Source organism: Tardiphaga sp. 768_D3_N2_1, from assembly GCF_052076105.1.
In the GTDB taxonomy this organism is placed as follows: Bacteria; Pseudomonadota; Alphaproteobacteria; order Rhizobiales; family Xanthobacteraceae; genus Tardiphaga.
Genome location: NZ_CP197245.1, coordinates 1936685 through 1993075, shown reverse-complemented (window position 1 = coordinate 1993075; position 56391 = coordinate 1936685). Strand labels below are relative to the sequence as shown.

At 61.5% G+C, this 56391-nt stretch carries 56 protein-coding genes, 2 tRNA genes and 1 pseudogene (2 of these 59 only partly in view); 13 read left to right on the top strand and 46 right to left on the bottom strand.

Going from position 1 to position 56391, the window contains the following annotated elements; all coding sequences use genetic code 11:
* On the bottom strand, positions 1–1471 hold the 5' portion of the coding sequence (locus AB8A27_RS09125; RefSeq protein WP_441241626.1) for a glutamine--tRNA ligase/YqeY domain fusion protein. Its footprint begins 200 nt before the window's first position; only the first 1471 of its 1671 coding nucleotides appear in the window; the start codon lies at positions 1469–1471; its stop codon lies off the left edge, out of view.
* A gap of 200 nt (positions 1472–1671) precedes the next feature.
* Here AB8A27_RS09125 and gltX point away from each other — a divergent pair, with 200 nt between their 5' ends.
* Together gltX and gltA are read left to right on the top strand one after the other, a co-directional pair.
* Complete coding sequence (gene gltX / locus AB8A27_RS09120) at positions 1672–3096, top strand: glutamate--tRNA ligase (RefSeq protein WP_441241625.1); 1425 nt, start codon at positions 1672–1674, stop codon at positions 3094–3096.
* A gap of 154 nt (positions 3097–3250) precedes the next feature.
* A complete protein-coding gene (gene gltA / locus AB8A27_RS09115) occupies positions 3251–4555 on the top strand; it encodes a citrate synthase (protein ID WP_441241624.1) in 1305 nt (434 codons plus the stop codon).
* 89 nt (positions 4556–4644) lie between these two features.
* Here the strand turns inward: gltA and lpxB are convergent, their stop codons facing one another.
* From lpxB to lpxA, 3 genes are read right to left on the bottom strand one after another with little or no spacing between them, the layout of a single operon-like run.
* Positions 4645–5799 carry a lipid-A-disaccharide synthase gene (gene lpxB / locus AB8A27_RS09110; protein WP_441241623.1) on the bottom strand — a complete coding sequence of 385 codons (1155 nt, stop codon included), beginning with the start codon at positions 5797–5799 and terminating at the stop codon, positions 4645–4647.
* A complete protein-coding gene (locus AB8A27_RS09105; RefSeq protein ID WP_441241622.1) occupies positions 5796–6677 on the bottom strand; it encodes an LpxI family protein in 882 nt (293 codons plus the stop codon). The genes lpxB and AB8A27_RS09105 overlap by 4 nt, the downstream gene beginning before the upstream one ends.
* A 23-nt stretch (positions 6678–6700) precedes the next feature.
* Positions 6701–7504 (bottom strand): acyl-ACP--UDP-N-acetylglucosamine O-acyltransferase, encoded by an 804-nt coding sequence (lpxA, locus tag AB8A27_RS09100; RefSeq protein ID WP_441241621.1) that lies wholly within the window; start codon positions 7502–7504, stop codon positions 6701–6703.
* A 154-nt stretch (positions 7505–7658) separates the two neighbouring features.
* Here lpxA and AB8A27_RS09095 point away from each other — a divergent pair, with 154 nt between their 5' ends.
* The 4 genes from AB8A27_RS09095 (at position 7659) to AB8A27_RS09080 (ending at position 9903) form a co-directional block, all read left to right on the top strand.
* The gene (locus AB8A27_RS09095) at positions 7659–7916 is read left to right on the top strand and encodes a response regulator transcription factor (protein ID WP_441241620.1); all 258 of its coding nucleotides are present in this window, start codon (positions 7659–7661) and stop codon (positions 7914–7916) included.
* Entirely contained in the window at positions 7913–8155 is a 243-nt protein-coding gene (locus AB8A27_RS09090) for a response regulator transcription factor (RefSeq protein ID WP_441241619.1), read from the top strand. The genes AB8A27_RS09095 and AB8A27_RS09090 overlap by 4 nt, the downstream gene beginning before the upstream one ends.
* A gap of 119 nt (positions 8156–8274) precedes the next feature.
* The gene (locus AB8A27_RS09085) at positions 8275–8928 is read left to right on the top strand and encodes a hypothetical protein (protein WP_441241618.1); all 654 of its coding nucleotides are present in this window, start codon (positions 8275–8277) and stop codon (positions 8926–8928) included.
* A 150-nt stretch (positions 8929–9078) separates the two neighbouring features.
* The gene (locus AB8A27_RS09080) at positions 9079–9903 is read left to right on the top strand and encodes a hypothetical protein (RefSeq protein ID WP_441241617.1); all 825 of its coding nucleotides are present in this window, start codon (positions 9079–9081) and stop codon (positions 9901–9903) included.
* 29 nt (positions 9904–9932) lie between these two features.
* Here the strand turns inward: AB8A27_RS09080 and fabZ are convergent, their stop codons facing one another.
* From fabZ to dnaE, 12 genes are all read right to left on the bottom strand, one after another.
* The gene (gene fabZ, locus AB8A27_RS09075) at positions 9933–10412 is read right to left on the bottom strand and encodes a 3-hydroxyacyl-ACP dehydratase FabZ (RefSeq protein WP_441241616.1); all 480 of its coding nucleotides are present in this window, start codon (positions 10410–10412) and stop codon (positions 9933–9935) included.
* Complete coding sequence (lpxD, locus tag AB8A27_RS09070; RefSeq protein ID WP_092142329.1) at positions 10409–11494, bottom strand: UDP-3-O-(3-hydroxymyristoyl)glucosamine N-acyltransferase; 1086 nt, start codon at positions 11492–11494, stop codon at positions 10409–10411. The genes fabZ and lpxD overlap by 4 nt, the downstream gene beginning before the upstream one ends.
* Before the next feature lie 32 nt (positions 11495–11526).
* A complete protein-coding gene (bamA, locus tag AB8A27_RS09065; protein WP_092142325.1) occupies positions 11527–14064 on the bottom strand; it encodes an outer membrane protein assembly factor BamA in 2538 nt (845 codons plus the stop codon).
* A gap of 173 nt (positions 14065–14237) precedes the next feature.
* Entirely contained in the window at positions 14238–15389 is a 1152-nt protein-coding gene (gene rseP / locus AB8A27_RS09060; protein ID WP_441241615.1) for an RIP metalloprotease RseP, read from the bottom strand.
* Positions 15390–15432: 43 nt separating this feature from the next.
* Complete coding sequence (gene dxr / locus AB8A27_RS09055) at positions 15433–16656, bottom strand: 1-deoxy-D-xylulose-5-phosphate reductoisomerase (protein WP_441241614.1); 1224 nt, start codon at positions 16654–16656, stop codon at positions 15433–15435.
* A 4-nt stretch (positions 16657–16660) separates the two neighbouring features.
* Positions 16661–17371, bottom strand: coding sequence for a phosphatidate cytidylyltransferase (locus AB8A27_RS09050; protein WP_199488688.1), 711 nt, complete (start codon positions 17369–17371; stop codon positions 16661–16663).
* 5 nt (positions 17372–17376) lie between these two features.
* Positions 17377–18132, bottom strand: a complete 756-nt coding sequence (locus tag AB8A27_RS09045) for an isoprenyl transferase (protein ID WP_092142316.1) — start codon at positions 18130–18132, stop codon at positions 17377–17379.
* 90 nt (positions 18133–18222) lie between these two features.
* Positions 18223–18780 carry a ribosome recycling factor gene (gene frr / locus AB8A27_RS09040; RefSeq protein ID WP_441244862.1) on the bottom strand — a complete coding sequence of 186 codons (558 nt, stop codon included), beginning with the start codon at positions 18778–18780 and terminating at the stop codon, positions 18223–18225.
* Between the two features lie 70 nt (positions 18781–18850).
* Entirely contained in the window at positions 18851–19567 is a 717-nt protein-coding gene (gene pyrH, locus AB8A27_RS09035; RefSeq protein ID WP_441241613.1) for a UMP kinase, read from the bottom strand.
* Between the two features lie 82 nt (positions 19568–19649).
* Complete coding sequence (gene tsf, locus AB8A27_RS09030) at positions 19650–20573, bottom strand: translation elongation factor Ts (protein ID WP_441241612.1); 924 nt, start codon at positions 20571–20573, stop codon at positions 19650–19652.
* Positions 20574–20772: 199 nt separating this feature from the next.
* Positions 20773–21765, bottom strand: a complete 993-nt coding sequence (locus tag AB8A27_RS09025) for a 30S ribosomal protein S2 (protein ID WP_092142306.1) — start codon at positions 21763–21765, stop codon at positions 20773–20775.
* 201 nt (positions 21766–21966) lie between these two features.
* Positions 21967–25449: a DNA polymerase III subunit alpha gene (gene dnaE, locus AB8A27_RS09020; RefSeq protein WP_441241611.1), complete on the bottom strand. Its 3483-nt coding sequence runs from the start codon at positions 25447–25449 to the stop codon at positions 21967–21969.
* Between the two features lie 717 nt (positions 25450–26166).
* On the opposite strand from dnaE, the gene AB8A27_RS09015 reads away from it, so the two are divergent.
* A complete protein-coding gene (locus AB8A27_RS09015; RefSeq protein ID WP_441241610.1) occupies positions 26167–26460 on the top strand; it encodes a DUF3551 domain-containing protein in 294 nt (97 codons plus the stop codon).
* A 56-nt stretch (positions 26461–26516) separates the two neighbouring features.
* Here the strand turns inward: AB8A27_RS09015 and AB8A27_RS09010 are convergent, their stop codons facing one another.
* From AB8A27_RS09010 to AB8A27_RS08880, 27 genes are all read right to left on the bottom strand, one after another.
* Positions 26517–27215 (bottom strand): ABC transporter ATP-binding protein, encoded by a 699-nt coding sequence (locus AB8A27_RS09010; RefSeq protein WP_092142297.1) that lies wholly within the window; start codon positions 27213–27215, stop codon positions 26517–26519.
* A 9-nt stretch (positions 27216–27224) separates the two neighbouring features.
* Positions 27225–28505 carry a lipoprotein-releasing ABC transporter permease subunit gene (locus AB8A27_RS09005; RefSeq protein ID WP_115028628.1) on the bottom strand — a complete coding sequence of 427 codons (1281 nt, stop codon included), beginning with the start codon at positions 28503–28505 and terminating at the stop codon, positions 27225–27227.
* Between the two features lie 76 nt (positions 28506–28581).
* Positions 28582–29901, bottom strand: coding sequence for a proline--tRNA ligase (proS, locus tag AB8A27_RS09000; protein ID WP_441241609.1), 1320 nt, complete (start codon positions 29899–29901; stop codon positions 28582–28584).
* Positions 29902–30547: 646 nt separating this feature from the next.
* Positions 30548–31255, bottom strand: coding sequence for a hypothetical protein (locus AB8A27_RS08995; RefSeq protein ID WP_441241608.1), 708 nt, complete (start codon positions 31253–31255; stop codon positions 30548–30550).
* Between the two features lie 329 nt (positions 31256–31584).
* Positions 31585–31965 (bottom strand): DUF5413 family protein, encoded by a 381-nt coding sequence (locus tag AB8A27_RS08990; RefSeq protein WP_092142287.1) that lies wholly within the window; start codon positions 31963–31965, stop codon positions 31585–31587.
* A 56-nt stretch (positions 31966–32021) separates the two neighbouring features.
* On the bottom strand, positions 32022–32297 hold the full coding sequence (locus AB8A27_RS08985) for a DUF1467 family protein (RefSeq protein ID WP_092142284.1): 276 nt from the start codon (positions 32295–32297) through the stop codon (positions 32022–32024).
* A 7-nt stretch (positions 32298–32304) separates the two neighbouring features.
* Complete coding sequence (mce, locus tag AB8A27_RS08980; RefSeq protein WP_315841857.1) at positions 32305–32709, bottom strand: methylmalonyl-CoA epimerase; 405 nt, start codon at positions 32707–32709, stop codon at positions 32305–32307.
* 31 nt (positions 32710–32740) lie between these two features.
* Positions 32741–34405: a ribonuclease J gene (locus AB8A27_RS08975; RefSeq protein ID WP_441241607.1), complete on the bottom strand. Its 1665-nt coding sequence runs from the start codon at positions 34403–34405 to the stop codon at positions 32741–32743.
* Positions 34402–35220, bottom strand: a complete 819-nt coding sequence (locus AB8A27_RS08970; RefSeq protein WP_441241606.1) for a biotin--[acetyl-CoA-carboxylase] ligase — start codon at positions 35218–35220, stop codon at positions 34402–34404. The genes AB8A27_RS08975 and AB8A27_RS08970 overlap by 4 nt, the downstream gene beginning before the upstream one ends.
* Positions 35221–36657 carry an NADH-quinone oxidoreductase subunit NuoN gene (nuoN, locus tag AB8A27_RS08965; protein ID WP_441241605.1) on the bottom strand — a complete coding sequence of 479 codons (1437 nt, stop codon included), beginning with the start codon at positions 36655–36657 and terminating at the stop codon, positions 35221–35223.
* A 25-nt stretch (positions 36658–36682) separates the two neighbouring features.
* On the bottom strand, positions 36683–38188 hold the full coding sequence (locus AB8A27_RS08960) for an NADH-quinone oxidoreductase subunit M (RefSeq protein WP_441241604.1): 1506 nt from the start codon (positions 38186–38188) through the stop codon (positions 36683–36685).
* A gap of 14 nt (positions 38189–38202) precedes the next feature.
* Positions 38203–40296: an NADH-quinone oxidoreductase subunit L gene (gene nuoL / locus AB8A27_RS08955; protein ID WP_441241603.1), complete on the bottom strand. Its 2094-nt coding sequence runs from the start codon at positions 40294–40296 to the stop codon at positions 38203–38205.
* Positions 40297–40303: 7 nt separating this feature from the next.
* Entirely contained in the window at positions 40304–40612 is a 309-nt protein-coding gene (gene nuoK, locus AB8A27_RS08950; protein WP_068730883.1) for an NADH-quinone oxidoreductase subunit NuoK, read from the bottom strand.
* Entirely contained in the window at positions 40609–41247 is a 639-nt protein-coding gene (locus AB8A27_RS08945) for an NADH-quinone oxidoreductase subunit J (RefSeq protein WP_441241602.1), read from the bottom strand. Before AB8A27_RS08945 ends, nuoK begins: the two co-directional genes overlap by 4 nt.
* 9 nt (positions 41248–41256) lie before the next feature.
* Positions 41257–41745: an NADH-quinone oxidoreductase subunit NuoI gene (gene nuoI / locus AB8A27_RS08940; protein ID WP_092142263.1), complete on the bottom strand. Its 489-nt coding sequence runs from the start codon at positions 41743–41745 to the stop codon at positions 41257–41259.
* Between the two features lie 7 nt (positions 41746–41752).
* Positions 41753–42778 carry an NADH-quinone oxidoreductase subunit NuoH gene (nuoH, locus tag AB8A27_RS08935; protein WP_092142260.1) on the bottom strand — a complete coding sequence of 342 codons (1026 nt, stop codon included), beginning with the start codon at positions 42776–42778 and terminating at the stop codon, positions 41753–41755.
* Positions 42779–42782: 4 nt separating this feature from the next.
* A complete protein-coding gene (gene nuoG / locus AB8A27_RS08930) occupies positions 42783–44852 on the bottom strand; it encodes an NADH-quinone oxidoreductase subunit NuoG (protein ID WP_441244861.1) in 2070 nt (689 codons plus the stop codon).
* A gap of 11 nt (positions 44853–44863) precedes the next feature.
* Entirely contained in the window at positions 44864–46189 is a 1326-nt protein-coding gene (gene nuoF / locus AB8A27_RS08925) for an NADH-quinone oxidoreductase subunit NuoF (RefSeq protein WP_441241601.1), read from the bottom strand.
* 11 nt (positions 46190–46200) lie between these two features.
* Positions 46201–46416 carry a hypothetical protein gene (locus AB8A27_RS08920; RefSeq protein WP_115028619.1) on the bottom strand — a complete coding sequence of 72 codons (216 nt, stop codon included), beginning with the start codon at positions 46414–46416 and terminating at the stop codon, positions 46201–46203.
* Entirely contained in the window at positions 46413–47216 is an 804-nt protein-coding gene (gene nuoE / locus AB8A27_RS08915; RefSeq protein WP_441241600.1) for an NADH-quinone oxidoreductase subunit NuoE, read from the bottom strand. Before nuoE ends, AB8A27_RS08920 begins: the two co-directional genes overlap by 4 nt.
* 10 nt (positions 47217–47226) lie before the next feature.
* Positions 47227–48195: an FkbM family methyltransferase gene (locus AB8A27_RS08910; RefSeq protein ID WP_441241599.1), complete on the bottom strand. Its 969-nt coding sequence runs from the start codon at positions 48193–48195 to the stop codon at positions 47227–47229.
* Entirely contained in the window at positions 48192–49385 is a 1194-nt protein-coding gene (locus AB8A27_RS08905) for an NADH-quinone oxidoreductase subunit D (RefSeq protein WP_441241598.1), read from the bottom strand. Before AB8A27_RS08905 ends, AB8A27_RS08910 begins: the two co-directional genes overlap by 4 nt.
* Positions 49382–49996 carry an NADH-quinone oxidoreductase subunit C gene (locus AB8A27_RS08900; RefSeq protein ID WP_441241597.1) on the bottom strand — a complete coding sequence of 205 codons (615 nt, stop codon included), beginning with the start codon at positions 49994–49996 and terminating at the stop codon, positions 49382–49384. The genes AB8A27_RS08905 and AB8A27_RS08900 overlap by 4 nt, the downstream gene beginning before the upstream one ends.
* Before the next feature lie 41 nt (positions 49997–50037).
* Positions 50038–50625 (bottom strand): NuoB/complex I 20 kDa subunit family protein, encoded by a 588-nt coding sequence (locus AB8A27_RS08895; RefSeq protein WP_089264564.1) that lies wholly within the window; start codon positions 50623–50625, stop codon positions 50038–50040.
* Entirely contained in the window at positions 50616–50981 is a 366-nt protein-coding gene (locus tag AB8A27_RS08890) for an NADH-quinone oxidoreductase subunit A (RefSeq protein ID WP_441241596.1), read from the bottom strand. Before AB8A27_RS08890 ends, AB8A27_RS08895 begins: the two co-directional genes overlap by 10 nt.
* Before the next feature lie 231 nt (positions 50982–51212).
* Positions 51213–51422, bottom strand: coding sequence for a hypothetical protein (locus AB8A27_RS08885; protein WP_441241595.1), 210 nt, complete (start codon positions 51420–51422; stop codon positions 51213–51215).
* Positions 51410–51601 (bottom strand): hypothetical protein, encoded by a 192-nt coding sequence (locus AB8A27_RS08880; RefSeq protein WP_441241594.1) that lies wholly within the window; start codon positions 51599–51601, stop codon positions 51410–51412. The genes AB8A27_RS08885 and AB8A27_RS08880 overlap by 13 nt, the downstream gene beginning before the upstream one ends.
* Before the next feature lie 74 nt (positions 51602–51675).
* On the opposite strand from AB8A27_RS08880, the gene AB8A27_RS08875 reads away from it, so the two are divergent.
* A complete protein-coding gene (locus AB8A27_RS08875; RefSeq protein WP_286144208.1) occupies positions 51676–51936 on the top strand; it encodes a DUF3072 domain-containing protein in 261 nt (86 codons plus the stop codon).
* A 109-nt stretch (positions 51937–52045) separates the two neighbouring features.
* Here AB8A27_RS08875 and AB8A27_RS08870 read toward each other — a convergent pair.
* Positions 52046–52122: transfer RNA gene (locus tag AB8A27_RS08870), tRNA-Asp, on the bottom strand.
* A 254-nt stretch (positions 52123–52376) separates the two neighbouring features.
* Between AB8A27_RS08870 and AB8A27_RS08865 the strand changes: the two genes are divergently transcribed.
* The 5 genes from AB8A27_RS08865 (at position 52377) to AB8A27_RS08845 (ending at position 55882) form a co-directional block, all read left to right on the top strand.
* Complete coding sequence (locus AB8A27_RS08865; protein ID WP_441241593.1) at positions 52377–52697, top strand: HU family DNA-binding protein; 321 nt, start codon at positions 52377–52379, stop codon at positions 52695–52697.
* 98 nt (positions 52698–52795) lie between these two features.
* Positions 52796–54055, top strand: a complete 1260-nt coding sequence (pepT, locus tag AB8A27_RS08860) for a peptidase T (protein ID WP_441241592.1) — start codon at positions 52796–52798, stop codon at positions 54053–54055.
* 210 nt (positions 54056–54265) lie between these two features.
* Positions 54266–55000: a LuxR family transcriptional regulator gene (locus tag AB8A27_RS08855; protein ID WP_441241591.1), complete on the top strand. Its 735-nt coding sequence runs from the start codon at positions 54266–54268 to the stop codon at positions 54998–55000.
* An 82-nt stretch (positions 55001–55082) separates the two neighbouring features.
* Positions 55083–55697 (top strand): acyl-homoserine-lactone synthase, encoded by a 615-nt coding sequence (locus tag AB8A27_RS08850; RefSeq protein ID WP_441241590.1) that lies wholly within the window; start codon positions 55083–55085, stop codon positions 55695–55697.
* Positions 55697–55882 (top strand): hypothetical protein, encoded by a 186-nt coding sequence (locus AB8A27_RS08845; RefSeq protein ID WP_139212534.1) that lies wholly within the window; start codon positions 55697–55699, stop codon positions 55880–55882. Before AB8A27_RS08850 ends, AB8A27_RS08845 begins: the two co-directional genes overlap by 1 nt.
* 33 nt (positions 55883–55915) lie before the next feature.
* Here the strand turns inward: AB8A27_RS08845 and AB8A27_RS08840 are convergent.
* Positions 55916–55992: transfer RNA gene (locus tag AB8A27_RS08840), tRNA-Val, on the bottom strand.
* Between the two features lie 64 nt (positions 55993–56056).
* Positions 56057–56391 (bottom strand): annotated as a pseudogene (locus AB8A27_RS08835) (GFA family protein) (it continues 80 nt past the right edge of the window).

Sequence of the window (56391 nt, the reverse complement as noted above, 5' to 3'; positions counted from 1 at the left end):
ACTCGGTCGCATTGGGCTGCGGATCGGCGAACAGCTGATTGTAGACGCGTACTTCCGCCTGCACGGCATCTGCAGCGCTTACCCAATGGATCGTCGCCTTGACCTTGCGGCCGTCCGGCGCATTGCCGCCCCGGGTTTCCGGATCATAGGTGCAGTGCAGTTCCACCACCTCGCCAGCGGCGTTCTTGATCACGTCCTTGCAGGTGATGAAATAGCCGTAGCGCAAACGGACCTCGCGGCCCGGCGCCATGCGGAAGAACTTCTTCGGCGGCTCTTCCATGAAGTCGTCATGCTCGATGTAGAGCTCACGGCCGAACGGGATCTGCCGCGTGCCGAGCGCCTCATCATCGGGATGGTTGACCGCTTCGAGCTGCTCAGTCTGGCCTTCAGGATAGTTCTCGATCACCACCTTCAGCGGTTTCAGCACCGCCATGCGGCGCTGTGCCGTGCGGTTCAGCGTCTCGCGTACGGCGAAGTCGAACATCGAGATATCGACGGTCGAGTTGGCCTTGGCGACGCCGATGCGTTTGATGAATTCGCGCAGCGCTTCAGCGGGAATGCCACGGCGCTGCAGACCCGCAAGCGTCGGCATGCGTGGATCGTCCCAGCCGGTGACATGGCCGCCGCGGACAAGTTCGGTCAGCACACGCTTCGAGAGCAGCGTATAGGTCATGTTGAGCCGCGCGAATTCATACTGATGCGGCCGCGATGGCACCGGCAGGTTTTCCAGACACCAGTCGTAGAGCGGCCGGTGATCTTCGAATTCCAGCGTGCAGATCGAATGCGTCACATGTTCGATGGCGTCGGACTGACCGTGGGCGAAGTCGTAGCTCGGATAGATCTTCCAGCTCTCGCCGGTGCGCGGATGATGCGCATGCAGGATGCGATAGATCACGGGATCGCGCAGGTTGATGTTGCCCGACGCCATATCGATCTTGGCGCGCAGCACGCGGGCGCCGTTCGGGAATTCGCCGGCGCGCATCCGGGCGAACAGATCGAGGTTCTCATCGACCGAACGGTCGCGGAACGGGCTGTTCTGGCCGGGCTCCGTCAGGGTGCCACGCTTGAAGCGGATTTCTTCCTGCGACTGGTCGTCGACATAGGCTTTGCCCGCGCGGATCAGATGTACCGCCCAGTCATAGAGCTGCTCGAAATAGTCCGAGGCGTAATGCAGGTTGCCGTCGCCCCAGTCGAAGCCGAGCCAGCGCACGTCGCGCTGAATGGCGTCGATATATTCCTGCTCTTCCTTGGTCGGATTGGTGTCGTCGAAACGCAGATTGCAGTGGCCGCCGAATTCCTCGACGACGCCGAAATTCAGGCAGATCGACTTGGCATGTCCAAGATGCAGGTAGCCGTTGGGCTCCGGCGGAAAGCGCGTCACCACGCTCTTGTGCTTGCCGGATTGCAGGTCCGCCGCAACGATGTCACGGATGAAGTCACGGCCTGCGTCGGATACCGATTCGTCTGTCATTTGCTGCCTTTCAAGCTGCGCCCTATGTGCCAAATCCAGAAGGCCCCGCCAAGGGCCGGATCAGGGGCTAGATCGGGCGAAAGGACCTTTTCCGATGCGGTTCCGCCCCGGAATCCGCATTTATTCGCCGTGAGACAGCGCCCTGTCGTTGTGATAAACGCCCGCCAACACTCACACCGAAATCGATCGAACCCGCTGATATGACCGCTCCCGTCGTTACCCGCTTCGCTCCCTCGCCGACCGGCTTCCTCCATATCGGAGGTGGACGCACCGCGCTGTTTAACTGGCTGTATGCCAGGAAGACCGGCGGCAAGATGCTGCTGCGGATCGAGGATACCGACCGCGAGCGCTCCACCGATGCGGCGATCGACGCCATTCTCGACGGGTTGAAGTGGCTGGGCATCGAGTGGGACGGCGACACCGTCTACCAGTTCGCCCGTGCCGGCCGGCACCGCGAAGTCGCCGAGCAGCTGCTCGCCGAGGGCAAGGCGTATTATTGCTATGCCAGCGCCGAGGAGCTGCAGCAGATGCGCGAGGCCGCCCGTGCCGAGGGCCGCTCCAAGCTCTACAATGGCCTTTGGCGCGACCGCGATCCGTCTACACCTAAGCCGGACATCAAGCCGACGATCCGTCTCAAGGCACCGCTCACCGGCGAGACCGTGATCGAGGATCAGGTGCAGGGCCGCGTGGTCTGGCAGAACGAAAATCTCGACGATCTCGTGCTTCTGCGCGGCGACGGCACGCCGACGTACATGCTGGCCGTGGTGGTCGACGACCATGACATGGGTGTGACCCATGTCATCCGCGGTGACGACCACCTGATCAACGCGGCGCGCCAGAAACAGATCTACGACGCGCTCGGCTGGACCGTCCCCAGCATGTCGCATATTCCGCTGATCCACGGCCCCGATGGTTCGAAACTGTCGAAGCGCCACGGTGCGCTCGGCGTCGAAGCCTATCGCGCGCTGGGCTATGTGCCGGCCGCTCTACGGAATTACCTGGTGCGGCTCGGCTGGAGCCACGGCGATCAGGAAATCTTCTCGACCCAGGAGATGATTGACGCCTTCGATCTCTCCGGGATCGGCCGCTCTGCCGCGCGCTTCGATTTCGCCAAGCTCGAAAATCTCAACGGTCACTACATCCGTCACACCGACGATCAATCCCTCGTGACCATGTTTGAGGACGTGCTGAATTACGTCCCCGGCGGCGCCGAGCTGAAGGCGAAGCTCAACGACACCACGCGCGCCCAGCTGTTGCGCGCCATGCCCGGCCTGAAGGAGCGTGCCAAGACGTTGATCGAGCTGATCGACGGCGCGTCCTTCATTTTCGCGGACCGTCCGCTTCCGATGGAGCCCAAGGCTGCAGCCGTACTGACGCCGGAAACCCGCGTGTTAATCGGCAAGCTGCGCACTGCGCTGGAAGCCGTTACCGACTGGACGGCGGCCAATGCCGAAGCCGCCACCCGCGCCTTTGCCGAGGAAGCTGGCATCAAGCTTGGCGGGGTCGCGCAACCGCTTCGCGTGGCGCTGACCGGCAAGACCACATCGCCCGGCATTTTCGATGTTCTGGCGGTATTGGGACGGCAGGAATGCCTGGATCGGCTCGCCGATCAGGCATCTATTTAGCATAGCTGTAGGCTGCTTTTGCCCGCCTTGCAGCGCACACAGCAATACGCTACGCATTCTGGCGAATGCTCTGGAATTCCCGGCTAGCCTCCCCATTTCCTCTGAAATGTCGGTGGTTTGCCGGCCCCTCAACGATCTCATCGGGGACCACGCGATGGACGCAAAAACCAATACCAAATCCGCAACGCTGACAGTCGACGGCAAGAGCTTCGAGCTGCCGATCCACAGCGGGACCGTCGGCCCTGATGTCATCGACATCGGCAAGCTCTACGCCCAGTCCGGGATGTTCACCTACGATCCCGGCTTCACGTCGACGGGCAGCTGCCAGTCCAAGATCACCTATATCGATGGCGATGCCGGTATTCTCGAATATCGCGGCTACCCCATCGAGCAGCTCGCCGAGAAGGGCGATTTCCTCGAGACCTGCTACCTGCTGCTGTACGGGGAACTCCCGACCAAGACGCAGAAGGCGGCCTTCGACGCATTGGTCACGAACCACACGATGGTTCATGACCAGATGAGCCGCTTCTTCCAGGGCTTCCGCCGCGACGCGCATCCGATGGCTGTGATGGTCGCATCCGTTGGCGCCCTCGCCGCCTTCTACCACGACTCAACCGATATCAACGATCCGAAGCAGCGCGAGATTGCGTCGATCCGCATGATCGCCAAGATCCCGACGCTCGCGGCGATGGCCTACAAGTACACGATCGGCCAGCCGTTCGTGTATCCGACCAACTCGCTCGATTTCGCGGCGAACTTCATGAAGATGTGCTTCGCCGTGCCGTGCGAGGAGTACAAGGTCAATCCCGTGCTGGCCAAGGCACTGGACAAGATCTTCACGCTGCACGCCGACCACGAGCAGAATGCCTCGACCTCGACAGTCCGCATCGCCGGCTCGTCGGGCGCCAATCCGTTCGCCTGTATCGCCGCCGGCATCGCCTGCCTGTGGGGACCGGCGCATGGCGGCGCCAACGAAGCTGCGCTGCAGATGCTCGCCGAGATCGGCACCGTCGACAAGATTCCGGAATTCATCGCCAAGGTGAAGGACAAGAATTCCAGCGTCCGCCTGATGGGCTTCGGTCACCGCGTCTACAAGAACTATGATCCGCGCGCCAAGCTGATGCAGCAGGCCTGCCACGAGGTTCTCAAGGAAACCGGTCACGGCGGCGACGAGATGCTCGCCGTTGCGATGGAGCTCGAGAAGATCGCGCTGTCGGACCAGTACTTCATCGACCGCAAGCTCTATCCGAATGTCGACTTCTATTCGGGCATCACGCTGAAGGCGATGGGCTTCCCGACCTCGATGTTCACCGTGCTGTTCGCGGTCGCCCGCACCGTTGGCTGGATCAGCCAGTGGAGCGAAATGATCGGCGATCCGCAGCAGAAGATCGGCCGTCCGCGCCAGCTCTACACGGGTGCTGCCCGCCGCGACTACGTGGACATCGCCAAGCGCGGCTAAGGCCTCGTTTCGCAGAGTGCGAAAATCAAAACGGCGGATCGCAAGATCCGCCGTTTTTTGTTTCGCTGCAATCTCTTGAATTAGGGCCTTCAAATCTTCCGCATCGTCGCGAGCACGACGTCTGCGGCAGCGTCACTCGGCGACATCCGTCCCACGCCCATGATTCCGTCCAGTCGCGCCAGAGCCTCGACCTGACGGCGCCGCATCGGCGTGTCTGCCAACACCTCCTGCAACGAAGCTGCAAGCTTCTCCGGCGTGCAGTCCTCCTGGATGAATTCCGGGATGACGTTTTCGCCGATCACGAGATTGGCGAGGATCACCGACGACGAGGTGATGCGCCTGCGGATGATCCAGGCCTCGACGCTTCCGGCCTTATAGGCGGTGACCATCGGTACGCCTGACAATGCAAGCTCCAGCGTCACTGTCCCCGACTTGGCAAAGGCCGCGTGCGCGATGCGGAACGCAGCGCGCTTCTCCGTTTCGCCCACAACGATCCGCGGCTGCACCGGCCAAGCCTTGAGCGCTTCGGTGATGACCTCGACGAGATGCGGCATGGTCGGCAGGATCAGTTCGAATTGCGCGCCCTGCTTTTGCAACAGATCCAGCGTCGCGCCAAAGGTCGCCATATGATGACGGATCTCGCTGCGACGGCTGCCCGGCAGCACCAGCAGCACTGGCGGCTTCGCTTCGCGGCGCGCCTGCTCTTCCGCATTGGGGCGCAGCGCGCCGATCTGCTCGATCAGGGGATGACCGACATAGGTGCATGGCGGTCCCCCGAGCCGCTGATGGGCCTCTGGCTCGAATGGTAGCAGCGCCAGCACATGGTCGACATAAGCGCGCATCGCCTTCGCGCGCCCCGGCCGCCACGCCCAAACCGTCGGCGACACATAGTTGACGACGGGAATGGAGGGATCGCGCTGGCGCACGCGCTTCGCGACGCGATGGGTGAAGTCCGGGCTATCGATGATTACCAGCACATCAGGCTTGGCCCGCAGGACGTCGTCGGTCGCGCGCTTGATGAGCTTCAGGATCGACGGCAACTTCCGCAGGACCGCGGCCAGGCCGATGATGGAAAGCTCCTCGATAGGAAACAGCGACTGCAGCCCTTCACGTGCCATCGACGAACCGCCGACGCCTTCGAAGCGCACGTCATCGCCAAGCCGCTGGCGCAGCACCTTCATCAGCGCGGAGCCGAGCCGGTCGCCGGATTCCTCGGTGGCGATGAGATAGATCGTCTTCGTCACGTCGGCAGTCCTGTCACGAAAAGACCTGCGGCATCAGCGGCGACGATCATCTGCTGCGGTTCGGCGACGATCGTATTGCCTGCGACGATGGCAATGCCGGCGAGCTTCGCGGCCGCAGCGCGCTCGATGGTCCGCGGCCCCAATGTCGGCAGATCGAAACGCAGGTCCTGACCGCTCTTCGGCGCCTTCACCAATACGCCGCGCCCTGCCTTGGCACGGATACGCCCTTGCTCGCGTAGAAGCGCCACGCGCGCCAGCAATCCATCGGTACCTTCGATATCCTCGATCCCCACCACATGGCCGTCGATCACCACGGTAGCCTGGCCGATATCGAACGGGCTCAAGGCGCGCAGGACTTCGCGCCCACGCGCGATATCGGATTCGGCGTCCTGATCCGGCACCGCACGTGTCACGCTGCCCGCCGGCATCAGCACATCTGGCGCGACATCCTTGATCCCCAGCAGACGAAAACCTTCATGCTCGAACAGGCGGCTGACACTCGTCAGCAAGTGATCGTCACCACCGCGAAACGCGCGAAACACTTTCGGCATCACGCGAAGCGTTGCCCAGTCCAACCTGATCTCGGAGATTGCCGGCCGCACCAGTGTGCCGATGAAAGTGAGATCCCGGCAGTTTTCGCTGCGCATCAGCTTCAGCAAACGGCCAAACTGTCCGATGGGAATCCAGTGGTGCTGAAATCGCGCCACCAGTGCCGGATCGCAGAACCCCTTCAGCGCGAACAATACCGGCTTGATGCCGCGGGCCTGCAACGAGTCGGCGACGGCGAAGGGCAGCGAGCCGCCGCCGGCGATAATCCCGAACGGCGAGCCTATCGGCGGATGTCGTTGCAGATCCTGCGCCTGAGCCTGGTCGGTCATGGTTCGCCCCGCGATACCCGAACTCAAGAGTTGTTCTTGTTATCCTCGGGCAAACACAGGGCGCGGTGCTTGGCGCCCGCGATGAATGTCAGGATTTCTGCAATCGCCGGGTCGTCATTTGCCAAAGGCTGCACGCGTTCAAGTCGCTCGGCGAAGACGCCCGCGCCATGGAAAAGCTTCTGATAGAACGAGCGCACGGCGGCGACACGCTCCTTGGTGAATTTGCGGCGCTTCATGCCGATGATGTTGAGGCCTTCCAGCGCCGCATATTGGCCATTCACGAGCCCGAACGGGATGATGTCGCCGCGCACGCCGCAGATGCCGCCGACCATGACCTGCGAGCCGATGCGGGTGAACTGGTGCACGGCCGACAGCCCGCCCATGAAAACGAAATCGCCGATCTCGCAATGGCCGCCAAGCGTCGCCGAGGTCGCGAAGATCACGTCATTGCCGACGTGGCAGTCATGGCCGACATGGGCGCAGTTCATGAAGTAGCCGCGATCGCCCACCGACGTGATGCCGCCGCCGGCGACAGTACCGGCATTCATGGTCACGGACTCACGGATGGTGCAGCCATTGCCGATGGTCAGTTTCGTCAGTTCGCCCTTGTAGCTGAGCGACTGCGGTGGCGTGCCTAATGAGGCGAACGGATAGATCGTGCAGTTCTCGCCGATGGTGGTCTGCGCCGTCACGTTGACATGCGACAGCAGTTTCGTGCCTGCACCGATCGTGACATGCGGCCCGATGATGCAGAAGGGTCCGATTTCGGCGCCCTCGCCAATGACAGCACCGTCGGCGACGCGGGCGGTTGGATCGATCTTGCTCATCGAGAAGTCCAGTTCCTGCAAATTTCTAGGATTTTCCGCTGCGTAACCCGCGTCACGTGGACTGTCCAGTACCGAGCGGACAAGCGCTACTGGAACCTTGCTGAACTCAGAATGTTCATGATATGTTCTGCATGCGAGTGCGGAATGACCTTTCATGGCGCGTCTGACCAATCGGGAGGAGGAAGTATTATCGTTGGTTGGCCAGTCGATGAGCTGCAAGCAGATCGCCCGCGCCCTTGCCATTTCCGAGTTCACCGTCCGCAAACATCGCGCGAGCATCCTGCACAAGATGCGGCTGGGAACCACGGCGCAACTCACCGCCTTCGCCAAGACATCTGTCACCAACACGCCGCAAGTTGGCAAGATATCGCAACACGCCGATCAGCGGGAAAGACACGACCGGTCTTTTTGATCGGCAGCCGACCCATCCTTCGACCGCGCGAAATCGACGTCGCGCGGCTCATTGCTGTTGGCCTCACCAGCAAGCAGATCGCCCGCAAACTCGGGATCAGCCCCCTCACCGTCCGCAAGCATCGCGAGAACGCGATGCGCAGCCTGAACATCCACAGCCTTGCCGAGCTGATCGACGCGATGAGGCACCTCGGTTTCGTCAATACGCCATCGGAGCCATACCACACAACCAATGGTTGATGCACGCTATGGTTGTTATCCGCGACACCGTCACGACATCACGCAAGCCGTAATGCTTCCTCGCTTCGCAAGGCCGCTTGTTGTCGCCGACCAGTCACCATTCAGCCAGGAGCAGCAACATGGCCAAATACTCGATCAAGGTTTTGAACAACTCTGGGTTCGCCAAGAATTATGTTCTCTTCATGCAACCACCCGCCGTGACATCGACCGGCGGACAGCCCGTCGTTTACAGCAACGCGTGGGTGACATTCAGCGGCATCCTGCCGGGTGGAACGGATACGGTTGAGTACACCGACGAGACTTTCGCCTATTGGGCAACTGCAACCATGCCCATCGCTCCAGGCACGACCATGGGCCAGAGCGGCGCCGCTGCGGTCGATGTCAGCCTGCAGGACAGCGTCACCTTCGCAGGAACAAGCCCCATCGGTTTCGGCACCGTGACACCGGGCGGCGCAATGAGCGGCTCTTACAGGATTATCGCCAATAACGATTTCACGGCATCGAACGGATACTTGTTCGGTCTGGCGCGCCCCGGCAACGTTCCGAGCATCCCGTCACCGGTCGCGACCTTCATCGCGGAGCCGAACGACACGTTCAACGTGACACCTGTGATCAACTTCTATGTCGCCGATGGCGCATACACGCCCGGTCAGATCATCGACTACACCGCAGCCTCGACCAAGGCCGGCAACGTCAACTTCACGGGTCGCGCGCAAACCAGCGCTGTGGTCACGCAGAACCCCGACGGCTCGTTCTCGCCTCAGTACTACTGATCGATCGGCATCAGTGAAAACAGGCGTGCTAGCGCCCACCAAATCCTGATCCGGACTGCACCATGTGCGTCACGATCGGTGTCGCCGCAGCGGGCGGCGGCACCGCACAACCATCCCCTCCATCACATGCTGACATCACAAGAGGTCCACATGGCTGTAGCCTATTCATCCTTTGTCACGCCGGCAGGGAATCTCGCACCGGCGATTCACGGCGCAAATTTCGACGCCCCGTTCAACTGCTCCGCCACATTCACCGGCACCTGCTCGGCCGGTGAATATCGCCAGTATGTGATGGGGCAGAACACGGCCAACGGCAGCATCGTCAGCCTCGTGTTGTGCGGAGCAGTGGTGCTGCTACCAGGGGCATATCAGGAAGATGGCTGCCCCTCGGGCAGCTGCACCGCGTACGGACATCGAACCTGTCCACAACACCCGTATGATCGCTATGACCCTGCACGTGCGGACGGGTGCCAGTTCTCGATGTATGATGCACCCGGCTTCAAGAACGTGGTGCGAGGCACCACATACGTCGTCTACTTTTCATTCCAGGGAAAACTGATCGACACGTCAGCCGGCGGCGCCGTCCTTGCAACCAAAGGATGGACGGTAGAAGGAACTACGACCGTGGCAGAGACTCCTCCAACACCAGCCCTGGTTGGCTTGGCGGCGACCGAGAAACTCATTGGCGCGCATACCGCGCTCAATCTCGAAACTAACGCTCTTGAATTGCACATCGTGATCACCCGCCCCGCCGGCTTACCGGGCCTCGATGGCTCGTCGATCAGCCTGACTCTCATCGACCCGACAGGCAAAAGATCGCCTCCGTCTGACGCACCAGCCGTGCACGAGATCGGAACTCAGAGCCAATCAACCGTGAGTATCGTCTATACGCTCCGCCAGGGCACCACCCCGCCGAGCTCGATAGAGCTGGCGATACATGGCGGCGTCGTCACGATGCGCGTCCGGCCGCGCTAGACGAGTAACGTGGATTGAGCAGTGTAGCCTCAGTCCGTCAGCATCGCGCCGACATCGGCCTCGGCAACGGTGACGCCATTCACTTTGGCGTCGCCGTGAAACCACCACATGGCTTTCTTCTTGCCGATCAGATGCAGGTGATACTCGATGGTATCGCCTGGCATCACCGGCTTGCGGAACTTGCATTTGTCGATGGTGAGGAAATACACGGCGCGCGGCTTTTCCGTGCCTTCGACCGACGCAATGCCGATCACGCCGGCGGTCTGCGCCATGCCTTCGATCATCAGCACGCCAGGATAGACCGGGCGATCGGGGAAATGTCCCAGGAAAGCCGGCTCGTTGATAGTAACGTTCTTGATGCCGATGCCGCTGAAATCCTTGCGGATGTTCACGACGCGATCGATCAGCAGGAATGGGTAGCGATGCGGCAGGGTCTTGAGGATGGTGTTGATATCGACTGTCTCAATGACAATCGGTGACTCGGCACCGCTTACTGTATCCTGGGTCATTCCCGCCCCTCGTCTTTCGTATCCTGCGTCGTCGCATCCGTTCCCGGCATGCTCTCGCGGGCGAGTTTCTCCACCGCGAGGATCTCGCGGAACCATTGCTTGGTCGGCCGGGCAAAGATGCCGCCCCACCGCGCGCGCGGCGGAATGCTGTCTTTCACTCCGGCCATTGCCGCGACCTGCGCGCCATCGCCAATCGTAATGTGATTGTTGAGGCCCACCATGGCACCCAGCGCGACGTTGTCGCCGATGGTCAGGCTGCCTGCAAGGCCACATTTCGCAGCGATCACACAGTGCCGTCCAATTGTCACATTGTGGCCGATCTGGACCTGATTGTCGATTTTGGTCCCCTCGCCAATCACGGTATCGCGCAGGCTGCCGCGGTCGATGGTGGTGCCGGCGCCGATCTCGACGTCGTTCTGGATCAGGACACGGCCGGTCTGCGGGACCTTGATGTGCTTGTCCCGGCCGAACACGAAGCCGAAGCCGTCCTGGCCGAACTTGCAGCCGGGATGAACGAGCACATTGTTGCCGATCAGCGTGAACTGCAGCGTGCTGCCGGCGCCAATATTACAGTCGCGGCCGATCTTGACCCCGGCCGCGATCACCGCGCCGGAGCCGATGATGGTGCCGGAACCGATCTCGACATCCGGGCCGATCACGGCCAGCGGATCCACCGTAACATCGTCCTCGAGATGAGCCGAGGGATGGATGATGGCGGATGCGGCGATGCCGGTAATGTCAAAGCCGGAGGTCGGACGCAACGTATCCGCCTGCAGCTCGCGCGCCAATTCCACGAAAGCCGCGAACGGCCGTTTGGCCCGCAGCACCGTCACATGAGCCGGAATATCGCCCTTGAAGCTCTCGCTCACCAGGCAGGCACCGGCCTTGGTGTGGGTCAGCTGGTCGATGTAGCGAAGATTTTCGAAGAAGGTCAGATGATGTGGGCCGGCCTCGTCCAGCGAGGCTACGCCAGTCACGATCTGGTCGGCCCTCGTCGGGTCGACCAGTCGCGCCTTCGTTGACGCGGCTATTTCAGCCAGCGTCAACGACGGCGATTGCTTGAAGAACGTCGGCAGAGCCATTCCACCCGTCGCGGTCCGGCCGGAGATCAAACTCAGAACGAAGTTCCGCCGCCGAACTTGAACTGCTGCACGCGATCATAGGCGCCCTTGGTGATCGGCACTGCGTAGTCGAAGCGCAGCGGACCAAACGGCGACTGCCAGATCAGGCCCACACCGACCGACGACCGGACGACATTGCCATCGTCAAAGGTCATACCGGCGCAGTTACCGACCGAAGTCCGGCTCGCAGGCACACAGCCGGCGGCATTGACTTCACCAGTCTGAGCCCAGCTGGTCGGTCCCTGATAATCCCAGAGACCGCCGGCATCGGCATAGACAGCGCCCTTGATACCAACTTCCTTAGGCAGGAACCAGAACGGCATCTGCAATTCGGCCGAAGCGCCCCAATACTTGGTGCCGCCGAGTGCGTCACCATAGGATCCCAGCGCAACGTAGCTGATGTCACGCGGCCCGATGCCGTTCTGCGCGAAACCACGGACCAGGTTCGGACCCATCTGGAAGTGATCCAGCATGCGGATGTCTTCGCCGACCTTGTTCAGCATACCACCCTGAACACGCAGCAAACCAACGATGTCGGCCACCAGCGGGGTGTAGTACTTCGCATCGATCGTGGTCTTCAGGTAGGTCACGTCGCCACCGACGCCAGCGTAGTCCTGCTTGAACTCCAGGAACAGACCGTCGGTCGGGTTCTTGTTGTTGTCGAGCGTGTTGTAGTTCAGCGTGTAGCCGAGCGCCGAGGTCAGCGTCTTTCCGCTGGCCAGTTCGCGGCGAACCGGAAGCGACGACTCGCCATCTGCGTAACAGCCCCACGTGTTGGCATTGTTCGGATCCACAGCGGTCAGCGTACCGGCCTGCGCATTGATGAATCCCGGGGTATTAAAGCCACTGCCGGGCGTCAGGTTGTTACAGTTGCTCAGCGTGCTCGGCAGCGAGATCTGCTGCTGGTAGATCGAGTAGCGCAGCTGCAGCGCGAGATCTTCACGCAGCTGGAAACCGAGGCGTGGGCTGAAGCCGAGCGTCTTGGTGTTGTACGAGATGTAGCTGTTGGACAGCTGCTCGCGCTGATAGAAATCGAGGCCGAGGGCAACGCGGTAGTCAAGCAGGTAAGGCTCGACGAAGGACAGCGAGTAGCCACGGGCATACTGGCCATACTGGACCGATGCCTTCGCAAACAAACCGCGACCAAGGAAGTTACGTTCCGAGACGCTGACTTCACCGAGTGCACCGTCGGTGGTCGAGTAGCCGCCCGAGACCGAGAAGTCGCCGGTGGATTTTTCTTCCAGATCGACCACCAGGATCACGCGATCGCTGGACGAGCCGGGCTCGGTGGTTACCTTCACGCTCTTGAAGAAGTCGAGGTTCTTCAGGCGGCGTTCGGCACGATCAACCAGCGCACGATTATAGGCGTCGCCTTCAGCGAGATCGAATTCGCGTCGGATGACATAGTCACGGGTACGCGTGTTGCCGCGCACATTGATGCGCTCGATGTAGACGCGCGGGCCCTCTTCCACCGAGAAGCCGATGGTGACGGTGTGAGATTCGAAGTTGCGATCGCCACGCGGACGCACAACGGCAAAGGCGTAGCCGCGGCGGGACATTTCAATCTGCATTTCCTCGACCGACTTCTCCAGCGCTTCCGCGTTGTAAAGCGAGCCGACGCCAACGCGCGAGAAGCTGCGCAGCGAGTTCGGATCGAACTGCGGAATGGTGGACGAGAAGTCGACCGACGACACGCGGTACTGCTGGCCTTCTTCGATCTTGAAGGTGACCAGGAAGCCCTTCTGCTGCGGATCGTATTCGGTGAGCGCGGCGACGACCTGAACGTCAGCGAAGCCGTTCTTCAGGTAGTAGCGACGGATCAGGTCGCGATCGGCTTCGATGCGGTCCGGATCATAGATATCGCCCGAAGCCAGGAAGCTCAGGAGGTTCGATTCACGGGTCTTGATGACGTCCTTGAGGCGGTAGGACGAGTAATAGTTGTTGCCGATGAACTGGATCGACTTCACGCCGGTCTTCGCGCCTTCGTTGATCGTAAAGATCAGGTCGACGCGGTTGTTCGGCTGCTCGATGAATTCCGGAACGACGCTGACATCGTAACGGCCAGAGCGGCGATAGATTTCGGAAATGCGCTGGGCGTCGGCCTGCACCATCGGACGCGACAGCGTCCCGCGCGGCTTCGACTGCACTTCGGCATTCAACTGGTCGTCCTTGACCTTCTTGTTACCTTCGAAGGCAACACGGCCGATGACCGGGTTTTCGACGACGCTGACGACCAGACGGCCACCGGCCTGATTGATCTTCACATCCTGGAACAGGCCGGTCTCGATGAGCGACTTGAGGCCGTCATCAATGGTGCCCTGATCCAGCCGACCGCTCGGGCCGGGCCGGAAATAGGAGCGGATGGTCTCCACGTCCACGCGGCGATTGCCCTCAACAACAATCGAAGCGGCGGTCTGAGCCACGGCAGTCGAAGAAACGAGCGTAGCGGTCGCTGTAACGGCGACCGGCATGGCGACCAAGATCGAAGCAGCAAGAAGACCGCCCCGGAAACCCCGCAAACCAAAAATCATGCGCAAAGCGCCCTTATCATTCCATCGCCAGCCCGCACCCCTACGGTCTGACAGAATCCCTTTAGTTGCCCAGCTTGTAGCCAATTTTACCTGACTGGCAAACGACCTTTCGCGCTGCAATTCTAATTTCATTCCAAGACGTTGCCCATCGGCCACGTTACCCCCAGCCAAGATCATGACGAAGCCAGGTGAAGAATGTCGTTATAGGTCGCAAACACCATCAACATCAGCACTAAACCGAGGCCGATGCGGAACCCCATCTCCTGCGCGCGCTCCGACAGCGGACGCCCGCGAACGGCCTCGACGGCATAGAACAAAAGATGACCACCATCGAGAAGCGGTACCGGAAACAGGTTAAGAAGGCCGATCGAGATGGACAGAACCGCCGCCAGGTGAATCAGGGCGGTCAGGCCGATTGTCGCCACCTGCCCGGAGATCTGGGCGATTCGCATCGGGCCACCGATCTGGTCGGCCGCCTCGCGTCCGGTGAACACGCCGCCGATATAGGCGATGGTACGGTCCACGACGAACCAGGTTTCCTTGACGCCCAGTACGAAAGCGGTCGCCGGATTGACCCGCTCGGTGGTGACCTCACCGGCCGCTGTCGCGCGCGTGATGCCGAGCACGCCCAGTCGGTGGACATTGCCGAAGCTGTCTTTGACTTCGCGAAGTTCCGGCGTGCCCTTCAGCTCGACCGTGGCGTCGCCGCGCTTGACGCTGAAGGCCAGCTGCTCGCCGGCCTTGGTGCCGACGATGCGCTGCATGTCGGAGAAGCTGCCAATGACCTTGCCGTCGATGGCCTTGATGATGTCGCCCGACTGGAACCCAGCCTTCTCGGCCGCACTGCCAGCCTGAATGCTGTCGACCTTCGCGGTCGTGCTCGGCTTGCCGAAGAACGTGAACAGACAGGTGAAAATGACGATCGCGAGGATGAAATTGGCGATCGGACCAGCAGCCACGATGGCCGCACGCTGGCCAACCCGCTTGTGGTGGAAGCTGCCCTTGCGCTCGTCCGCCGTCATGCCTTCCAGCGCGGCACTCGAGGGGGTCGAGGCTTCGCTCTCGTCACCGAAGAACTTCACATAGCCGCCGAGCGGGATCGCGGAAATCTTCCAGCGCGTGCCGTGGCGATCGTTGAAGCCGGCCAATTCGGGACCGAAGCCGAGCGAGAACGTCAGGACCTTAACGCCGTTCCAGCGGGCGACCAGGAAGTGGCCGAGTTCGTGGAAGAACACCACGATCGTCAGGACAAACAGAAAGGGGATGATATAGCCGATAAAGCCGTGGCTTAACGTATTGAAACTATGTTGGAAAAACTCAAGCATCCCGATCCCCTAACGCGAGGCCAGAGGCCCCGTCCCCAAAGCTCTAGGATGCCTTTGCGGCAATTTGAGGCAAGAGGGTGGCGGCCATTTTTCTCGCTTTATGGTCAACAGCAATGGCGTCATCCGCCGATGACAACGGCGCCAAGTTCCCTGCCCGCACCCACTCATTCATGGTGGCTTCGACTAGCCGCGCGATGGCGCCAAAGCGGATCTTCTGGGCGATGAAGGCAGCCACGGCGATCTCATTGGCCGCGTTGTAGACGGTGGTCGCGCCACTGCCGGTGCGCAGCGCGTCATAGGCCAGTTTCAGACCAGGGAACCGCGCGTAATCCGGTGCCTCGAAGGTCAGCGAGCCAATCTTGGCGAGATCCAGCGGCGCGGCCCGGCCCAAGATGCGGTCCGGCCAACCCAGGCAATGCGCGATCGGCGTACGCATGTCGGGCGAGCCGAGCTGCGCCATCACCGAATAGTCCCGGAATTCCACCATACCGTGAATGATCGACTGCGGATGCACCAGCACGTCGATCTCGTCCGGCGCCAGCGCGAACAAGTAGGACGCCTCGATCACTTCGAGACCCTTGTTCATCATGGATGCGGAATCGATGGTAATCTTCTGACCCATCGACCAGTTCGGATGTTTCAGCGCCTGCGCCAGCGTCGCCTGCTCGATATCGGCGGCCGCCCAGGTGCGGAATGGTCCGCCCGAGGCCGTGATGATCACGCGGGTCAGTTCCTCGCGGCTCCCGGAGGCCAGCGCCTGAAACAGCGCATTGTGCTCGCTGTCGGCCGGCAGGATGCAGGCGCCGGCCTTGGCGGCGCGATCCATGAAGAAATCGCCGGCACAAACGAGGCATTCCTTGTTGGCCAGCGCAACGGTTGCACCGCGGTCAACGGCGGCAAGAGCAGGCTTCAAGCCGGCAGCGCCCGACACGGCGGCCATCAACCAGTCGGCCGGACGCTCCGCAGCCTCGACGATGGCGCTATCCCCTGCCCCGCTCGCGATACCGGTGCCGGCCAGTGCCGAACGGAGTTCGCCGAGCTTGGACTCGTCGGCGACGGCAACGAAGCGCGCGTTGAATTCCTTGGCGAGTTTCACCACGCCCTCAACGTTCCCGTTGGCCGTGAGGGCCTCCACCTGGTACCGCTCGGGCGACGCGCGCAGCAGATCCATGGTGCTGTCGCCGATCGAACCGGTCGCACCGAGAACGGTAATGCTGCGCAGACTGGACGCGGCGGGCTTGTTATTTCGCAGGGGAACAGCGCTCATCAAATCACCAAACCATAAGACCGCGGCCGACGCCATCTGCGCCGCCGCGTGAAAGACCGATCACCGCGGCAGCAACCACCGCGAATACATAACCGTCGAGGCGATCCAGCAGACCGCCATGGCCAGGAATGATCTGGCCGGAATCCTTGACGCCGAATTTGCGCTTCACGGCAGACTCGAAGAGATCGCCGAGTTGCGACAGCACCGTCAGAACGGCAGCAATCAGCAATAGTGGCATCAATTTGCCGAGACCATTCGCGGCAAAACCGGCAGCCACAGCCAGGCTGAGAACAAAGCCGCCGATCGCGCCAGCCCATGTCTTCTTCGGACTGACGCGCGGCCACAGTTTCGGCCCGCCGATGCCGCGCCCAGCGAAATAGCCGCCGATGTCGGTCATCCAGACCACCAACAGAACGAACATCAGGGCCGGGAAGCCCCAGACAGGATCGAGGCGCACGACAATGGAGGCCGCAAACGCAGCTAACGCGTAGACGAAGCCGAGCCCGATCCAACCGACACGATTGCCGACAATGGCCCGCCATTCCAGAAAGAGACCAACCGACACCAGCGTCACGAGGCCGAACCACAGCCAGCCACCGGCATAGGCGGCGAAAATCGCGACGGGGATCAGCACCAGCGCGGCCAGGACGCGCATCAGCAGATTGCGCAGCCCCCGGTCATCCGCCTGCTTCGGCGCGCTGTCGTTCTGGGTCACGCCGGTCACGAACCGGTTTTCGCGGCGAGACCGCCGAAGCGCCGCTCGCGGCGGGCATATTCGGCAATGGCGCTTTCCAGCGCGGCCTTGTCGAAATCCGGCCAGTGGATCGGCACGAATACGAACTCGCTATAGGCGGCCTGCCACATCAGGAAGTTCGACAGCCGCTGTTCGCCCGATGTGCGGATGATCAGGTCCGGGTCCGGAATATCAGGCGCGTCGAGATACTGGCCGAGCGTATCGACATTGATGCTTTCGGCCGTCCGCTTGCCCTCGGCAACCTCGCGCGCAAGGCGCTGCGCTGCCGTGGCGATCTCGTGCCGCGAACCGTAGTTGAAGGCGACCACAAGATTGAGCTGGGTGTTGCCCCGCGTCAGATCCTCGGCCTCTTTCAGCAACGACGCGATGTCGGAATCGAGACCCTGGCGCTCTCCGATGACGCGGACGCGCACGCCATCGCGATGCAGCGTGGCAAGGTCGTTACGAATGAAGCGACGCAGCAAGCCGAACAGATCACTGATCTCGGACGCGGGCCGCGACCAGTTTTCCGAGCTGAACGAGAAGATCGTCAGATACTGGATGCCGAGCTCGTTGGACGCCCGCACCACGCGGCGCAGTGCCTCGACGCCGCGGCGATGGCCCTCGGCGCGCGGAAGCCCCCGCGCTGCAGCCCAGCGTCCATTGCCGTCCATGATGATCGCGACATGCAAAGGCGTGGATCGATCTGATCCATCATTTGCGGGCGCGGCGGCATTCGACATCGATTAAAATCCCCAGCGTATGGTCCGGCACATATGTGACCAATTTGCGGACCATACGCTTTTCAACAGCTTAAAAGCGGCTTCTGACGCTTAAACCGTCATGATTTCCTTTTCCTTAGCCGCCAGCAACTGATCGATTTCAGCGATCATGCTGTCCGTGACCTTCTGCACCTCGGTATCGTGGCGTTTCTGGTCGTCCTCGGAAATCTCGTGGGCCTTCTCGAGCTTCTTGATGATGTCGAGACCGTCGCGGCGGACGTGGCGCACCGCAACCTTGGCCGCTTCGGCATATTTATGCGCGACCTTCACGAGTTCCTTGCGGCGCTCGGTGTTCAGTTCGGGAATGCGCAGGCGCAGGATCTGGCCTTCGGTTGCCGGGCTGAGGCCGAGGTTGGAATCGACGATCGCCTTTTCCACCGCCTTGACCATGGACTTGTCCCAAACCTGCACCGACAGCAGGCGCGGCTCGGGAACGCTGACGGTCGCAACCTGGTTCAGCGGCACGTGGCTGCCATAGGCTTCCACCTGGACCGGCTCCAGCATCGAGGCTGCCGCACGTCCGGTGCGCAAGCCGCCAAGCTCGTGCTTCAGCGACTGGGTCGAGCCCTGCATACGGCGCTTGAGGTCGTTGATATCGAATGGGGCCATGGCGGCCATGCAGCTCTCCCTTGTATCCTGCTGGTGCGAAGCGGGTATGGCGCTCCGAACCCGTCTAAAATTAGCCCGCGACGATGGTGCCGCGGCCAGTACCCGTCAAAATGGCGCCGATCGAACCCGGCTCGGCGATCGAGAACACGATGATAGGCAGCGACGTCTCGCGGGCAAGCGCGAAAGCCGTCGCATCCATGACCTTGTAGTTACCTTCCACCGCCTGTGAATGGCTGAGACGCTCGAAGCGCGTTGCGTTCGGATCCTTCTTTGGATCGGCACTGTAGACGCCGTCCACATTGGTCGCCTTCAGCACGGCCGATGCGCCGATCTCGGCAGCGCGCAGGACCGCGGTCGTGTCGGTGGTGAAGAACGGATTGCCGGTACCGCCGGCCAGCAGCACGATGCGGCCCTCGGACAGGTACTTATGTGCGGTAGCACGCGTGAAGAGTTCACAGACCTGCGGCATCACCATCGCCGACAACGTACGGGCCGGCACGGCGTGGCGCTCGATCGCAGCTTCCAGTGCCAGGCAGTTCATGACGGTGGCGAGCATGCCCATGGTGTCGCCGGTCGGGCGCGACACGCCACGCGAGGAGACTTCGACGCCGCGGAAGATATTGCCACCGCCGACAACGACAGCAATTTCGACACCAAGTTTCTGGGCTGCAATGAGATCGACGGCGATGCGGTCGATAGTTGGCTGATCGATACCGAATGACTGGCCTCCGGCGAAAGACTCGCCCGAGACCTTGATCACGACGCGACGATAGAGCGGCTCACCCATGATGCGATCGCTTCCTTTCGAGGCGGCAGCTCCCGGCGTAGATCGCCGGGAGGTCTAGTCGTATGTCTCAGAACTTGCGTTCTTACTTCTGGCCGCTGGCGGCGGCAACTTCGGCAGCGAAGTCCGAAGTCTGCTTCTCGATGCCTTCGCCGAGCGCGTAGCGCACGAAGCCAGCGAGCTTGATCGGCGCGCCGACCTTGCCTTCGGCTTCCTTGACGGCCTGCGCCACCGACTTGCCGGTGTCGTGAATGAAGGCCTGATCCAGCAGGCAGACTTCCTTGTAATAGGTCTTCAGGCCGTTCTCGACGATCTTCTCGATCATCGCGTCCGGCTTGCCCTGCTGGCGATACTTGTCCGCCATCACTTCTTTCTCGCGGGCGACGACGGCCGGATCGAGACCGGCGGAGTCCAGCGCCTGCGGATTGGCAGCAGCGACATGCATGGCGATCTGCTTGCCGAGAGTGGAGAGCTCGTCAGCCTTGCCGGTCGATTCCAGCGCGACGATGATGCCCATCTTGCCGAGGCCGTCGATCACGGCGTTATGCACGTAGCTCGACACGACGCCGGCGCTGACTTCCAGCGTGGCGGCGCGGCGCAGCGTCATGTTCTCGCCGATGGTTGCGATCGCTTCGGTGATCGCAGTGTCGACGGTGACGTCGCCAACCTTGTGCGCCTTGATGGCTTCAACGTCGGAGCCGACCTTGAGCGCGACCTGAGCGATCATCTTGACCAGGCCCTGGAACTGATCGTTACGGGCAACGAAGTCGGTCTCGGAGTTGACTTCGACCACGACGCCCTTGTTGCCGGCAGTGAGAACGCCGATCAGGCCTTCGGCCGCAACGCGGTCGGCCTTCTTGGCGGCCTTGGACAGGCCCTTCGCGCGCAGCCAGTCGATTGATGCCTGCATGTCGCCGTCATTGGCAGCCAGCGCGTTCTTGCAATCCATCATGCCGACGCCGGTGGTTTCGCGGAGGTCCTTGACCATCGCTGCAGTAATCGTTGCCATTGTTGAACCCTTTGCCTGTCAGGGCGCCTGCGAGCCAGCCGGTGCTGGTCAATCGCGTTACGCCGCAGGAACTATCATCGAGAGAAGTGTAGAGATGGAAAGTGCGGCCGGGATGACGGCCGCACAATAGTTCTTCGCTTTCGCACCGGCATGATCTTGTCCGGAACCGGGACACCGGCTCCGTGATCACGCCTGCGCGTTACTCGGCTTCCGCCGTCAGACCCTTGGCCTGAGCGACCCAGCCATCGGCACGGGCCGGCAGACCGACTTCTTCGCCGATCTTGTGGGCAGTATCGTGATCGAGTTCGGCCAGCTGCCAGTAGTGGAAGATGCCGAGGTCGTTGAACTTCTTCTCGATCGCACCGGACACGCCGGTGAGCTTCTTGAGATCGTCGGCGGTGCCGCGCGGACCGGCCAGGCCCTGGAAGCCAGCTTCCGGAGCCGGAATGGCTTCAGCCGCCGGAGCAGCCGATGCGCCGATGTCGAAGCCCGAGTCGCCCTGGGCACGCGAGATGCCGTCGATAACGGCGCGTGCGATCAGGTCGCAATACAGCGACAGCGCACGGCCGGCGTCGTCGTTGCCCGGGACCACATAGGTGATGCCCTTCGGATCCGAATTGGTGTCAACGATTGCCGCCACCGGAATGCCCAGACGCTGGGCTTCCTGGATCGCGATATCTTCCTTGTTGGTGTCGATCACGAAGATCAGGTCGGGCAGACCGCCCATGTCCTTGATGCCGCCCAGCGAGCGATCGAGCTTGTCGCGCTCACGCTGCAGCGTCAGACGCTCCTTCTTGGTGTACTGGCTCGCGTCGCCGGAATTCAGCACCTCGTCGAGATGACGCAGACGCTTGATCGAACCGGAGATGGTCTTCCAGTTGGTCAGCGTGCCACCGAGCCAGCGCGAATTGACGAAGTACATCGCCGAGCGCTTCGCAGCTTCGGCAACAACGTCCTGCGCCTGGCGCTTGGTGCCGACGAACAGGATGCGGCCGCCCCTGGCGACGGTGTCGCTCACGGCCTTCAGCGCGTTGTGCAGCAACGGCACGGTCTGCGCGAGATCGATGATGTGGATATTGTTGCGTGCGCCGAAGATGTAATCCGCCATCTTCGGATTCCAACGGTGCGACTGGTGACCAAAGTGGACGCCAGCTTCGAGCAGTTGACGCATAGAAAATTCGGGTAGTGCCATAGTATCAATTCTCCGGTTGGTTCCTCCGGAAGCGTGTGAGCAAATGAGCGTTCGGGCAGAGGATTCTGCCGTGCAGCCCGGATGCCACCGGACGGCGATTAAGCCATGCTTCCGTGTGAGATGGGCCGGCTTATAGCCGGATTCCCGAGATAAGCAAGGAAATCCGGCGGCTTCGGCCGGTTTACCACACGGGTCGCCAGCTCAGAGCGTTTCGACCATTTCCACCCCGGAAACCGCCTTGATGGCGCCGGCGATCTGCGGAGAGACCTGAAAGCGGCCGTCCAGCTTGAACTCGACCTCGGTTTCCAGATCCAGCCGCAGGATGAGCGAGACGTCGCCTCCGCCGGCAACGTTGCTCGGCTGCGGTTGGAGGCGTTTTACCAGCGAATCCAGTGCCTTGGTGTCTTTCATGGTCACCCTGAGGCCCTTCTGGGTCTTGGCAGCGGCGGCATCCAGAGGTTCCGCGTGGAGAACCCGGGCCCGAACGTCCTCGCCCTGCAGTTCGGCGCCAAGTTGCAGCAGCACCGCGGTACCCGGTTCCAGCACATCGCGATATTGGGCGAGACCTTCCGAGAACAGCACCGCCTCGAAATGGCCGGTCGGGTCGGACAGGCCCATGATGCCCATCTTGTTGCCGGTCTTGGTGCGCCGCTCCATGCGCGACACGACGGTTGCAGCCACCCTGCCCGCCGTGGCGCCGGTTTTGACGGCGCGACAGAACTCGGCCCAGCTCTGCACCCGCAGCCGCTTCAGCGCGGTCGCATAGTCATCGAGCGGATGGCCGGACAGGAAGAAGCCGATGGCATCGTATTCCTTGCGCAGTTTCTCCGCCGCCAGCCAGTTGTCGATCTGCGGCAGCATCACCGTCGGCGCATCCACGGCGCCGCCGAACATGTCGTTCTGGCCGGAGGTCGCCGCCTCGTTGGCACGCTGGCAGGCAGCGAGAATGCTATCCGCACCGGCATGGACACGGGCGCGATGCGGATCGAGCGTATCGAAGGCGCCGGCTGCCGCCAGCGTTTCGATGATGCGCTTGTTGACGGCTTTCGGGCTGACGCGCGACGCGAAGTCGGCAAGCGACGTGAAGAGACCGTTCTTGTTGCGCTCGGCGACGATCTGCTCGACGGCGCCGGCGCCGACGCCCTTCAACGCCGCCAGCGCATAATAGATCGTGTTGTCGCTGACCTCGAAGGTGACGCCCGAACGATTGATGTTCGGCGCCTCGACCTTGATACCGAGCCGCTGCGCCTCGGCGCGGAATTCCGACAGCTTGTCGGTATTGCCCATGTCGAGCGTCATCGACGCCGCAATGAACTCCACCGGATAATGCGCCTTCATAAAGGCGGTGTGATACGACACCAGCGCATAGGCCGCCGCGTGGCTCTTGTTGAAGCCGTAGTCGGCGAACTTCGCCAGCAGATCGAAGATCGTATCGGCCTGCCCCTTCGGCACACCGTTCTTGACCGAGCCCGCGACGAAGATCTCGCGCTGCTTTTCCATTTCGGCGCGGATCTTCTTGCCCATCGCGCGGCGCAGCAGGTCAGCGTCACCGAGCGAATAACCGGCCATGACCTGCGCGATCTGCATCACCTGTTCCTGATAGATGATGACGCCGAAGGTTTCCTTCAGGATCGGCTCGATGATCGGGTGCAGATATTCCGGCTCCTCATCGCCATGCTTGCGCGCGCAATAGGTCGGGATGTTCGCCATCGGGCCCGGACGATATAACGCGACGAGCGCGATGATGTCCTCGAAACGGTCGGGGCGCATGTCCACAAGCGCGCGCCGCATGCCCTGGCTTTCCACCTGGAACACGCCGACCACTTCACCGCGCGCCAGCATTTCGTAGCTGGCCGCATCGGTAATCGGCGTGGTCGCAAGATTGACGTCAATATTGCGCTGCTTGAGCAGCTTCACGGCGACGTCGAGCACCGTCAGCGTCTTGAGGCCGAGGAAGTCGAACTTCACGAGACCTGCGGGCTCGACCCATTTCATGTTGAACTGGGTGACCGGCATGTCCGATTTCGGATCGCGATACATCGGCACGAGCTGCGACAGCGGCCGGTCGCCAATCACGATACCTGCGGCATGGGTCGAGGCGTGGCGCGTCAAACCTTCGAGACGCTGCGCGATATCGAAGGCTTTGGCGACGATCGGATCCTCGTCGCGGAACGCCTGCAGCTTCGGCTCGCCCTCGATCGCGGCTGCGAGTGTCACCGGTGCAGCCGGATTTTGCGGCACCAGCTTTGTCAGCTTGTCGACCTGGCCATAAGGCATCTGCAGCACACGGCCGACGTCGCGCAACACGCCGCGCGCCTGCAGCGTACCGAAGGTGATGATCTGCGCGACCTGATCGCGACCGTAACGCTGCTGCACATAAGAGATCACCTCACCGCGGCGATCCTGGCAGAAGTCGATGTCGAAGTCCGGCATCGAAACGCGTTCCGGATTGAGGAAGCGTTCGAACAGAAGGTTGAACTGCAAGGGATCGAGGTCGGTGATGGTCAGCACCCAGGCGACTAGCGAGCCTGCGCCTGAACCACGGCCCGGCCCCACCGGAATGCCCTGCGCCTTCGCCCATTTGATGAAGTCGGACACGATCAGGAAGTAACCCGCATAGTTCATGCGGGAGATGACGTTGAGTTCGAAGTCGAGCCGGGCGTGGTATTCCTCCTCGCTCTTGCCCTGCGACACGCCGTGGATCTCGAGACGTTTGCGCAGGCCCTCCTCAGCCTGGCGGCGCAGCTCGTCCGCCTCTTCCTGGGCCGCACCTTCGGCGTTACTGCCGGCACCGACCGTGAAGCGCGGCAGGATCGGCTTGCGCGTCTTTGGCCGGAACGAGCAGCGCTCGGCGATTTCGACGGTGGACGCCAATGCCTCGGGAATGTCGGCAAACAGAACCGCCATTTCAGCGCGGGTCTTGAAGCGATGATCGGTGGTGAGCTGCTCGCGGTCGGTTTCGGCAATGATCCTGCCACCGGCGATACATAGCAGCGCGTCGTGCGCTTCATAGTCATCCGCCGCGGCAAAATACGGCTCGTTCGTTGCCACGAGCGGCAGGCCCTTGGCGTAGGCCAGATCGATCAGCCCCGCTTCGACGCGGCGCTCCTTCTCGGCGCTATGACGCTGCAGTTCGATATAAAGCCGATCGCCGAACAGCGACGCGAGCCGGTCGCAACGCAAAGCGGCAAGCGCGGATTGATCGGCAAGCAGCGCCTGACTGATCGGACCGTCCGGACCGCCGCTCAACGCGATCAGGTCTTCGGTTTCCTCCAGCAGCCATTCCAGCTTGATGTGGGGCGCGTGATTGACCGGCGTTTCCAGAAATGCCCGCGAGTTGAGTTTCATCAGGCTCTGATAGCCGCGCTCCTTGGCAGCCAGCAGCACGATGCGCGGCATCACGGCATTCAGCGCGTTACGGGCATTGGGATCCTGGTCGCCGAAATCGATCGCGACCTCGCAGCCGGTGATCGGCTGGATGCCGTAGCCCACCAACTTTTCGGAGAATTCCAGCGCGCCAAACATGTTGTCGCTGTCGGTCAGTGCCAGCGCCGGCTGATGGTCGGCCTTGGCCAGTTCCGCCAGCTTCTGGATCTTGATCGAGCCCTTCAGCAGCGAATAGGCCGAATGCACATGGAGATGGACAAATCCGGCATTCGATGCGGCGGCGGGCTTCTGACTCATGGCGTAGGGCGTTCCGGACTTTGCAGCGCCCGATCTGGGCAGTCATCGACACTGGGGATCGCGGTCGCCTGTTCAGGCCGACTCGCTGTCCCATGGTGATGCCTGCCCCCGGCCAAGTCCATGCGAAACCCGCTCGGGTGCGGAAGCGTCCCCGCATTCCCCGGGGGATGCTCGTCATTCCCTAGGGAATGCTTGTCATTCCCCGGGAGCGTCCTCGCATCCTGCGCAGAGCGCTCCCTTGGTGTTCCGGCGCCGGCTTTGCAGCCGACCTCCGGGAGCAGGATCAGAGCTGGGGGATCAGTTGCGCCCAGACCGCAATCATGCCGACGAAGAGAACGATCGATGCCAGTGCAGCGGCTTCTTCAACAAAGGTCTTCAACATGGTGGCCTCCGTGACTCTCTGGAACATATGAAGAACATTGTTCTCATTCTGTTCCTGGAGTCAAGCAGCCGATCCGGGCGCGTCGCGCCTCATATTCCGAATGGTTAAGACGGCGAGCCGGCACGCTTCGCACCCAGCCAGCCACTCCTTCCCTCGCCGGGGATCAGCTCTGCCGTATTGCGTCGCATGTGCCGCACAAGCCCTGTTACGGCGTGTTTCAGGCGCCCGATGCGGAGCGAAATCCGGCTTTGTGAGTTGACGAATACCTCTTGGACCGGCTTTGTGCCGGGCAGAGATCACATGCAGCCGGCCATCTGAGTCGGCAGGAGAATTCGATGCGCGCAGCACTGCTTGCTCTGGTCGCCCTCGGCGCCGCCCTTACCGTTACACCCGCCGCAGCCCAGCCCGTCGATCCCGGCCCGTTCTCCTTCTACACGCCATCAGGCTATCCGTTCTGCATGCGCTCGCTCTATGACGACGATGACTGCAGCTACCGCACCTATGCGCAGTGCGCCGCGACGGCATCGGGCATCGGCCTGACCTGCTTTGCCAATCCGGCTTACGCTTATGCACAGGGCGTCGCGCCGCAGCAGCCGCGCGTGAAGCGCAAGCGTAAGAGCAGCTACTGAGCGACGGCGCCGTTCGCGGCGCTTCGCCTTACTTTCGAATGAAATGCGTGGCGGGGTCAGTCGAGTTCGACGACCTTGCCGTTTTCCAGCGACACCCGCCGGTCCATGCGACCCGCCAGTTCCATGTTGTGGGTCGCGATTAGCATCGCCACCTTGGTCGCCTTCACCAGCTGCATCAGCGCCTTGAAGACGTGATCCGCGGTATGCGGATCGAGATTTCCCGTCGGCTCGTCGGCAAACAACACGCGCGGTGCATTGGCCACCGCGCGGGCAATCGCAACGCGCTGCTGCTCGCCGCCCGACAGCTCCGCGGGGCGATGTGTGATGCGTTCACCCAGACCCAGATAGGCCAGGATTTCCTTGGCGCGGGCGACCGTCTCGGAGCGCTTCAAGCCGCGGATCATCTGCGGCAGCATGACGTTTTCCAGCGCGGTGAATTCCGGCAGCAGCCGATGTGACTGGTAGACGAAACCGATATCGGTGCGGCGGATCTGGGTGCGCTCGGTGTCCGACAGGCCCGAGGTCGCGGTGCCGCCGACATAGACCTCGCCGTCATCCGGGCTCTCGAGCAGGCCGGCAATATGCAGCAGCGTCGACTTGCCCGAGCCCGACGGCGCGACCAGCGCGACCGACTGCCCCGCCCACAAGGCCAGCTTGGCATTGTCGAGAATGGTCAGAACGCTTTCGCCCTGGGTGTATTGCCGCTTGATGTCGTGGAGATAGACCACCGGTACATCATCTGCCCCTTGCGCCATATCAGTCACTCACTCGTATCTTAGCGCATCGACGGGATCGAGGCGCGCGGCGCGCCACGATGGATAGAGGGTCGCCAGGAACGACAGCGTCAGCGCCATGATGACCACCGCGCTGGTTTCGCCGATGTCGACTTCGGCCGGCAGCTTGGACAGGAAATACAGTTCCGGCGAGAACAGCTCCGTGGATGTCATCCACGAGATGAATTGCCGGATCGACTCGATATTGAAACAGACCAGTAGCCCGACGAAGAAGCCGACCAGCGTGCCGACCACGCCGATCGCAGCCCCCGTGATCAGGAACACCCGCATGATCGAGCCTTGAGAGGCGCCCATGGTGCGCAGGATGGCGATGTCGCTGCCCTTGTCCTTCACCAGCATGATCAGGCCGGAGACGATGTTCAGCGCCGCCACCAGCACGATCAGGGTCAGGATCAGGAACATGACGTTGCGCTCCACCTGCAGCGCATTGAAGAAGGTCGAGTTGCGCTGCCGCCAATCGACAATGAAGATCGGCCGCCCGGCCGCCTCGGTCACGAGCTTGCGATACTCGTCGATCCGGTCGGGATTGTTGGTGTAGACCTCGATGGAGGTCACGTCAGACGGGCGATTGAAGTAGGTCTGCGCCTCGGCGAGCGGCATGAAGACGAAGGTCGAGTCATATTCCGACATGCCGATCTCGAAGACGGCGGCAACCTTGTAGGGCTTGATGCGCGGCGTTGTGCCCATCGGGGTCACCGCCCCCTTCGGCGAGATCAACGTGATCATGTCGCCGGCATGGATCGAGAGCTGATCTGCCAGCCGCCGTCCGATCGCGACACCCTGCCCGTCGTCGAAGCCTTCGAGCGTGCCCTGCTTGATGTTCTTGGCGATCGACGTGAGGTTATTGAGGTCGCCCGCGCGGATACCGCGGATAAAGATGCCGGCAGCACCGAACGCGGATGATCCCAGTCCCTGGCCATCCACAACCGGCGCGGCGAGACGAATGCCATTCACGCCGCTGATGCGGTCGGCGACATCCTTCCAGTCGGTCAGAGGACTTTCCAGCGGCTGTACCAGGAGATGTCCGTTGAGACCGAGGATCTTGTCGAGCAGCTCCTTGCGGAAGCCGTTCATCACGGCCATCACGATGATCAGCGTGGCCACGCCGAGCATGATGCCGAGGAACGAGAAGCCGGCAATGACGGAGATGAATCCCTCTTTACGGCGCGCACGGAGATAGCGTCCGGACAGCAGCCATTCGAAGGCGGCGAAAGGTGGGGTTCGAACTGGCTCGCTCATGGCATCATCCATCGCCCGACTCCCATACGAATCGGGCTTATTCTAGCCGCATCATCGACACTGCGGCGACCATGCAGTGGATAAGTCGTCAGGACGTCAGCTTTGCGACGACATCGGCGGGACTGATATTTTCACGCGAACCGTCATCGCGCCGCTTCAACTCGACCTTGCCTTCGGCCAGCCCCTTCGGGCCGACGAGGATCTGCCAGGGCACACCAATCAGGTCGGCGGTGGCGAACTTGCCGCCAGCACGCTGGTCAGTGTCGTCATAGAGCACATCGACGCCCTTGGCCGAGAGCTCCTTGTAGAGCGCCTCGCAGGCCGCATCCGTATCGGCCGAACCCTGCTTCAGGTTGAGGATGGCGGCGCGGAACGGCGCCACTTCCTCGGGCCACTTGATGCCGTTCTCGTCGTGGCAGGCCTCGATGATCGCGCCGAGCAGCCGCGACACACCGACGCCGTAGGAGCCGCCATGGATCGGCGTCTCGGAGCCATCGGCGCCGGCGACCGTAGCCTTCATCGCATCGGAATATTTGGTGCCGAAATAGAAGATCTGGCCGACTTCGATGCCGCGGGTGTTGAGCCGGCGCTCGGCCGGCACTTCGCGCTCGAAACGCGCGGCGTCGTGGACGTCTTCGGTCGCCGCATAGATCGAGGTCCACTGGTTGATGATGCCCGTGAGATCACCGCTATAATCGACATCGGCCGGCGGGATCGGCAGGTCGAGCACGTTCTTGTCGCAGAACACGCCGGACTCGCCGGTCTCGGCGAGCACGATAAATTCGTGGGAGTGATCGCCGCCGATCGGTCCGGTCTCGGCGCGCATCGGGATCGCTTTGAGGCCCATGCGGGCGAAGGTGCGCAAGTACGCGACGAACATCTGATTGTAGGAATGTTTCGCCGCGGCTTCGTCGATATCGAACGAATAGCCGTCCTTCATCAGGAATTCGCGTCCGCGCATCACGCCGAAGCGCGGACGCTGCTCGTCGCGGAATTTCCACTGGATGTGATAGAGGTTCAGCGGCAGGCTCTTGTAGGACTTCACATAGCCGCGGAAGATCTCGGTGATCATTTCCTCATTGGTCGGTCCGTATAGCAATTCGCGCTTGTGGCGATCGGTGATGCGCAGCATCTCCGGACCATAGGCGTCATAACGCCCGCTTTCGCGCCAGAGATCGGCCAGCTGCAGCGTCGGCATCAGGAGCTCGATGGCGCCTGCCCGGTTCTGCTCCTCGCGGACGATCTGCTCGATTTTCTTCAGCACCCGCAGGCCCAGTGGCAGCCAAGCATAGATGCCGGCGGCCTCCTGCCGGATCATGCCCGCGCGCAGCATCAGGCGGTGCGAGACGATCTCCGCTTCCTTCGGCGTTTCCTTGAGAATGGGCAGAAAATAACGCGACAATCGCATGGTTAGGCCTGGGAATCGGAGGGACACGGGAGAACGCGAGTGAAACCGGATCGGCCGCCAAAATACAAGGGCAACCGGTCGGCCGGCCGGTCCCCTGCGACTTGAAGCCGGCAATCGGGGCTTAATTCCGTTCGCCTGGCGAATTGCTTCCCAGACTGGAAAATATCGCCATTTCCAGTGCGCCCAGCGTGACCGGACATAGCGAAAAAGGCCGCGTTTCTACCCCGGGCCTAAATTTTGAACACACATTGCCGAAATTGATGACAAACAAAAAAAGTTGAGCTACGAGTCACAGCTCAGGCGGTTCGTAAGGACAGAGTCTGGTGGTCCAAGTCTCGGGAGGAGCCCTGACGCGCTCAAGCAGCGTCAACCCGCTAAGCAAGGATAAAATCCAAAGTTTGGGGTAATAGGGTCGACACAATTTCCGAGCAGGGCTGCGGCCCTGCTCTTTTTTTTCGACAAATTCCCGACAACGCGACGCTTCATGTCGTCCGAGACGAAAAAAGGCCGGCATCAATGCCCCAGCCCTTAACTTAAATGTGGAGTCGCATCTTAGCGATTCCACATCACTTCGATAAGAAGCTGCAAACGGACGTGTTAAAGTGGTTGTCGGGCAGACGTGGAATGTGCGTTTCAGTCGTTATGGCTAATCTGTAACGGCACCTGGCTGCGAGGCCGACGCCAAGAACGAATTAATGGTCTCCTCATACTTCGCCCATTCCCTTCCTGAATTCTCGATACTGATCTTCGGTATATCCAGAGCTGTGTAGAGCCGGTCAGTCAGATTACGATAATCGCGATACAATTCGACGAGCCCTTCAAGACCGGCCAAGCCAAGCCTAACGGCGTAGGGCGATGTCAGCTTCCAATTGACCTGATATGTCACCCATGCATCGCCCCGCTCAGCAGCGATCGTTCTAATAGCTCGATCAACATCATCCTGGTGGAAGTAGATCAGCAAGGGGCGCAGTGGTTTAATGGCAGCCACCACATCATGGATGTAGCTGCATATCAGGGACATGTCGGCATCAAGCAGGAACAGTGACGTTAGATTCCCATGGAAAAGCTGTCCATCGACAACCGTGCCCCTCTCTGACATCAAGGCATTGTTGGCGTAGGCGTACCAACAGGCAGCGGCTGATTTCGCCAGTTGCTTTGCAGGCATATCAGCCCATGGCAGATCCCAATCGAAACGGATCGGATGCGGACTAACGCCCTCGGTAATGCCGACAACAGGGACATTGGATATCTTCAATTGATCAGCAATTCGCCGTACGGTCGTCGACTTGCCGGACCCCATGATCCCTTCGACGATTACAATTCTGGACCAGATGTTGCAAAAGAGTTGGGTCATGCAGGGTTGATGATAGCTTATTCCGTGCGCAGCTTTCGACGAAACTTCTCCACTTTCGGCACACTGGGGCATTTCACTGCACTGCAAACGTCGGTCATTATCGATGCATAGCAGATTATGGCGAGCCATTTCTTGCCTAGCTCGACGATCACCTATCGAACGGGGGAGAAGCCGCATCGATGCTCCCGTCGATTTTTCCGGCACGATCAGCGCGCCAGTTTGATTGCGGAGCAATAGATTCCGATTGAGGACGGCCTAGAATTCCACACTTACGCTAGGGGCTGGCATCAATGCCGGCCTTTTTTTTCGGAGATGCAACGCGCTGCGTCCTACAGCGCACCGCCCTTCGGCTTGATACCCGACAGCCACGAACACACTGCGCCCTGCACCGCGCCGACGATTCCAAATGTGAGGATCTGGCGCAGCGGGATCGAGACCGACGTCCAGATCAACATCATCGCGATGCTCACCACATAACCGGTCAGCGCCGAGGTCAGCACCTTCGGCCATAGCCGCATCTTGTCTTCCAGAAACCAGTCCTCGAGCCACATGATCAAGGACGGGATGAGGCCGAACCAATAAGCGAAAGGCAATCCCATGATGAAGCCGGGAAAGCCGCCGATGATCCTGCCGCTGGCAATTTCGCGCAGTTCGAAAACCGCAAAGCCGACAGCCGGCCCAAGCAACAGAAAAAGCAGAAAGCGCTTCATGCGTCAGCTCCGTAACGACACCTGAAAGGACGAACTCCGCAGGTTAAAGATTGCTCTCAGATCGGCACACCCATCAGCTTCGAGAGCCTCTCGATGTTGAAGTAGTCCATGCGATACGCATACATCCCGGCCGCGAACAGCACCGCGGAAATCAGCGTGGTCCAGATCAACTTGCGCCCCATCCGTGCCAGCACGGGCGCGCCGGGATCGGTGCCATCGGTGCCCTCGCCGTCCTCATGCTGGCTGCGCACACCGAATGGCAGCGTGAGGAACAGCGTGATCCACCAGATGACGAAATAGACCGCGAGCGACGTCGAGATCGTATAGGCCATCGCGCCCTCAGGACTGTTCGATTTCGACGAGCGCGCCCGAGAAATCCTTGGGATGCAGGAACAGCACGGGCTTGCCGTGGGCGCCGATCTTCGGCTGGCCGTCGCCAAGCACGCGCGCACCTTCCTTGATCAGGTTGTCACGCGCGGCGATGATGTCAGGCACTTCGTAGCAGATGTGATGAATGCCGCCGTCGGGATTGCGCTCGACGAATTTGGCGATCGGCGAGTCCGCGCCCAGCGGCTGGATGAATTCGATCTTGGTATTCGGCAGCGTCGCGAATACCGTGATCACGCCATGCTCCGGCAGCGGCACGGTCGCGGAAATCTCGGCGCCAAACGCGGTGCCGTAGATCTTCGCAGCTTTCTCCGCATCGGCGACGGCAATCGCCACATGATTGAGCCGGCCCAGCATGGTGTCCTCCGTCGTCTTTGTTTCTTTGCTTTTAGTCTTCAACCTGCAGGATGTGAACGTAGCACATCGTCTTCTTGCCCCATTGATCGGCGACTGACGAGCGGACGGCGCGCCGCACCGACTCCGCCATCGCATCGGGATCGCGCTTGCGCGCCTTGGGCAGGTTCTCGACGACGTTGACGACGATGTCGAACACGACATCTTCCATCACCTCGCCCTTGAGGTTCTTTTCGGGAATGCCGATCAGGTCGACCGCGGGATCGTCGACAAGTTCACCCTTCATGGTCACGGCCAGTGCCACGAAAGCGCAGCCGGCAAAGGACAGCCGGCGCCGCTCGGTCACCGCACGGGACTTCGAGTCCTCGAGAATGAGACCGTCCTTGAACATCCGGCCCGACGGCAGTTCGTCGATGACAGCAGCATCGCCGGGCGCCAGGCGCACCAGGTCGCCGTTCTTGACGATCATGGTCCGCGGCACGCCGCAGGCACGTGCCAGCTTGGCATGCTCGTGCAGATGCAGCGCCTCGCCATGGACCGGGATCAGCAGCTGCGGACGCACCCAGGAAATCATGTCGCGCAATTCGTCGCGGCGCGGATGGCCCGACACATGCACCAGCGCATCGCGATCGGTGATCACCTCAATGCCCTGCGTGACAAGGCCGTTGATGATGGTACCGACCGCTTTCTCATTGCCGGGAATGGTACGCGACGAGAAGATCACCGTGTCGCCCTTGTTGAGCGTGACCAGCGGATGATCGTCATTGGCGATGCGCGCCAATGCCGCGCGCGCTTCACCCTGGCTGCCCGTGCACAGCGCCACCACTCTGTCCGGCGGGAAATGACCGTAATAATCGGCATTGCGGAACGCCGGCAGTCCATCGAGATAGCCGCATTCGCGGGCCACCTGCACGACGCGCTCCATGGCACGGCCGACCAGCACCACTTCGCGGCCCGCGGCCTGCGCCGCTTCGGCCACGGCCCGAACGCGCGCGACATTCGATGCAAAGGTCGTGACGGCGACGCGGCCCTTGGCGGCCTTCACCAGTTTGGTGAGCGTGGCGGCAACCTCGGTTTCGGACGGTGAGCGGCCATCGCGCACCGCATTCGTTGAGTCGCCGATGACGGCCAATACGCCGGCATCGCCGAGTTCGCGCAGCCGCTTTTCGTCGGTCGGCAGGCCGATGATCGGTGTCGGGTCGATCTTCCAGTCACCGGTATGCAGCACGGTGCCGACCGGCGTGTGAAGCGCGATGGCATGGGATTCCGGGATGGAATGCGCAACCGGAATGAACTCGACATCGAACGGACCGAGATTGATCCGGCCGCCCGACGGCACCACGGTGACCGGGATCTTTGGTGGATTGCGCTCGCTGGCACATTTGGCCTCGAACAGGGAGGCGCTGAACTGCGTCGCATAGATCGGGCATTTCAGCTTTGGCCAGAGGTCGATGATGGCGCCGAAGTGATCCTCATGGGCGTGGGTGAGCACGAGACCGATGAGGTTCTTCTTTTCCTTCTCCAGGAAGCGCACGTCGGGCATCACCAGATCGATGCCGGGCAGATGCTCCTCGTCGCCGAAATAGACCCCGAGGTCGATCGCCAGCCACTTCCCGGCCAGGCCATAGATCGACAGGTTCATGCCGATCTGACCGACACCTCCCAGCGGTGCGAAGGTCAATTCGTTGGGTCGCGTCATTTGCGTGCTGTCCTTGTCGACGCGGCCGATCCGAAATGAACGTCGCCGGCGGTAATAGGGATTCGCCGGCGATCCGCTGTCGCGATAATCATACAACCGGCCTCATCGATGGTGTCGAAAATTCCCGAGATCGTCTGCACCCCGTTGTCCACGGACACCGGCTGACCGATCCCTGCTGCGCGTTCCAGCCACTGTCGCCGGATCTCGGCAAAGCCACGGCCGGCATCCCAGATGCCGCGCATCTCCTGCCAGCTGTCCGACAGGGCCGAAAACAGGTCTTCGGCGCTGGCGCCGACGCCCATCGCATGCAGGCATGCGACTGGATAAGGCATGTTGTCAGGGGCTGCGACCACATTGGTACCAATGCCGACCACAACGGCAAGCTGGCCGCTCGGCGCTGCCTCCGCCTCCAGGTTCATTCCGACCAGCTTGTGCCCACCCGCCAGAACGTCATTCGGCCATTTCAGCCGATAGTCATTCGCGGCCGACTGCGGCGCCCGCATTGCCGCTTCGACGCTGATCTGTCGCAGCGCCTTCTCAACGGCAACGCCGGCCGCAAAGCCGAGCGTCGCCGCAACTGACGGCGTCACATCAAGTACTTCCAGCACCGAACTGGCGAGGTTCCCGCGAGGCGCGACCCACGGCCGATGCCGTCGCCCGCGTCCCGCTGTCTGTTCGGTTGTGACAAACCACATCGGACCGCACTCGCCTGCGCGCGCGCGGTCCATGGCTTCAGTATTGGTCGAACCGGTGCTGTCGAATGCGGCGAGCTTCGTGCCCGCCGCGAGGGCTCGGGGACCGAGCGAAAACACCATCTAGAACAGCGACTTCGCTGCAAATGACGCCGCGCTGACCAGAGGCGCCGGATAGACGAAGAACAGCACGTTGAAGATACCTGCCACGGCCAGCACCGTCCGCAGTTCGACGCGCATCGGATCGAGCTTCCCGGCCGGCTCGTCGAAATACATGATCTTCACGATGGACAGGTAGTAGAACGCGCCCACCACGCTGGCCAGCACGCCGACCACGGCCAGTACGAACAGGCCCGACTTGATCGCCGCCATGAAGACGTAGAACTTGCCGAAGAAGCCGGCCAGCGGCGGCACGCCTGCCAGCGAGAACAGGAACATCGCGAAGAAGAAGGCGATGATCGGATTGGTGCGCGACAGGCCGGCGAAATCCTTAATCGTCTCAACGGGCTGACCGTTGCGCTTCATGGTCAGGATGATGGCGAAGGTGCCGAGGGTCATCGCGACATAGATCGCGATATAGACCAGCACGCCCTGCGCGCCCTCCTGCGTGCCGGCGGCAAGGCCGACCAGCGCGAAGCCCATATGGCCGATCGACGAATAGGCCATCAGGCGCTTGATGTTGGTCTGGCCGATGGCGGCGAACGAGCCCAGCACCATCGAGGCCAGCGACACGAACACCACGACCTGCTGCCACTGCACCACGATGCCCGGGAACGCGGTCAGCGTAACGCGGGTGAACACGGCCAGTGCTGCGACCTTCGGGGCCGAGGCGAAGAAGGCGGTGACGGGCGTCGGTGCGCCCTCATAGACATCGGGCGTCCACATGTGGAACGGCACGGCCGAGACCTTGAAGCAGAGGCCGGCGAGCAGGAACACGAGGCCGAACACCAGGCCGATATTGCCCGTCTTGGCTTCGGCGGCGATGCCGGCAAAGGAGACCGTGCCGGTGAAGCCGTAGACCATCGAGGCGCCGTAAAGCAGCATGCCGGACGACAGCGCACCGAGCACGAAATACTTCAGGCCGGCTTCGGTCGACTTCGCATTGTCGCGGTTGGAGGCGGCGACGACATAGAGCGAAAGGCTCATCAGTTCGAGGCCGAGATACAGCATGATCAGGTCGCCGGCCGAGATCAGCACCATCATGCCGAGCGTCGAGAGCAGCACCAGGATGGCGTATTCGAAGATGCGGCGGGACTGGTCTGCGAGGAATTCGCGCGACAGGATCAACGTCACGGCCGACGCGATGATCGCCAGCACCTTGAGGAAGCGCGCATAATCGTCGACGATGAAGCTGCCGCCGAAGGTGACATGCTTGCCAGCGGGCAGCATGATTTCGGCCGCGCCGACCACCACCAGCAGACAGACGGAGAGCGTGGTGATCAGGCCCGTGACCTTCGGTCCGTTATAGGCACCGATCATCAGCAGCGCCATGGCGCCAACCGCGAGCATCAGCTCCGGCAGGACGGGCAGCAGGGAATATCCGGCGGTCGTGATCGTCATTGCGCGTTATCCTGATCTGCTGCGGTCATTGCAGCAGCGCGGCTGCCTTCACGGCAGACGTTGCAGCAGCGTAATTGTTAACGAGGAGCTGGATCGAAGCCGCCGACATATCTAGCACCGGCTTCGGATAGACTCCGAACAGAATGGTGAGAATAACCAACGGCACCAGCACCAGGCCTTCCCGGAACGTGATGTCCTTGATGCCCTGCAGTGCAGGCTTGGTCAGTTCACCGAACACGACCTTGCGGTACAGCCACAACGCATAGGCCGCCGACAGGATCACGCCGGCGCAGGCGAATGTCGCAGTCGGGATCGAGACCTTAAAGGTGCCGATCAGCGTCAGGAATTCACCGACGAAGCCTGAGGTGCCGGGCAGACCGACATTGGCCATGGTGAAGACCATGAACAGCGCCGCATAGATCGGCATCCGGTTGACGAGGCCGCCATAGGCCGCGATCTCGCGGGTATGCAGGCGGTCGTAGACGACGCCGACGCAGAGGAACAGCGCGCCCGACACGATGCCGTGCGACACCATCTGGAACACCGCGCCGGAGACGCCCTGCGTCGTGCCGGCGAAGATGCCCATGGTCACATAGCCCATATGCGCGACCGACGAGTAAGCGATCAGCTTCTTGATGTCTTCCTGCATCAGCGCGACCAGCGACGTGTAGACGATCGCGATCACGGAGAGCGTCCAGACCATCGGCGCAAAGTAGAGCGAGGCATCCGGGAACATCGGCAGCGAGAAGCGCAGGAAGCCGTAGCCGCCCATCTTCAGCATGATCGCGGCCAATATGACCGAACCTGCCGTCGGCGCTTCCACGTGTGCGTCAGGCAGCCAGGTGTGCACCGGCCACATCGGCATCTTCACCGCGAAGGATGCGAAGAATGCCAGCCACGCCCAGGTCTGGAGGCTGCGCGGCACGGCGGTGTGCATCAGCGTCGGGATGTCGGTCGTGCCCGCATTCCAGTACAGCGCCATGATGGCCAGCAGCATCAGCACCGAGCCGAGGAACGTGTAGAGGAAGAACTTGAACGACGCGTAGACGCGACGCGGACCGCCCCAGATGCCGATGATCAGGAACATCGGGATCAGGCCGCCTTCGAAGAACAGATAGAACAGCACCAGATCCAGCGCCGAGAAGGTGCCGATCATCAGCGTTTCCAGGAACAGGAACGCGATCATGTATTCGCGGACGCGCTTGGTGACCGACTTCCAGCTGCACAGGATGCAGAACGGCATCAGGGCTGTGGTCAGGATCACGAAGGGCAGCGAAATGCCGTCCACGCCCATATGGTAGTTGATCGTAGCGGCCAGCCACGGCGCCTTTTCGACGAACTGGAAGTCGCCATTCGACGGATCGAAACGCATCACCAGGATCAGCGAGACCGCAAAGGTGATCAGCGTGGTCCAGAGTGCGATCCAGCGGGCATTGCCCTGCGCAGCCTCATCGTCACCGCGGCTGAGATAAATCAGGATCGCGCCGACGATCGGCAGGAAGGTGACGACCGAAAGAACCGGCCATGTCATGACGGACGCCATTGTTACTGGCCCCCCAGGCCGAAGATAAACCAGGTGATCAACCCGGCGACGCCGATCAGCATCGCGAAGGCATAGTGATAGAGGTAACCGGTCTGCAGCTTGACCACGCCGCGCGTGATATCGACGACGCGGGCCGAAACACCGTCAGGACCGAGACCGTCGATGATCATGCCGTCGCCCTTCTTCCACAGGACGTAGCCGATCCACTTGGCCGGACGGACGAAGATGATCTCGTAGAGCTCGTCGAAGTACCACTTGTTGAGCAGGAACTTGTAGAGCAGCGGATGCTGGTTCGCGAGCTCGACAGGCAGATACGGCTTGCGGACGTAGAACAGGTACGAGATCAGGAAGCCCAGCACCATCATCACGGTCGGCACATAGGGCACCCAGCCCGGGATGTGGTGCATCTCTTCGATGATGTGCGGGTTCATCTTCAGCGATTCCCGGAAGAACTCGCCGACGTGATGACCAGCAAACAGCTCCTTGAACGGGAAGCCGGCAGCGAACGATCCGATGCCCAGCACAGCCAGCGGGACCAGCATCCACATCGGCGCTTCATGTGCTGCATCGTAGTGCTTCTTGTCGTGCGGCTGGCCATGGAACGTCTTGAACACCAGACGCCAGGAATAGAACGAGGTCAGCAGCGCCGCGATCACGGTCATCAGGAAGCCATAGAAGGCGAACTGGGTGTGCGAGGCGTAAGCCGCTTCGATGATCGCGTCCTTCGAGAAGTAGCCGGCCGTGAACGGGAAGCCGGTCAGCGCCAGCGTACCGATGGTCATCATCGCGTAAGTGAACGGGATCTTGTTCCACAGGCCACCCATCTTCCGGATGTCCTGCTCGTGATGCATCGCGTAGATGACCGAGCCCGAGCCCAGGAACAGCAGCGCCTTGAAGAAGGCGTGCGTGAACAGGTGGAACATGGCGACCGAGTAGGCCCCCGTCCCCAGCGCCACGAACATGTAGCCGAGCTGCGAACAGGTCGAGTAAGCGACGATGCGCTTGATGTCGTTCTGCACCAGGCCGATCGTGGCCGCGAAGAACGCCGTGGTCGCGCCAACCAGCATCACGACGGCCTGCGCGTTCGGTGCGAGCTCGAATAGCGGCGACATGCGCGCCACCATGAACACGCCCGCGGTAACCATGGTCGCCGCGTGGATCAGCGCCGACACAGGCGTCGGGCCTTCCATCGCGTCCGGCAACCAGGTGTGCAGCAGGAACTGGGCCGACTTGCCCATCGCGCCGACGAACAGCAGCAGACAGGTCAGCGTCAACGCATCGGCCTGCCAGCCGAAGAAGTTGATGGTCTTGCCGGTCAGGCCGGGTGCGCTGGCGAAGATGGTGTCGAGATCGGTCGAGCCGACCAGCATGAACACCGCGAAGATGCCGAGCAGGAAGCCGAAGTCGCCGACGCGGTTGACCACGAAGGCCTTGATCGCTGCCGCATTGGCCGAGGGCTTCTTGAACCAGAAACCGATCAGCAGGTAGCTGGCGAGACCCACGCCTTCCCAGCCGAAGAACAGCTGCAGCAGGTTATCCGCGGTCACCAGCATGAGCATCATGAAGGTGAACAGCGAGAGATACGCCATGAAGCGCGGCCGGTTCGGATCGTCTTCCATATAGCCGAGCGAATAGATGTGCACGAGCGACGACACCGTGGTGACGACGACGAGCATCACAGCGGTCAGCGTGTCGACGCGCAGCGTCCAGGACAGCTGCAGGTCACCCGAATTGATCCAGTTCAGCAGCACGATGCGGGCATCGTGATGCATGAAGGCGACATCGACGAAGGTCATCCAGGACAGCACCGCCGACACCACCAGCAGACCGGCGGTGATCAGCTCGGCCGCACGCGAACCGACCGCGGCCGGTTCGGCAACGTGGTGATGGTCATCGTGATCGTCGTGGCCATGATCGTCATGCCCGTGCGCAGCATGGGCATGCGCCGCATGGGCGTCGGCATGGCCGTGACCGTGATCGTCATGCACATGGTCCATCTCGTCGCCGCTCGGGTTACGCCCATGCGCACCCAGAATAGCGATGAAGCCTGCGATCAGCGCGCCGATCAGCGGCAGGAATACAAGAGCCTGGATCATAACTGGCTCAGCCCTTCATCAGATTGACGTCTTCAACCGCGATCGAGCCGCGGTTGCGGAAATAGACCACCAGCACGGCGAGACCGATCGCTGCTTCCGCAGCGGCCACGGTCAGCACCAGCAGCGCGAACACCTGCCCGACGATATCGCCGAGGAAGGTCGAGAACGCCACCATGTTGATGTTGACGGCGAGCAGGATCAGCTCGATCGACATCAGGATGACGATGATGTTCTTGCGGTTCAGGAAGATGCCGAGGATGCCCAGCGTGAACAGGATCGCTGCGACCGCCAGATAGTGTCCGAGACCGATCGTCATTTGACCCAGCTCCCCGCGTCGGCGTCCTGCAGGCCCTGCCCGGTCGCGACCTTGCGCACTTCCATCGCCAGTTCCGGATTGCGCGCGTTCTGAACATTGATGTCCTGGCGCCGAACCTTGACCTTGTGACGCAGCGTCAGCACGATCGCGCCGATCATCGCCACCAGCAGCACCATGCCGGCCAGCTGGAAGTAATGGATGTACTTCGTATAGAGCACGAGGCCGAGCGCCTCGGTATTGCTCACATTGGTCGGAATGGCCGCCGTGATCGACTTGGTGACGTTCGGGTTCATCACCCAGCCGCCTGCGACCAGCAGCAATTCGGCGAGGAAGATCGCACCAATCAGGAGACCGAACGGAAGATACTGAATGAAGCCTTCGCGCAGCTGCGTGAAGTCGACGTCGAGCATCATGATGACGAACAGGAACAGCACCGCGACGGCGCCGACATAGACGACGATCAGCAGCATCGCCAGGAATTCGGCGCCCATCAGCACGAACAGGCCCGAGGCGTTGACGAAGGCCAGGATCAGGAACAGCACGGAATGCACGGGATTGCGCGAGGCAATCACCATGACCGCGGAAGCCACGCAGACGCTGGCGAACAGATAGAAGAACAGTGCGGGAAGGATCATCTGGTCACCTTACCGGTAAGGCGCGTCGAGTTCGATTGACTTCGCAATCTCGCGCTCCCAGCGGTCGCCGTTGGCGAGCAATTTCGCCTTGTCATAATAGAGTTCCTCACGCGTCTCGGTGGCGAACTCGAAGTTCGGTCCCTCGACGATCGCATCCACCGGACAGGCCTCCTGGCACAGTCCGCAATAGATGCATTTCACCATGTCGATATCGTAGCGCACGGTACGGCGCGTACCATCGTTGCGGCGTGGGCCGGCTTCGATGGTGATCGCCTGTGCCGGACACACCGCTTCGCAGAGCTTGCAGGCGATGCAGCGCTCTTCACCGTTCGGATAGCGGCGCAATGCGTGCTCGCCACGGAAACGCGGCGAGATCGGCCCCTTCTCGAACGGATAGTTCAGCGTCGGCTTCGGCTTGAAGAAATACCGCATGGCGAGGACGAACGCCGAAGCGAACTCCGCCAGCAGAAGCGAATGAGCTGTTGCCCTGATATTCATAGTGACCTCATTTCGGAGCAAGGCCCCCGAATTGCAGCACGCCCGCGACGATGACCACGTAAGCGAGCGACAGCGGCAGAAACACCTTCCAGCCCAGACGCATCAGCTGGTCGTAGCGGTAGCGCGGCACGATCGCCTTCGCCATCGCAATCAGGAAGAACATGAACATCACCTTGATGGCGAACCAAATGATGCCTGGCACCCAGGTGAATGGCGCGAACGGGATCGGCGACAGCCAGCCGCCCAAAAAGAGGATCGTGGCCAGCGCGCACATGGTGACGATGGCAACATATTCGCCGAGCATGAACAGCAGATACGGGGTCGAGCCGTATTCCGTCATGAAGCCCGCGACCAGTTCCGATTCCGCTTCGACGAGGTCGAAGGGCGGACGGTTGGTTTCAGCCAACGCCGAGACGTAGAAGATCACGAACATCGGGAACAGCGGTATCCAGTACCAGCCGAGGATGCCCCACTTCGAATCCTGCGCGGCGACGATGGCCGTCAGGTTCAGCGAACCGACGCAGAGCAGGACCGTGATGATGACGAAGCCGATCGAGACCTCGTAGGACACCATCTGCGCGGCCGCGCGCAGCGCCGACAGGAACGGATATTTCGAGTTCGACGACCAGCCGGCCATGATGATGCCGTAGACCGACAGCGACGAGATCGCGAAGATATAGAGCACGCCGACATTGATGTCGGAGATGACCCAGCCGAGATCCATCGGGATCACCGCCCATGCCGCCAGCGCGAGCACGCAGGACACCAGCGGCGCCAGCAGGAACACGCCCTTGTTGGAGCTGGAGGGAACCACCGGCTCCTTCAGCACGAATTTCAGCAAGTCCGCGAAGGATTGCAGCAGGCCAAACGGCCCGACCACGTTGGGGCCACGGCGGATCTGTACCGCCGCCCAGATCTTGCGGTCAGCCAGCAGGATGTAGGCAATCGCAATCAAGAGCACCACGAGCACAAGGAGGCTCTGCGCGACCATGATGATCAGCGGCCACAGGGTGCTAGTCCAGAATTCAGCCATCGTTTTACTCCGCCGCCGTCAGCATCTGGCCGGAGGCCAGGCGGGAGCATTCCGCCATGATGGCTGACGCACGCGCGATCGGGTTGGTCAGGTAGAAGTCCTCAACGGAGGCCTTGAATGGTGTCTTGTCGACAGTACCACCCTTGCCCGCAAGGGTCTTGATCGCGCCGGCATCGCCGGCCTCGATCTGATCAATGCGCATCAGGTGCGGCGTGGTCTTGAAGATCGCCTGCCGCAGCGCGGCGAGCGAGTCGTAAGGCAGCTTGTGGCCGAGCACGTCGGACAATGCGCGGATCACCGCCCAGTCCTCGCGCGCATCGCCCGGCGGGAAGCCGGCGCGCTCCGCCATCTGCACGCGGCCTTCGGTATTGACGAAGATGCCGGATTTCTCGGTATAGGCCGCACCCGGCAGGATCACGTCGGCGCGATGCGCACCGCGGTCACCATGGGTGCCGATATAGACCACGAAAGTGCCGTCGGCGACTTTCACGTCGTCGGCGCCGAGCGAGAACAGCACGTCGAGCGAACCGGCCGACGTCATCTGCGCGAGGTTCAGGCTGCCCGATGTCGGCGCGAAGCCGATATCGAGCGCGCCGACGGTCGAAGCCGCCGTCTGCAGCACCGCAAAACCGTTCCAGCCGTCCTTGATGACACCGAAGTCCGAGGCGAGCTTGGCAGCCGCTGCCAGCACCGCAGCGCCATCGGCACGTGCCGCCACACCGGCGCCAACCAGCACGATCGGATGCTTGGCGTTCTTCAGCACATCGGCAAAGGCGTTCTTGCCGGCGGCGAGTTCGGCCAGCGAGTCCGTGCCGGCGCCGAGATAGTCGTAGCGATAGGTCAGATCGGCCTTCTCGCCGATCACGCCGACTTTCAGCCCACCGGTGCGCCACGCCTTGCGGATGCGCGCGTTGAGAACGGCGGCTTCCTTGCGCGGGTTGGAGCCCACGATCAGCAGCGCATCGGCCTGCTCGATGCCGGCGATGGTCGGGTTGAAAATGTAGGATGCACGGCCGGCGGCCGCATCGAACGCGCCCGCGCTCTGGGTCGCCAGATTGGCCGAGCCCATGCTGGCGAGCAGTTGCTTCAGCGCGAACATTTCCTCGACGGCGGCGAGATCGCCTGCGACCGCGCCGACCTTTTTGGTGCCGGCCACCTTCGCAGCGATGGCGCTGAATGCTTCAGCCCAGGTCGCCGCGCGCAGCTTGCCGTTGTCGCGGATATAGGGACGATCGAGACGCTGGGTGCGCAGGCCGTCGACGATGTGGCGCGTCTTGTCGGAGATCCACTCCTCGTTCACCGCCTCGTTGACGCGCGGCAGGATGCGCATCACTTCGCGGCCACGGGTATCGACGCGGATCGCCGAACCAACCGCGTCCATGACGTCGATGGACTGGGTCTTGCCGAGCTCCCACGGACGCGCGGCGAAAGCGTAAGGCTTCGAGGTCAGCGCACCGACCGGGCAGATATCGACGAGATTGCCCTGCAGTTCCGAGGTCAGCGCGGTCTCGAGGAACGAGGTGATTTCCATGTCCTCGCCGCGACCGGTCGCGCCCATTTCCGGCACGCCGCAGATTTCTGCAGCGAAACGGACACAGCGCGTGCACTGGATGCAGCGGTTCATCGAGGTCTTGACGAGAGCGCCGAGATACTTGTCCTCGACCGCGCGCTTGTTTTCGGCAAAGCGCGACGTGTCGACGCCGTAACCCATCGCCTGGTCCTGCAGATCGCACTCGCCGCCCTGATCGCAGATCGGGCAATCCAGCGGGTGGTTGATCAGCAGGAATTCCATCACGCCTTCGCGTGCCTTCCTGACCATCGGCGAACGCGTCGAGATTTCCGGCGGCTCCCCCTTCGGGCCCGGACGGCAATCGCGCACGCCCCAGGCGCAGCTCGCGACCGGCTTCGGCCCGCCCTTCACTTCGACCAGACACATGCGGCAGTTGCCGGCAATCGACAGGCGCTCGTGGTAGCAGAAGCGCGGGATTTCAGCACCGGCGGCTTCACACGCCTGTAGCAGCGTGTATTCCGCGGGGACCTCGATCTCTTTGCCGTCGATGATCAGTTTCGTCATAGCCATGAGCCCTACTCCGCCGCGACCAGATGCGCGGGATCGAGGATGCCCTGATCGTCGAGCGTGGCCTTGCGGCTGAACTCTTCGATGCGGCGTTCGATCTCCGGGCGGAAGGCGCGGATCAGGCCCTGCACCGGCCACGCGGCGGCATCGCCGAGTGCGCAGATGGTGTGGCCTTCAACCTGCTTGGTGACTTCGAGCAGCATGTCGATCTCGCGCTTGTGGGCGCGGCCTTCGACCATGCGGCTCAGCACGCGCCACATCCAGCCGGTGCCTTCACGGCACGGCGTGCACTGGCCGCAGCTCTCATGCTTGAAGAAGTAGCTGATGCGGGCAATCGCCGCGACCACGTCGGTGGACTTGTCCATGACGATGACGCCGGCGGTACCGAACGACGACTTCACCGCGCGGGTGCCGTCGAAGTCCATGATGAGTTCTTCGCAATCCGCAGCCGGGATCAAGGGGCACGATGCGCCACCGGGGATGATCGCAAGCAGATTGTCCCAGCCGCCGCGAATACCACCGCCATGCTTCTCGATGAGCTCCTTGAACGGAATGCTCATCGCGTCTTCGACGACGCAGGGCGTGTTGACGTGGCCGGAGATGCCGTAAAGCTTGGTGCCGACGTTGTTCGGACGGCCGATCGAGGCGAACCACGCCGCGCCGCGACGCAGGATATCCGGCGCGACCGCGATCGACTCGACGTTATTCACCGTGGTCGGGCAGCCATAGAGACCGACATTCGCCGGGAATGGCGGCTTCAGGCGCGGCTGGCCCTTCTTGCCTTCAAGGCTTTCGAGCAGTGCCGTCTCTTCGCCACAGATATAGGCGCCGGCGCCGTGCGCGACATAGAGATCGAACGGCCAGCCATGAATGTTGTTCTTGCCGATCAGATTGGCCTCATAGGCCTGATCAATCGCCGCCTGCAGATGCTCGCGCTCGCGGATGAATTCACCGCGAACATAGATGTAACCGACATGGGCGCCCATGGCGCAGCCGGCGATCAGGCAGCCTTCGACCAGCGTATGCGGGTCGTGCCGCATGATCTCGCGGTCCTTGCAGGTGCCGGGCTCGGACTCGTCGGCATTGACGACGAGATAGCTCGGGCGGCCATCGGCATTGTCCTTCGGCATGAAGGACCACTTCATGCCGGTCGGGAAACCCGCACCGCCGCGGCCACGTAGGCCGGACGCCTTCATCTCGTTGACGATCCAGTCGCGGCCCTTGTCGATGATGGCCTTGGTGCCATCCCAGCCGCCGCGGCGGCGTGCGCCGGCGAGACCCCAGTCGTGGAGGCCGTAGAGATTGCGGAAGATGCGGTCGTTGTCGTCGAGCATGGCTTCCTCGATCAGCGATTGGATTGCTTGTAGGCGAGCATCGCGGCGCAACCGCCGAACACAACCGCCCACAACAGACTTGATTCAAGCGTGGCGTTCAAAAAGAAGCGCTGCAGCGAGAAAATGAACGCAGCTGCGACCATCGTATGCAATGCGATGTAGAGCCACTTGTTCATTGCCGCGTCCCCCGACAGCGTTGCAAATTTCATCGACAGCGCGCGCGTCATTTCTTCGGCTCCTTGGAATCCGTCGGATCCTTGGGAGTTCCACCTTTCGGCGGATTGGTCTTGGTCGCATCGGCAGCCGGCGGCTTCGGCGCCGGGCGCTCCTGCACATTGGCGGCCTCGGTCTGCTTCTTCGGCTCGGCATCTGCGAGTGCAGGTTCCTTCGCATCCAGAACCTTGGTGTAAGTGGCGGCACCGCCGCTCTTCATCACGCGTGCACCGCCCTCGGGCGCAGCAAACTGACGGCCGATCTGCGAGCCCGGCTTCGGCGGCGTGCCGGCAGCAAAGCCGTCGATCAGCTTGTTCATGCTCTCTTTGGTCATGTCTTCGTAGGTGTCGCTCCAGATCATCGCCATCGGGGCGTTGACGCAGGCGCCGAGGCACTCGACCTCTTCCCACGAGAAGTCGCCATCTGCGGACAGATGGAACGGGTCGTGATGGATGCGATGCTGACAGACCTCGATCAGGTCACCGGCGCCGCGCAACATGCAGGGCGTGGTGCCGCAGACCTGGATATGTGCCTTCTTGCCGACCGGCTGCAGCTGGAACTGGGTGTAGAAGGTCGCGACTTCGAGCACGCGGATATAGGGCATTTCCAGCATGTCGGCGACGACGCGGATCGCGGCTTCCGAGACCCAGCCGGCCTGCTGCTCCTGTGCGCGCCACAGGATCGCGATCACCGCCGACGCCTGACGGCCCGGCGGATAATGCGTGATCTGCTCCTTCGCCCACGCCAGATTCTCGGGCGTGAATTCAAACGAAGCGGGCTGAACTTCTTTCGGAGCCAAACGGCGGACGGACATGTCTAGTCTCTCAATGAGTGCGGCGCGCCGCGCTCGCATTCAGGCTGTTGATGCGGTCGAGCCAGAACGCACTCGATGTGCCAAACACGTTGTAGCCAACATGTGTGGACACCTTGATGCGATCGAGGATCGACAGCTCGGTCACGGTTTCGAAACGGTTGGTGGCGGGATCATGCACGATCAGCTTGAGCGGCGTTTGATCCAGGATAAAGCGCGAGACGGTGTGATGCGGGTCATTGCCGTGCTCTTCGCACATGATGACCGAGTCGCCCTGCAGCAAGCGTGCGCCGCCCTTGATGGCCTCGATCTCGACGCCTTCGACGTCGAGCTTGATCAGATATTTGCCGGACATCGACAGCTTGCCGTCGTCGAGCAGATTGTCGAGCGAGATCACCGGCACTTCCTCGCCGCCGGCATTCGGATCGCCGGCAATGCTGAAAGCCTCATGTTTGGTGCCCGACAGATGCGCCGTGCCACGCTGCGCGCCGATCGCGCATTTGATGACCTCGAACCGGTCACCATTGATCCTGGCGTTATTGGCAAGCTTGGCGAAATTGTCGAACGACGGCTCGATGGCGATCGCCTTATGCGAACCGAACGGCGCGCTCGACACCAACACGGACCAGTAGCCGTAATTGGCGCCGCAATCGAGCAGCGTGTAGTCCACATCGACCGAGTTCCGGAACAACACCTCAAGCTCGTCTTCATAGGAAAACGTGCGGTTGAGCAGCTTGCTCCAGTAGCCGTCGCCGAATGGAAATGCGAACAGCGCATCCGCATTCAGCTTCACCACGAGATCGCGTGCCGGCAGCACCGTCCTGCGCATCAGATTGGCGCACATGTTGTAGCCGCGATGCGAGAAGGACGACGAGATCTTCGAGCCAGCCACCAGCGCACAGGCCATCGCACGTTCCCAGAGATTCACGCTCTGGAGAACGCCGGACGCCCGGTCAAACTGGATGGGAGGCGCCAGCGTCACCGATCGACCTCTCCGAACACGATGTCGAGCGAACCGAGAATGGCTGAGACGTCGGCGAGCAGATGGCCGCGGCACATGAAATCCATGGCCTGCAGATGCGCAAAGCCCGGCGCGCGGATCTTGCACTTGTAGGGCTTGTTGGTGCCGTCGGAGACGAGATAGACGCCGAACTCGCCCTTCGGCGCTTCGACGGCAGCGTAGACCTCGCCTTCCGGCACGCGGAAGCCTTCGGTGTAGAGCTTGAAGTGATGGATCAGCGATTCCATCGAGCGTTTCATCTCGCTGCGACGCGGCGGAAACACCTTGTTGTCCTCGACAGCGACAGCACCCTGCCCGTCTGGTGCCCGCATCTTGGCGATGCACTGCTTCATGATCTTGGTCGACTGCCGCATCTCCTCGACGCGGATACAGTAGCGATCGTAACAGTCGCCGTTCTTGCCGATCGGAACATCGAAATCCATTTCGGCGTAGCATTCGTAAGGCTGCGACTTGCGCAGATCCCAGGCAGCGCCCGAGCCACGCACCATCACGCCGGAGAAGCCCCACTTCCACGCGTCTTCCAGCGAGACCACGCCGATATCGACGTTGCGCTGCTTGAAGATGCGGTTGCCGGTGAGCAGCGTCTCGAGATCGTCCAGCACCTGCGGGAAGGCATCGCACCAGGCATCGATGTCGTTGATCAGCGCCGGCGGGAGATCCTGATGCACGCCGCCGATGCGGAAGAACGCGGCATGCATGCGCGAGCCCGAGGCCCGCTCATAGAATACCATCAGCTTTTCGCGTTCTTCGAAGCCCCACAGCGGCGGGGTCAGCGCGCCGACGTCCATCGCCTGGGTGGTGACGTTGAGAAGATGCGAGAGGATACGGCCGATTTCGGAATACAGCACGCGGATCAGCTGGCCGCGGCGCGGCACGGTGATGCCGAGCAGCTTTTCGGCAGCCAGACAGAATGCGTGTTCCTGGTTCATCGGCGCGACGTAATCGAGCCGGTCGAAATACGGAATCGCCTGCAGATAGGTCTTCTGCTCGATCAGCTTCTCGGTGCCGCGGTGAAGCAGGCCGATATGCGGATCCACGCGCTCGACGACTTCGCCGTCGAGCTCCAGCACCAGACGGAGCACGCCGTGCGCCGCCGGATGCTGCGGACCGAAGTTGATCGTGAAATTGCGAACGTTGGGTTGTTCGGTCATGGCTTGACCTCTGCCTTCTCGTCACCGGGCAGCACGGGATAATCCGCGCCTTCCCAGGGCGAGAGGAAATCGAATTTGCGGAATTCCTGATTGAGCCGGACCGGCTCGTAGACCACCCGCTTCTCCTGGTCGTCGTAACGAACCTCGACGAAGCCGGTGAGCGGGAAGTCCTTGCGCAGCGGATGGCCGTCGAAACCGTAATCGGTCAGCAGACGGCGCATATCGGGATGGCCGACGAAGATCACGCCATAGAGGTCATAGGCTTCGCGCTCGAACCAGTCGGCGCCAGGAAACACCGAGATGATCGACGGCACCTGGGTCGTCTCGGAGGCCAGAGCCTTGAGACGAATGCGGGTGTTCAGCGTCGGCGACATCAGGTGATAGACGACATCGAAGCGCTTCTCACGGCCCGGATAATCCACAGCCGTCGCATCGGTGAAATTGACGAAGCGGCAGCGCGGATCGTCACGCAGGAACTGAGCGACCTCGACGATCTTCGATGTTTCCACCGTGATCGTCAGCTGGCCGAACGCCACCTCATGCGCGAGTGCGGCACCCGGCAGGGCGCCGACAATCGTCTGACCCAGTGTGTCGAGCCTCACATCGTCCATGACAAAGCCTTAAGCGTTCGCGAGTCTTAGCGTTCGTAGTCTTATCGTTCGATCGTGCCGGTGCGGCGGATCTTCTTCTGCAGCAGCAGCACGCCGTAGAGCAGCGCTTCTGCGGTGGGCGGGCAGCCCGGGACATAAATGTCGATCGGCACGATACGGTCGCAGCCACGAACCACCGAATAGGAATAGTGGTAGTAGCCGCCGCCATTGGCGCAGGAGCCCATCGAGATGACGTAACGCGGCTCCGGCATCTGGTCGTAGACCTTGCGCAGCGCCGGAGCCATCTTGTTGGTCAGCGTGCCGGCGACGATCATCACGTCGGACTGACGCGGCGACGCGCGCGGCGCGAAGCCGAAGCGCTCGACGTCGTAACGCGGCATCGACACCTGCATCATCTCGACCGCGCAGCAGGCGAGACCGAAGGTCATCCACATCAGCGAGCCGGTGCGCGCCCAGGTGATGAGGTCGTCGGTCGCGGCGACGAAGAAGCCCTTGTCGGACAGTTCGGCATTGACCTCGAGAAAATACGGATCGTTCGCGCCGACCGGCTTGCCGGTGGACGGATCGATGATGCCTTTCGGCGCCTGCGCGATCGCGGGAGCCGAGGCTATGACTGGGCTCAATCCCATTCGAGCGCGCCTTTCTTCCATTCGTAGGCGAAACCGATGGTGAGCACGCCGAGAAACACGATCATCGACCAGAAGCCGGCTGCGCCAAGCTTGCCGAAGGCCACTGCCCACGGAAACAGAAACGCCACTTCCAGATCGAAGATGATGAAGAGAATCGCCACCAGATAGAACCGCACATCGAACTTCATGCGCGCGTCGTCAAAAGCGTTGAATCCGCATTCATAGGCGGACAGCTTTTCCGGATCCGGCTGCTGGTAGGCGACGAGAAATGGCGCGATCAGCAGGGCCAGACCGATGACGGAGGCGATGCCGATGAAGACCACAAGTGGGAGATAATTATGCAAGATGCCGTTCATCGGCGAGCCTTACCCCTGCGGCCCTGACTTTGCCACAGATTCGAACATTGGAATGGTTCTGAGGCTTAGCGCAGCGCAACAAGCCATGCAAGACAAGGGATGTTGACAGTTTCATGCTCTGCCATGCGCGGCGCGACGATTGAAACGCAACCTTGCCGATGCATCGCCGGCTGCGACAAATCTTCCGCAGATTCTCAAAAATCCCGCATGATTTCCCAACCGCTGGGACCGTCAAACCTCGTCCGTCGGTGGGGCAGACCTGTCGCTCCGTCCCGGCAGCATCAAGCCCTCCAACTCGGCGCGTTTCCGCACCAGCAGCAACTCCGCGGCGGCGTTGTCCATGCCGGCCTGTCGCAACAGGCGGATCGCCGCGCCGAGCTCCGCGATCTGCGCCCGCAATGTGATGATCCTGAGCCGCGGCGGCTCGCTCACGCCGGACATGCCACCACCTCACGCTCCGCGATGAGCACCAGCAGATCGGCCTGCATCCGCCGCAGGCGCATGGAGGCATTGGCACAATCCAGCCCGGCACTGGTCAGCAGCCGGATATCCGATTGCACCCCGCTCATCTGGTAGCGCAGCCGGGCGATTCTGAAATTCAGGTTGGCGAGTTTGGTCATTTGCGATATAGAACAAAAAGAGAACAAATTGACAAGCCATTGTTTCGACCCGGATCGAATTTTTGGAGGTTCCCATGACCCTTGCTTCGAAGGCCCTTGCTTTGAACGCCCGCAGTGAGATCGTCGTCCCGGCGATTGCGGCATCGGTATCGTCTTATGAGAGCCTGCCGGATCGCCTCTCCGGCCCGATGACCCGCGGCCAGGCGCTGACGCTGAAATCGCTGGCGATCGAGGCCTATCAGCCCAAACAATTCGAAAAGGATCTGACGCGCGCTGAAGCCGCGCGGCGAATCGAGGCGCTGAAGCAGGAAATCGCGCTCGCAGATTCGTTCTGAGCGCTGGCACGTCAAATGCCGCGCGAAACGTCTGCAACTCTATAGTTCTCTTGGGGAAACTTGTGTGGATGAGCGCGGATGGACCTGAATCTCGCCATTCCCGATGGAATGGCGCGAGAGACGGGACTCGAACCCGCGACCTCTGCCGTGACAGGGCAGCGCTCTAACCAACTGAGCTACTCCCGCGTGGATCGTCTGCAATCCCGCAGTGGGGCTGGACATAAAGGGACGTCCTTTTGAAGTCAAGGACGTTGCAGAACCATTCCCGGGGACATCGCGAGAAGCCGTCGCTGCAGGCTTTGCGACAAGGCCATTTTAAGGCCGGAAATGCAAATAAGCCCCTGTTTGCAGGCAAAACACGCGGGCGGCTGCGCTCCGAATCGTTTAAGCCCTGCTGCGTCACAGGTTTAAGACGGACACCAACGAGAAGGGCCAGATTTATGGCAAAAGCTGCAACCACCACCGCCGCGAAAGCGGCCGCTCCGGCCACCATCACGCTGAAACATCTCGCTGCCGCCCTGGCTGAGGATCACGAGCTGTCGAAGAAGAAGGCCGAAGAAATCCTCGGTGACATGGTGGAGCGCATCACCAACCACCTCAAGAATGGCGAGCGTATCCGCATCGTCGGCCTTGGCATCCTTCAGGTCCGCAAGCGCGCCGCCCGCATGGGTCGCAACCCAGCAACCGGCGAGCAGATCGAGATCGCGGCCAGCAAGAAGGTTGCGTTCCGGCCAGCCAAGGAACTCAAGGAAGCCGTCTGATCGACCGCTTGAACTGATCTCATTCCGGGCCGCGTCCTCGTGACGGCCCGGAATGAAACTTCTAAGCTGCCAGGACTTCTGCAATCAGATGGTGCCCTTTGACAGCAACTCTCCCCTTCGATTTCGCCCATGACGTGACTGCGCGCTTCCTGCGCTATGTGGTGATCGACACCCAGTCCGACCCCGCCTCCCCGACCTGCCCATCGACCGAAAAGCAGAAGGATCTCGGCCGCGTGCTCGCGCAGGAGCTACGCGATCTGGGGCTCAGAGACGCGCATCTCGACGAGCATGGCTATGTCTATGCGACGATCCCCGCGACATCGGACAAGAAAGTGCCGGTGATCTGCTTCTGCTCACATATGGACACCTCGCCCGACTGCAGCGGCAAGGACGTCAGACCGCAGATCGTCAGGAACTATCGGGGCGACGATATCGTGCTGCCGATGGACACAACGCAGGTCATCCGCGTCGCCGACAATCCGGCGCTGAAGGACCAGATCGGCCATGACATCATCACCACCGACGGCACCACTTTGCTGGGTGCCGACAACAAGGCCGGCCTTGCCGAGATCATGGACGCGGCACGTTTCCTGGTTGCCAATCCGCAGATCAGGCACGGCACCATCAAAATCCTGTTCACGCCCGATGAGGAGATCGGCCGCGGCGTCGACAAGGTCGACCTGACAAAGCTGGGTGCGGACTTCGCCTACACCATGGATGGCGAGACCGCCGGCTATATCGAGGACGAGACTTTCTCGGCCGACGGTGCCGTCATCACCATTGAAGGCGTCAGCGCACATCCCGGCTTTGCCAAGGGCAAGATGGAGCATGCCATCAAGATCGCCGCCGCAATCGTCGAGCGACTGCCGAAAGACACCTGTTCGCCCGAGAGCACCGACGGCAAGCAGGGCTTCCTGCATCCGATCGGCATTTCAGGCGCGCTTGAAAAAGCGACGCTCAGTCTGATCGTGCGCGACTTCACGGATGACGGCCTCGCGGAGAAGGAAGCGCTGTTGCAATCCATCGTCGACGACGTGATGACGGCCTATCCGCATTCGACGGCGACGCTCGAGATCAAGCAGCAATACCGCAACATGAAGCAGGTGATCGACCGCTATCCGCAGATGGTCGAATACGCCGTGGAAGCGATCCAGCGCGCCGGCCTCAAACCCGTCCGCAGCAGCATCCGCGGCGGCACCGACGGATCGCGGCTGTCCTTCATGGGCCTGCCCTGCCCCAATATCTTCGCCGGCGAACACGCCTTCCATGGCCGTACCGAATGGGTCAGCGTCCAGGACATGGAAAAGGCCGTGCAGACCATCGTGCATCTGGCGATGATCTGGGAAGAACGGGCGTAGCGGTAACGAAGAACCGGTCGCCTCGCTGCACAAGCAGCGAGGACCATCATTCCGGTAGTGACGGAACGGTGTATAGTTGTGCTGTCAATCGAATGGCGAATTGCGCGCCATGACGGCCACGATATGCTCACCCCCGTACATAATTATAAATTATAACAAGAATTAATTCTCAAAAACATAGCTCCATTTCAGCTGATATGCAGGCGCGCCATGGGGTCATTCAAAGGCAAGCATTTTCAGACCGCATTGTCGGCCATCGAGGGCATCGCCAATGCCGCATCCATGTCTGCGGTTGGCGATATCGTGGCCGCCACGGTCAAATCATTTGGCTACAACCACATCTGTTTTCTGGCCTCGACCGGCGTCAACCAATCGTTCGAAGATCGCGTGTTGCTGAAAGTGTGGCCCAAGCCATGGGCCGAACAATATAGCGCGTCCAATTTCTATGCCTCAGATCCCGTTGCGCCGCGGATCCGCCGGCAACCCGAACTGTTCACATGGTCCGACATCCGGCTCGATGAGGTCAGCCCGATATCACGGACCATCATGGAGATCGCATCCGTCGATTACGGATTGAAGTTCGGCCTCTGCGCCCCCGTGCACGGCATGAACGGATATCAGGCCGGGCTGTCACTGGCAGGCTTTGAAGTCGAAAATACCGAGGACGCGCGCGGCGCCATCGAGCTCGTCACCATGTATGCGTTCAACCGCTTTGCGACGCTTCGCTCTCACCAGCGTGCGAAGTCGATCGCCCTCACCTTGAGGGAGCGTGAAGTCGTCAGCTGGGTTGCTGCCGGAAAGACCGCCTGGGACACGAGCGTCATTCTCGGTATCTCCGAGGATACGGTGAACAAGACTGTTACCGCCGCCATGCACAAGTTGAATGCGCATACGCGCGCGCAGGCCGTTGCCGAAGCGATCACACAAGGACTGATCGCTTTCTGAATTGTCAATCCCCTGCCCACGGAATATCGCGACCAAACTCATCATGAGCACCCTCCACGCAGACGAGCGTGGAGAGCTTTTTATGATCGAGGTCATTCACAGCGGTAATGCTGGGCAGTTCGGCGATCTCCTGGACAAGCAGTTTCGGCTCCGGCACGAGGTCTTCGTCGGAGAGCGCGGCTGGACCGCCTTTGATGTCGATGGCATCCACGAGAAAGACCAGTATGACGATGATGCTGCCGTCTATCTGGTCGCGGCCGATGACGCAGGCGCTGTCGCAGGCGGCTTCCGGCTCTATCCAACCGTATTGCCTCACATGCTCAGCGAGCATTTTGCGCAGCTTGTCGATGGCGCGCTGATCCAGCGCCGCGATGTACTGGAGCTGACGCGCTTTGCCATGCGCAAATCCGAACGCCGCAGCCGGCACTATTTCGAACTGCTGCTGGCGATCCAGGAATATGGCCTGATGGAGGGCCTGTCCGGCTTCACCTCGGTCATCAATCCCTTGCGCATCCCTATTCTTCAGGGCTTCGGACTGGAGATCGAGCCGCTGGGATTGCCAGCCATGATCGACGGCGAGGCCACCATCGCCGTGCTGTTTCATGTGAGCGAAAAGTGCTTCGCCCGCGTCAGCAAGAGCGTCGCTATTGAAGAGAGTGTTTTTGCGCTGCCTCAAACATCCCGGTGGATCGCCTGATGCCAATGTCCCACAATCAGTTCCAGGTCATTCAGGGCGGCAAGGACAGCGACGAGCTGATCGCTACGATGCTGCAAGCCCTGCGGTTGGCAAACGCATGCGGGTCCGAGACGACCTATGATCTGCTGCGTATGGCGCTGTTGAACGAAGGCGTTCAACTCGCCAAGGTGCTGGCAGCACGCTAGGCGAAGCACTCGAAGGACATGGGTTTAGGGAGGTGGTAGGCGGCGAGAGATTCGAACTCCCGACCCTCTCGGTGTAAACGAGATGCTCTAACCAGCTGAGCTAGCCGCCCTCACGGCCTCTCTTTAACGCCGGGACTTCGCCGCGGCAAGGCGTTCTGCGTCGATCATCTCGTCCTACGGATCGTTCGATCCCTTCGGCCGCGCCGGCAGTTCCGCAAGATCATGAATCCAGGGTGCGGCTGACCGGCACCAGATTTGACGTCGTGGCGGAAGCTCGGCGCGCTGGCGGATGCTGCCCCAGCGAATCCCCCACTCGTTGTCCTCGGCCGTCGCCGCTGGCGAACATCGGCGAACCGCAATCTCCGCAAAAGTGCTGCAACCTGTTGAGACCGTTGTCGCCGCGCTTGACGTAGACCTTCGGTGCACCGCCCGTCATCTCGATCGTATCGACCGGGGTCAGCACCGTGACACGATAGGGCGAGCCGGTCATGGTCTGGCAATCCGTACAA

Excerpts from the sequence above, each read along its gene's own strand:
- lpxD (WP_092142329.1), bottom strand. The coding sequence starts at position 11,494 with ATGGCTCTGCCGACGTTCTTCAAGCAATCGCCGTCGTTGACGCTGGCT.
- AB8A27_RS08880 (WP_441241594.1), bottom strand. The coding sequence starts at position 51,601 with ATGACCAAACTCGCCAACCTGAATTTCAGAATCGCCCGGCTGCGCTAC.
- nuoF (WP_441241601.1), bottom strand. The coding sequence starts at position 46,189 with ATGCTCGACGACAACGACCGCATCTTCCGCAATCTCTACGGCCTCCAC.
- nuoE (WP_441241600.1), bottom strand. The coding sequence starts at position 47,216 with ATGTCCGTCCGCCGTTTGGCTCCGAAAGAAGTTCAGCCCGCTTCGTTT.
- AB8A27_RS08850 (WP_441241590.1), top strand. The coding sequence starts at position 55,083 with ATGATCGAGGTCATTCACAGCGGTAATGCTGGGCAGTTCGGCGATCTC.
- AB8A27_RS08905 (WP_441241598.1), bottom strand. The coding sequence starts at position 49,385 with ATGACCGAACAACCCAACGTTCGCAATTTCACGATCAACTTCGGTCCG.
- AB8A27_RS09010 (WP_092142297.1), bottom strand. The coding sequence starts at position 27,215 with ATGGCGCAAGGGGCAGATGATGTACCGGTGGTCTATCTCCACGACATC.
- gltA (WP_441241624.1), top strand. The coding sequence starts at position 3,251 with ATGGACGCAAAAACCAATACCAAATCCGCAACGCTGACAGTCGACGGC.
- AB8A27_RS08890 (WP_441241596.1), bottom strand. The coding sequence starts at position 50,981 with ATGAACGGCATCTTGCATAATTATCTCCCACTTGTGGTCTTCATCGGC.
- pyrH (WP_441241613.1), bottom strand. The coding sequence starts at position 19,567 with ATGGGTGAGCCGCTCTATCGTCGCGTCGTGATCAAGGTCTCGGGCGAG.
- AB8A27_RS08920 (WP_115028619.1), bottom strand. The coding sequence starts at position 46,416 with ATGACGCGCGCGCTGTCGATGAAATTTGCAACGCTGTCGGGGGACGCG.
- AB8A27_RS09085 (WP_441241618.1), top strand. The coding sequence starts at position 8,275 with ATGGCCAAATACTCGATCAAGGTTTTGAACAACTCTGGGTTCGCCAAG.
- nuoG (WP_441244861.1), bottom strand. The coding sequence starts at position 44,852 with ATGACGAAACTGATCATCGACGGCAAAGAGATCGAGGTCCCCGCGGAA.
- AB8A27_RS08885 (WP_441241595.1), bottom strand. The coding sequence starts at position 51,422 with ATGTCCGGCGTGAGCGAGCCGCCGCGGCTCAGGATCATCACATTGCGG.
- AB8A27_RS09080 (WP_441241617.1), top strand. The coding sequence starts at position 9,079 with ATGGCTGTAGCCTATTCATCCTTTGTCACGCCGGCAGGGAATCTCGCA.
- proS (WP_441241609.1), bottom strand. The coding sequence starts at position 29,901 with ATGCGATTGTCGCGTTATTTTCTGCCCATTCTCAAGGAAACGCCGAAG.
- gltX (WP_441241625.1), top strand. The coding sequence starts at position 1,672 with ATGACCGCTCCCGTCGTTACCCGCTTCGCTCCCTCGCCGACCGGCTTC.
- AB8A27_RS08875 (WP_286144208.1), top strand. The coding sequence starts at position 51,676 with ATGACCCTTGCTTCGAAGGCCCTTGCTTTGAACGCCCGCAGTGAGATC.
- AB8A27_RS08970 (WP_441241606.1), bottom strand. The coding sequence starts at position 35,220 with ATGGTGTTTTCGCTCGGTCCCCGAGCCCTCGCGGCGGGCACGAAGCTC.
- AB8A27_RS09015 (WP_441241610.1), top strand. The coding sequence starts at position 26,167 with ATGCGCGCAGCACTGCTTGCTCTGGTCGCCCTCGGCGCCGCCCTTACC.
- AB8A27_RS08975 (WP_441241607.1), bottom strand. The coding sequence starts at position 34,405 with ATGACGCGACCCAACGAATTGACCTTCGCACCGCTGGGAGGTGTCGGT.
- nuoH (WP_092142260.1), bottom strand. The coding sequence starts at position 42,778 with ATGGCTGAATTCTGGACTAGCACCCTGTGGCCGCTGATCATCATGGTC.
- AB8A27_RS08985 (WP_092142284.1), bottom strand. The coding sequence starts at position 32,297 with ATGGCCTATACGATCTCGACGTCGCTCGCGGTCTATTTCGTCATCTGG.
- AB8A27_RS09105 (WP_441241622.1), bottom strand. The coding sequence starts at position 6,677 with ATGACCGACCAGGCTCAGGCGCAGGATCTGCAACGACATCCGCCGATA.
- AB8A27_RS09045 (WP_092142316.1), bottom strand. The coding sequence starts at position 18,132 with ATGTCGAATGCCGCCGCGCCCGCAAATGATGGATCAGATCGATCCACG.
- rseP (WP_441241615.1), bottom strand. The coding sequence starts at position 15,389 with ATGCTTGAGTTTTTCCAACATAGTTTCAATACGTTAAGCCACGGCTTT.
- nuoN (WP_441241605.1), bottom strand. The coding sequence starts at position 36,657 with ATGACGATCACGACCGCCGGATATTCCCTGCTGCCCGTCCTGCCGGAG.
- lpxA (WP_441241621.1), bottom strand. The coding sequence starts at position 7,504 with ATGAGCAAGATCGATCCAACCGCCCGCGTCGCCGACGGTGCTGTCATT.
- AB8A27_RS08990 (WP_092142287.1), bottom strand. The coding sequence starts at position 31,965 with ATGAAGCGCTTTCTGCTTTTTCTGTTGCTTGGGCCGGCTGTCGGCTTT.
- AB8A27_RS08945 (WP_441241602.1), bottom strand. The coding sequence starts at position 41,247 with ATGATCCTTCCCGCACTGTTCTTCTATCTGTTCGCCAGCGTCTGCGTG.
- AB8A27_RS08960 (WP_441241604.1), bottom strand. The coding sequence starts at position 38,188 with ATGACATGGCCGGTTCTTTCGGTCGTCACCTTCCTGCCGATCGTCGGC.
- AB8A27_RS08995 (WP_441241608.1), bottom strand. The coding sequence starts at position 31,255 with ATGACCCAACTCTTTTGCAACATCTGGTCCAGAATTGTAATCGTCGAA.
- tsf (WP_441241612.1), bottom strand. The coding sequence starts at position 20,573 with ATGGCAACGATTACTGCAGCGATGGTCAAGGACCTCCGCGAAACCACC.
- frr (WP_441244862.1), bottom strand. The coding sequence starts at position 18,780 with ATGGCCCCATTCGATATCAACGACCTCAAGCGCCGTATGCAGGGCTCG.
- AB8A27_RS09005 (WP_115028628.1), bottom strand. The coding sequence starts at position 28,505 with ATGGATGATGCCATGAGCGAGCCAGTTCGAACCCCACCTTTCGCCGCC.
- dxr (WP_441241614.1), bottom strand. The coding sequence starts at position 16,656 with ATGAGCGCTGTTCCCCTGCGAAATAACAAGCCCGCCGCGTCCAGTCTG.
- AB8A27_RS09095 (WP_441241620.1), top strand. The coding sequence starts at position 7,659 with ATGGCGCGTCTGACCAATCGGGAGGAGGAAGTATTATCGTTGGTTGGC.
- AB8A27_RS09025 (WP_092142306.1), bottom strand. The coding sequence starts at position 21,765 with ATGGCACTACCCGAATTTTCTATGCGTCAACTGCTCGAAGCTGGCGTC.
- AB8A27_RS08855 (WP_441241591.1), top strand. The coding sequence starts at position 54,266 with ATGGGGTCATTCAAAGGCAAGCATTTTCAGACCGCATTGTCGGCCATC.
- AB8A27_RS08900 (WP_441241597.1), bottom strand. The coding sequence starts at position 49,996 with ATGGACGATGTGAGGCTCGACACACTGGGTCAGACGATTGTCGGCGCC.
- AB8A27_RS08895 (WP_089264564.1), bottom strand. The coding sequence starts at position 50,625 with ATGGGATTGAGCCCAGTCATAGCCTCGGCTCCCGCGATCGCGCAGGCG.
- nuoK (WP_068730883.1), bottom strand. The coding sequence starts at position 40,612 with ATGACGATCGGTCTCGGACACTATCTGGCGGTCGCAGCGATCCTGTTC.
- nuoI (WP_092142263.1), bottom strand. The coding sequence starts at position 41,745 with ATGAATATCAGGGCAACAGCTCATTCGCTTCTGCTGGCGGAGTTCGCT.
- nuoL (WP_441241603.1), bottom strand. The coding sequence starts at position 40,296 with ATGATCCAGGCTCTTGTATTCCTGCCGCTGATCGGCGCGCTGATCGCA.
- fabZ (WP_441241616.1), bottom strand. The coding sequence starts at position 10,412 with ATGACCCAGGATACAGTAAGCGGTGCCGAGTCACCGATTGTCATTGAG.
- AB8A27_RS08845 (WP_139212534.1), top strand. The coding sequence starts at position 55,697 with ATGCCAATGTCCCACAATCAGTTCCAGGTCATTCAGGGCGGCAAGGAC.
- dnaE (WP_441241611.1), bottom strand. The coding sequence starts at position 25,449 with ATGAGTCAGAAGCCCGCCGCCGCATCGAATGCCGGATTTGTCCATCTC.
- mce (WP_315841857.1), bottom strand. The coding sequence starts at position 32,709 with ATGCTGGGCCGGCTCAATCATGTGGCGATTGCCGTCGCCGATGCGGAG.
- AB8A27_RS08865 (WP_441241593.1), top strand. The coding sequence starts at position 52,377 with ATGGCAAAAGCTGCAACCACCACCGCCGCGAAAGCGGCCGCTCCGGCC.
- bamA (WP_092142325.1), bottom strand. The coding sequence starts at position 14,064 with ATGATTTTTGGTTTGCGGGGTTTCCGGGGCGGTCTTCTTGCTGCTTCG.